This window comes from Rothia sp. HMSC065G12, from assembly GCF_001811455.1.
GTDB lineage: Bacteria > Actinomycetota > Actinomycetes > Actinomycetales > Micrococcaceae > Rothia > Rothia dentocariosa.
The window spans coordinates 1-56,648 of sequence record NZ_KV804811.1; the positions used below are offsets into that span (position 1 = coordinate 1).

The following is a 56,648-nucleotide window of genomic DNA, read 5'->3' on the forward strand; positions in this document are numbered from 1 at the left end:
CCACAACACCTACACCCTCAAATGCGAAGAGCCAGTTATCTTTTGAGAAGACCTTAGAGTAGATTCAGATTCAGTTTCTACACCAACAGAAGCGCTTTCAGTCGGTTCTTCTGACTCTTGATTTTCTAAATTTGGACTATTATCCCATCCTATATTTAGCCCGTAGTTCCAAGAACCCCAGTCAGGGTGTTCATCATTATTCTTTTTCCATTCTTTATACAATCGAGACTTCTCAAATTTGTCACGTATTTTTATTTGTTTTTCATTTTCAATAAGTCCAGAAATATAAGGAGCAAGATAAATATCTTTTAAAATTTTATACCCATTCATAAAGCACACACTCTTCGCATAGCACTCATCATCTTTTTTCGTTAAGAAAATATCACATACAACCTTAATTAGGATATATGCCATCAACACAGCTACAACTAATAAAGTAATTGCGACTATTGGTGTAGCAATCCGCAGAAATAACAACGAGTAAAGACTACCGTCATCAAAAATATTTAAGAAATCATAAACAGACACTATTAACACTATTAATAAATAAATGTAACAAGATAAAAGTATTACCATAATTATAAGCATTAATAAATACTTATAGTTCTCCTTAGAAATTTTCCATGTGGGATCAGGATAATACTTACTTCCACTACCTGGTCTGATTTGCAAAAGTTTTTGCCTAACTTCCTCAGACAAGATCCCAAGATTTTGTATTCGATTCTCAAGGGTAGCCCGCTTAAGAATATCATCATAGGTAGACTGAATAGTTTCTATATCCAAACCATTCTTAATATTCTCTGGGTAATCATTAGAGTCCTTAAGAATTGATGACCATTTCTCAAGACGCAACAGTTCTGGCGGAGTAGCTTCTTTAGAATTCTCTAAAGCTTCTTGAGTAACCTTAGCAGTCCGGCGAATTCCATACCATGCAATAAGAGCCGCCAATATCGACCCAAGAGCAGGTATAGATACTTTAAGGACTTCTACAAATGCCTCATCATGCGTCCAATGAAACCACCACTCCAAATTAAAAGGTGTCATTATTCCTCCTCAGATTTATTATCTGTGGTTGATTCTTGAAGATTTAAAACAGCAACTATGCGTGATGATATTTTGTAATTCTTGAGTTCTTCTGGGCTTTTCCTATACTCATCTTCTAAGCCTCTTATATATCCATAATTCGTTGCACGGACTATAGCACCCCGCACAATAGGAAGAGTTGGTATGACTTCCCCCAGCCCTAAGAGTCTTCTTTCCATTTTAGGTATGTATATATAATCTTTTATTGTCTCATCAGCAATAATTGCACGTATCCTGCTTGACCGAACTGCATTATTGGAACTTTCTACATTCTTGCCGTTTCTGTGAGCTATTCTTCTATAGAATACATCTGCTAAAGCAGATCCTGAAATTTTCAAAGAAATCGCATCAAGAATAGTAAATGACATTATTGCGGGTATAATATAAAGGAAACTAACAAATAATATAATCATAGAACCAACGAAATCTTGACGTGAAATTATTATATATACAGAGTAAATAATAAGTACTAGGGTATAGAAAACAAAAAATAAACTCAGCAAGAACCCACCAAGAGATATTAAAACCTCTGACGGTTTAACGAACTTAGGCACCGTCAAGGAGTTCCCTTCGCTACAATTTGAGAACATCTCATTCGCAGTCGTATACGGATTCAGTTGCAAAAGAGAGCTTTGTGCTCTACCTGATGGTGTATTTTTAACGACTTCTTGCTGCCATTTTTCAGCATTACTATACAAATTAATAGAACTATAGTCATCAGATAAATTCATTTCTTTACTGGCTTTTAAGATCTCTAGTTGTTCCTTATGAGCAATTCGTACGGTACTCAGAATATTATCTATATTTTGCTTTTCGCGCATCTTCGGAATATGCTCTAAAATCCACCTACCAAACAGGCTTATAATTGTGATAACTATTGGAAGTACGATCTTTAAAAACCAGTCTTCCCTTAATAAATCCATATTCTTCCCATCTCTTTAAGAGTTTATAGGTGATATTTACACATATGCACCTGCCAAGCTTTTATATCGCCTCTTCTAGTCCCCAAAGCATCATTCAGGCATAAGGCTACCGTTAAGTTTCTCTCAAGTGGTGGATTTTTGGGTAGGAACTTCCAAAAATTTCGTTTGTGACAGACTATGACACGAAACCCACGGTGGCACACCGTCTCCGCGTGCCGCCGCATCTACAAAACACTACTCCGCACCCCTCCCCTAACTCCGCGAGAAACAGGGTTTTGCAGCACCAGAACCTCACATCCGCTCACTTCCCCGCACCCTCGGCGACATCAAGTCCGCTCAGGGGTTCCACCCGGCAAAAACCTGCCCACTGCATCCGTCCGACCTGCCCGCATACCAGCTCCTCCCCTCACCAAACCGCACCCAATGAGCCCTCTTGCCCGTGATAGAATCCACAGTATTATGAGACGCACCACAGATTCTTCGCCTGAACCGCCTAACTCGCCCCACCATCCCGCACCGCACCAGCGCTCCAACCCATCACAAACACCCCAAACACCTAAGCCTCAAGACCCGGCGCACCAGCCAACCCCCGCAGAAGCGCCCCACCCCCAGCAACACACCCCGCCCGCCGTCGACGAAAAACCCACAGTCGCAGCTCCAAAACCCACATCAGCAACGCCGCTGAACGCACGCGGGCAGCTCACGCTCCTGACCGCGCAGGTTTCTGATGCTCTGGCCTCCAGCATCCAAGCTATCGCCATGCCTCTGCTCACCTACGGCGCCACCGGCGACCTCGCCCACTCCGCTATCGTCATGGTCGTCGAGGCAGTCCCCGTCATCCTCTTCGCACCCTTCGCAGGCACAATCGCCGACAGATTCAACCGCAAAACCCTCACCGTCAGCTTCAGACTCGCCAGCGCCGCCCTACTCATCGCATCCCCAGCCCTCTACGCCGCCGCAGGACTACCCGCTTTCCTCACCATCGCATTCCTCGTCTCAACCTTCGGCACCTTCTCATCCCCCGCAGCCTCCGCCGCCATGCCCTCCCTGCTCGGCGACGACTACCAAAAATACATGGCACGCCGCGGCAGCCTCATCTTCCTCGCCCAAACCCTTGGCCCCACCATCGCAGCCGCCGTCGCATCCTTCACCACCCCAGCCCTCGCAGTCGGATTCGCAGGAACCCTCAACCTGCTCGCCGCCCTCACCGTCGCCACCATACGCAACTACGACCTCACCCACGCTGAACGCACCGCCACCGTGCAGGAACACCACACCGGCAGACTCCTGCGCGAAGGCGCCGCCTACACCGCACACAACCCTGTCGTGCGCGGCATGCTCACCTTCTGGTTCCTCTCCATCGCCGCCGTACCCATCACCACCCTGCCCATGCTCGAATACCTCACCCGCGGCCTCGGGCACGACTACACCGCCTTCGGAATCGCAACTTCCGTCTACGCCGCCGGATGCGTGATCAGCTCCTGGCTTTCAGCCAAACTCGGCGTCGGTACAGGCACCGGGCGGGTACGCATAACCAAACGCGGGTGGATGTGCATCTCAGGACTGGGCTACGGCGCCGTCTGCCTGAGCATGGGACTACACCCGGCACTGTGGGCGGTACTCGTGCTCTGGTTCATCTGGGGCATGTTCTACGGACCCGAAGAAGTGCTCGGGCAAGTCCTCTTCGCAGACGCTATCGACGAACACATGCGCGGGCGCGTCTACAGCTTCATGGGTGTGGTTTTCTCCCTAGCGGGTATGGTCGGGTACCTCATCACCGGATGGGCGGTACCAGCGTTCGGCGCGATCAACACCATTGTTGCCGGAGGGGCACTCTTCATCATCGCCACCGTATTCACGTTCATTCTCGGCCCGACCGCGCGAGCGATACGGGCGCAGGAATCGCGGAATGAGGCAAAGAGCCGTGCGGGTGCATGACTTGCTCTGCGCATCGCTTTGGCGCATCATCGCCTCGCACCCGCCACGCTGCGGGCAACCCCGATAACACCGCGGGCAGATAATATTTCGGTGAGAAGATGACGAATTACTATCTGCTCGCACCCTAGTGTTATGTATCTGCTCGCGGAATTGGGAATGAGCGCTCGACCCGAGAAGCCTACCCGCGCTGCAACAGCACCATAACCTCATAGTGGTTCGTATGCGGGAACATATCGAGCACGCGCGCGGCGATCGGCTTGTAGGAGGGCATGTGCGCTAGGTCAGCGGCAAGGGTTTTTGCGTTGCAGCTCGAATAAATCACGTGCTCAATCCCGGAGCCCTCAACCCAGGCGCACAGCCTCTCACCAACACCTCGCCTGGGCGGATTCACCACCAGCATCTCAGGGATTTCGCGGGCGTTCACGGCGAACTCGGTCGCGTCCCCCGCCGCAAATTTCACGCCCTCAAGCCCCTGCTCGGCGACGGTACGCTGGGCGCTGCGAATCGCCTCCGCGCTGATCTCGATCCCGGTGACCTCACCGTGCATCACCTGCGCCGCGTGCAGGGCAAAACCGCCCACGCCGCAATACAAATCCCAGAGCGTGCGCGGCTGCACCTGCGCCACCCACTCGCGACCCTGCGCATACATCGCCTGCGCAATCTGCGTGTTCGTCTGAAAGAAACTCTGCGGGCGCAGGTGCAAACTCATGCCGTTCACGCGCATCGGCAGGGTTTGCCGCTCAGTCAGAATAATCTCTTCATCGCCCTCAATCAGCGCCACATGCTCGCGCAGCAGATTCACCGACAGCACCGCCAACTTCGGCAGACGCTCCTGCAACCACCCCAGTTGGCGGCGAATAGGCACCAGCAGCTTCTTCGAGCGGAGCACAAACCGCACCATCAGCTCGCCCGTATCGGATGCGGTCACCAGAATATTCTTGAGCTCGCCGCGCCGGGCCGGAATGTCATACGGGGTCAAATCGGCACGCTGAATGAGCTCGTGCAGCACCGGAATAGCGCGCTCAATCGGCTCAATATAGAGCGGGCATTCGCTTAAATCAGTGGCGCGCCCCGAACGATAATCCACGATACCCAGGGACGGGTTCTGCGCCGAACCGCCCACCACCAGCTTCGCCTTATTCCGAAAATGCGCCTCGGTGCTGGCGACGGGTTCCAGCCAGGTCAGGTGAGGGTACGCCGCAAGAAGCCTGCGCGCATCAGCCTGTTTCGCCGCGAGCTGGGCGGGGTACGGGGTTTCGATGTTGGTGCAGGAGCGGCAAAGACTCTCACGGTAATAGGCGCATTCCATAGCCCCACTATTCTACCCTGTGGATGCGCGGGCACGGTCAACCCACCAGGTGGCACTGCCGGCGTGCCGCCAGGTGTGCTCCTTTGCCCCTGCCCCATCGAAAAAAGAGCCTTTATGTGAATAAAGCGGCGAAAACTACGCTTTATTCACATAAAGGCTCTTTTTAGCAGGCAGGCAGGGCTGGATCGGGCGGAAAGGCTACGGTTTCTTTGCCTTTTTCTGCTGGCCCGCTTTAAGCACAGACCTGTACGACCGTGCCGAGAGCACAGATGCTTCCGATAAAACCGATAACACGCTCATGAAGCTCAGGCACGAGGCAATGGACAGCGAAGAAAAAGCCGAGCCGACAGATCCGAACGAGAAAGCCGAGCCGATCGAAAACGCCGAATTTACAGAGCCAATGCTGCAGAATGAGTTCACCGACCCGATGCTCAGAAATGAATTTCGCGAGCCGATACTCTTTGCATTTTGGTCGGAACGGGCGGGGGTATCGGGGGCGTTGTTTTCGGAAGATTTGGAGGTGGTGTTAGGCATCATAAATCCAGCATACCGCGCGGCTCGCCCATCCCGAACGAATCACGGCGCACGTCGCGAGCAATCACGCATACGCGCGAGCAGGTAGTATTTTGCCGAAAAGGTAGGATTTTCCTACCTGCGCGGGCCAAAAACCACCTGCTCGCGGTCCTGAGAGGGGAAGAGCATAGACAAAAGCTCTCCGGGGGTGGATTCCGTACCCGGCATTGTGCCGGGTCAGGAACCCACCCCGGAGAGCTTCAACATACTCCCTCAGTTGGGAAACGTTACATCATGCCGCCCATCGGGTCAGCAGCCGGTGCCGCAGCGGATGCGGGCTCAGGCTTGTTCGCCACCACAGCCTCGGTGGTCAGGAACAGACCGGCGATCGATGCGGCATTCTGCAGAGCGGAACGGGTCACCTTCACGGGGTCGTTAATACCCGCAGCCATGAGGTCTTCGTACTCGCCGGTTGCAGCGTTTAGACCGGTGCCCTCAGGTAGGGAACGAACCTTATCGACAACCACGCCGGGCTCAAGGCCAGCGTTCGTTGCGATCTGCTTCAGCGGCGCATCGATAGCCACACGCACGATGTTCGCGCCGGTTGCCTCGTCACCCTTCAGGTCGAGCTTGTCGAAGACCTTCGCGCCCGCCTGAATCAGTGCCACGCCGCCGCCGGGGACAATACCCTCTTCAACGGCTGCCTTTGCGTTGCGCACAGCATCCTCAATGCGGTGCTTGCGTTCCTTCAGCTCAACCTCGGTTGCCGCGCCAGCCTTGAGCACAGCCACACCACCGGCGAGCTTTGCCAGGCGCTCCTGCAGCTTCTCGCGGTCGTAGTCGGAATCGGAGTTTGCGATCTCGGCGCGAATCTGTGCCACGCGGCCCTCAAGTGCGGCGGCGTCGCCAGCGCCCTCAATAATGGTGGTCTCGTCCTTGGTGACAACAACCTTGCGTGCCTTACCCAGCATCTCAAGGGTTGCGGTATCCAGGGACAGGCCAACCTCTTCGGTAATAACCTGGCCGCCAGTGAGGATCGCAATATCAGCCATCATAGCCTTGCGACGGTCACCGAAACCGGGCGCCTTCACGGCAACGGACTTGATGGAGCCGCGCATCTTGTTCAGCACGAGCAGCGCCAGAGCCTCGCCCTCAACATCCTCGGCGATAATCAGCAGCGGTTTGCCGGACTGCATGACCTTCTCAAGAACGGGAACCAGATCCTTCACGTTCGAGATCTTCTGGTTGACCACCAGGATGTAGGGGTCTTCCAGCACGGCTTCCTGACGCTCGGGGTCGGTCACGAAGTAGCCGGAGAGGAAGCCCTTATCGAAGCGCATACCCTCGGTGAGTTCCAGGTGCAGGCCGAAGGTGTTGGATTCCTCAACGGTGATCACGCCTTCCTTGCCGACCTTCTCCATAGCCTGAGCGATCAGCTTACCGATCTCCTGATCGCCCGCAGAGATGGATGCGGTTGCCGCGATCTCTTCCTCAGTCTCAACTTCTTTCGCGGAGTCGAGCAGGGTCTTGGTGACCTCCTCAACAGCCTTCTCAATACCGCGCTTGAGGCTCAGCGGGTCAGCACCGGCAGCCACGTTGCGCAGGCCCTCACGCACGAGCGCCTGAGCGAGCACGGTTGCGGTGGTGGTACCGTCACCTGCGATATCGTCGGTCTTCTTGGCTACCTCTTTGACGAGTTCGGCGCCAATCTTTTCATAGGGGTCTTCAAGCTCGATCTCTTTGGCGATGGAAACACCGTCGTTGGTGATCGTGGGTGCGCCCCACGACTTCTCAAGCACGACGTTGCGGCCACGGGGGCCAAGAGTTACCTTAACGGCATCGGCTAGAGTGTTCAGTCCGCGCTCTAGACCGCGGCGAGCTTCTTCATCAAAAGCAATAAGTTTTGCCATGTGGCGATATCCCTCCTGGACGTTTCGAATGGAGCGCTCAGGTTTTCCGGTCTGCCGAAGCAGATTTTGATACCGGTTTTAGCACCTGAAGGCGCCGAGTGCTAAAAACAATTTTGGCACTTGGTGCGCCCGAGGGCAAACATTTTGAGCACCGAATTTAGCTTAATCGCCCTCAGCGCATTCTTGAGGCGCACGGAAAGCCGCAATGGGGTGAACGGGTACGGCTTCGCGTGCGAATGCACGGAGCGGAAGAACCAGGTACGAGCGCCGGGGTGATGTTATATGCGAGCGCATAGGGCTCATAGAACGTTCCCGAAACTAGCGGGGATGATAAACGGTACCGCACACCGCGGTATCAAGCCGGATGATGCCGTTTAGCTGTAGTCGGCGGCAAGCACCACCACAATATCGTTCTCGCCCAGAATCGAGGTGTCTGAGCTCTCCTGAACCGTCGTGATATTCAGAGTTTTCGCAATAGCTTCGGCCTGCGACTTCTTGGCCTCGTCCTTGTAGTAGACCGTGCTGGACTGAGGCGGGGTGCCCGACCAGTTCGCGGTTTCGGTAATCGTGTAACCTTCAAGCGCGGCGCTTGCCTTGGCCGCAGACCCGCCGGGCGCGGATGCGTTATAGACCGCCACGTTCGCATCCTTAGCCTGCTCGGATGCCGAGACAGAGGGCGACGATGATTCCGAAGGCGAGGCGGGGGCACTGTAGCTCTTGGCGCGCGCGGCGGCCTCGGGCGAGCTGCTGCGCGGGTGGTTAATGTACATGGCGCCGCCGAGCACGAGCGCTAAAATACCGGCGACGACAACGGGAATAATGCCTTTGGGGCTCTTGGAAGGGTCGTCAATAACACCGCGGTATGTTCCACGGCGGGCGGTATTCTCGTCGATGTCGTCGAATTCATCGTGCGGGTATTGGCTCATGACTTCCCTAGGTTGAGTAATAGATGTACCGCTCTGCGCGGTGGAGCCCTGCCAAAGCTCTCTCTTACAGGGTACCGTATGGGGCTTTATCCGTCCTGTTCAGATTGGCGTGCGCTCATGCACACATCGGTGCGGGTGCCTTTAGCTGCGGTCGCGAACCTCGCGCAGGCGGTGCATCAGGATGGGTTCGGCGGCGATCACACGCTGGCTATCGATCATCGTATTGAGCTTCTGGTAGTAGGCGATCGGGGTGAGCCCGAGCGCGGTAATCGCCTTCTCTTTGGTGCCCTGGTACTTCCAGTGCCGTTTTTCCAGGGCAATCATGGCACGCTCTAAATCGGTGAGAGCGGATTTTCGCGTGTTCTCAGTTTTTCCGCCGATTTCGCGGGTCTCGGAAGTACCGGGGGCGGAAGGCGCTGTCTGTGTTGTGGGGCTGGGTTCGGGGCTATCGGCGGGGACTGCCGCTGCGGGTTCGGCGGCTTCGGAGCCGCCAGCAGGCGAAGGTTCGGGGGTTTCCGAAGAAGGTATCGGCATCTGGATTCCTGACGAACATAGGTGGTCTACATGAACACTTTAGAGTATGTTGGTTGAAGTCACCGTGTTATTAGAGTCAAATTTTCTCAGGGAGTATTTTCATGACGAACCCGCCGCTGACCGACATTATGAGCGAAGACTGGGCGCAGGCCCTCGCGCCCGTCGAAGATAAAATCCACGCCATGGGCGAGTTTTTACGCACCGAACACGCGGCGGGACACCGAACTTTTCCCACAGGTCAGAATATTTTCCGCGCATTCTCACGCCCCATGAACGAGGTCAAGGTGCTGATCGTGGGGCAAGACCCCTACCCCACCCCCGGGAACGCGATGGGGCTTTCGTTCTCGGTGCAGCGGGATATGCCCCTGCCGAAATCGCTCATCAATATTTACCGGGAATTGTCCGACGATTTGGGGATTGAGCCCGCACAGCACGGCGATCTGAGCTCGTGGTCCGATGAAGGCATCATGCTCATGAACCGTGTGCTCAGCGTGCGTGAAGGGGCGCCGGGGTCGCATCGTAATAAGGGGTGGGAAGAGGTGACCGAGTGCGCTATTCGGGCGCTGGCGGCTCGCAATAAACCCCTGGTCGGGTTGCTGTGGGGTGCGGATGCGCGGCGTACCGCCCCGATGCTGGAACCGTATCCGTGTGTGGAGTCGGCGCATCCCTCGCCGCTGTCGGCGCACCGCGGGTTCTTCGGTTCGCGCCCGTTCTCGCGGGTGAATACGCTGCTGGTGCGGCAGGGTGCGGAACCGGTGGACTGGACGGTCAAGTAGCGCGCATCCGCCCACTCATACCTACATACAAAGGCTCTTTATTCCACTGTGGAATAAAGAGCCTTTGTGCATCCCGCATCAGGGGAACGTGATAGCCACGGATGCGCTACTCAGAAGTCTCCGCGGGTACATTGCGCGGAACCGCGAAACGCTGCAGCAGGTACTGCATCAGGTAGTTTCCCAACGTCACGCCCGCCGCCATCGCAATCACAATCGAAACCGCCGAAATCATGCTCTGAATGCCCCAAACCACGTTCGTCTCAACCGTCAGCAGATACATACCACGGAAGAACGACAGGCCCGGCAGCAGGAAGGTCAGCGCAGGAATCGAAAAAACCGCCTGCGGGGCATGCAGCCGGTACGCCACATAGGTGCTCAGCATGCCAATTACGAGGGCAGCAAGCGCCGTATTCGCACGCCCCGAATCTACCCCCACCAGGTAGGTATACAGGTGGTAAGTCACCAGGGCACTACAGGTAATGAGCACCAGCCACCCCAGCTTCACAAGCTTCGTATGCAGGGTAATCGCAAACGTAACCGTCGCCGCCAGCATGAACACCGAGAACGTGAGCGGTGAAGGAAGCTCAAACCGGGTCTGCTCAATATCCAGAATCGGACCGCCAAACAGGCTAATCGCATTCACCGCCGAGGCAATGCCGATCACCAGGCCCAAAAAGCTCATGCCCGTCGAAACGAATCTTCCCGCCGCCGTCACCGGGAAACCGTTAATCGCATCCTGAACCGCGCCCACCAGACGCGAGGTCGGCAGGAACATGATCAGCCCGGCGGCAACCACCAGAGGCGCAGAAATCGACTCCCCCGGACGGCGAATCATGGAATGATCCCCACCCAGCCAAATCGCCAGGAAGGTCAGCAGACCCGCACTCGCCGCCATGCGGAAGAACGTGGGCATACCAATCTTATTGAGCCACTGAATCAGCAGGTACACGGGAATGAACACGATCGCCGCAGCGGTTGCGGTAGACCAGCTAGCCCCCAACGCAGCCGTCAGCGTGGTTGCGCAGCCAATATTCGCCAGCCAGGTAATCAGCGGAGGATACGGTTTAGGATGGTTCGTAATCTCGCTCAGGCGAAGGTCGGCATCCTCCAAGGTCATGCCGCCCTCGGTAATATCGTGAATCAGCCCGTAGGTAGAAGCGAGCGCCTCATAATTCTCGGTAGAGGTACGCACCACGCGCACGAGCGTATGGGTGAACCGGGAATCGGCACTCATGCTGCGCGAGCTGATGCGCGACTCCATGTAAATATCGGGGTCGGAGGTGTAGTTGATGGTCACCGACTGGTTGGTGATATTGACATCCACCGAATCGAGCCCATACGCCGAAGACACCGCAATAATCGCCGAGTCTACGTCCATCGCGTCCGCGCCATAGTAGAACATGGCCTCCGCCAGGCGCAGCGTGAAATTGAGGGTGTCGCGGGCGTACTCTTTCTCGCGGTACAGGGCCTCACGTTGAGCACGTTCTTCACGTTTGGCGCGCGGGGTAAACTGCCGCTGGGCGATGCGCGCCGCACCGCGCGGCGCCACATGTGCCACCGCTTGGCCGTCAGCACGCACGAAGGAACGCAGGGTGGTTCGCACGCCCCACCGCCCGCCCGTGCCATGCCCGGCGGGCATCGTCGTAGTGGGTACGGATACTGGGGGCGCGCTCGCCGTGGGCTCTACACCGCCGAACCGCTGTGCCGCATGGGAATTGGGAACCTGCGGGATCATGCCCGTCATGGGGACGGGCTGGGACTGGCGGTATTTAGCGACCTCCGTGACGATATTGCTGGAGGTCTGCGCGGGCGGCTCCTGCGGATGCGGTATCTCGGGCGGCACGCTCTGCACCGCCTGGATTACGGGTTCTTCGGGGATTTCCTCGTAGGGTATCTCCGGTTCGTAGGGCATCTGTGGAGCCTCGTCGAGAGGCATACCGGATTCGTCGACGGGAAGAAGCTGGGTGTCGTCCGTATCGGTTTCCACGCCGTGCGCCGCCGCAACCTCGTATAGCGCCTCACGCGCCTGCTCAGCCTGCTCGGCCTCCTTGCCGCTGTGGGCAAGAGCCTCACGCAGCTTGGAGTCGTGCACTTCGGAGAGAGGAACGGCGAAGAAATATCCCGGGCGGCGAATACTCCTCGCGTTCTCATCGGCTGGGTTGTAGCTGTGCTCCTCGGGGTTCTTCGCCATAGTATCCCTTGATCGTGTTGCGTGCTGGTGCGCTGTGTGTATCGGTGAGTGGCGTGGCGGTGCGGCGTTTCCTAGTAGAAGGAATAGTGGTGTTTCTTCACCCACAGGCGAAGCATCAGCCGCTCCACACCGGCGTTCCAGAGCTTATATTTGAGCTCTGAAATAGGCTGATCGTAAACGCCCACGAAGTCGGTCACGTTCTTCGTGAACGAGGTTTTGAACAGGCCCAGACCGTAGTAAGGGTGTTCCTTATTCTTGAGTTCGGCGGCGGGCGGGGTGCCGCAGAAGTCATAGGTGCTGATCCCGTGCTCCTTCATGAGGTCGGTGATCGCAGTCCACTGTACCAGATGAGAGTCGCCGTACTGTTTACGGCGCGGCTTAGAACCGCCGTCTTTATAGGTGCCCTTCGTGCCGTAGTTAATCACGTAGGCGCCCACGGAAGGTTTGCCGTCTTCGTAGGTGAAGTAGAGCCTGCCCTGACCGGCGTTCTCGAAGGCCCTCCAGAAGTCGCGGTAATACTCGTAGGGGCGCAGCAGAAGCGAAACTTTGCCCTGCCCCACGGTATCCATAAGGGCATACATGGCGCGCATATTTTCGTCGGTGAGCTCAACCCGTTTGACCTCGCAGCCTTCACGGGTGGCGCGGCGTACAGCGTTACGTCCGCGTGAAGACAACGACTTGAGCACCTCTTCCTCAGTGCCCTCGGTGGAGAGGATGGCGGTGTAGTCATTCGGCTGAATATCGGCGGTACGAACCAGCTCGGTGCCCGCAATAACCTGCTGAGCGTGCTCATCCGCCACGATTTCAGGCTCAATCTTGACGGCAAAAACACCCAATTTCTGCTCGGTAATCAGGCGGCGGTTCGCCTGCAGCAGGGCGGGCAGCTCATCGGCATCATGCACCGCCGGGCCTTTGATGAAGTACCAGAGTTTGCCTAGCAACGGAATATTCTTCTCGAACGCCAGGCTGTAGCTGGCGAAAGGCTGCTGCTCGCCGTCACGATCGACGGTGCCTTCGTACACGATATAGCGGGGTTTCCACCCGTAGTCGGCTTTGACTTTTGCGAATGATGCGGACTGCAGCAGATTTCCGCCGTCCGGGTTGGCGATCACGTGGGTATCCCACTCCTGAATTTCTGCTGGGGTTGCAAAACGTGCCGTAATTTCGTGCAAGGGTCTCTATCTCTCGTGGGGTGGTGGGTGTTCCGAACGTCTATCGCCCGCGAACCTTGTGCGGTCTTTTTGATGCGCTCGCGGCGCACGCACGCCTTAAGTCTAACAAGAGGCGCGGCGATTGGTGCATCGGCGGGGTTCGCCTCGTCTAAAAAGAGCCTTGATGCGAATAAAGAGTTAAAAACGCCGCTTTATTCAAATAAAGAGCCTTTTTATGCCCCTTCCGACCTAATCGGGCGGACCGGGGCAGAGGTAAGGAAACGGACCGGATGCGCGCCCGAGCCTTAAAGCAGGTATCCCGCCGCACGTGAAGCGACGGGATACCGGTAAAGCTGGCGAGAGTCGCCGGAAAGATTACTCTGCGTCGTGGTCGGTTTCGAGAATCTTCTTCAGGGTCTCTAGAGCTTCGTCTGCGCCTTCACCTTCTGCTCGGAGCACCACACGGTCACCGTGCTTAGCGCCCAAGGACATCAGGGATAGGATCGAAGCTGCATCCATAGCCTCGTCTGCGGGCTCGCCTTCGGCTGCAATGGTGACCTCAACGGGGAGGTCGCCAGCTGCCTCAGCAAAAATTGCTGCGGGACGTGCGTGCAGACCAACGCGGCTTGCAATGGTGGCAATAACCTCTGCCATGGTTTTTCTCCTTTGTGAAGGAATCGTCTGTTATCGACTCCATGTTTATCAAACGGGAGGATGCACCCCCTGTTTTCTTGCCTCAATTGTACAGTTTTACTCACCGCTTGGGGACCAATGCCTCACCCGATCTTGAAATAAACTTTCAACACCGGGTTAGCCTTTTCTCCACCGGGTTTGAGGCGTCTTCTAGAGGCCGAGCTCGTCCAGAATCGGCAGCTCAGCGCGAGCGGCAGCCTTCGCCTCGGCAGAGGAAATCTGTTCCAAAGCCTTGTTGGCAATATGGCGTGCCTGCTCCAGGGTCACCGACTTGAGCACCGCCGCAACCGCGGGGATAGCACCGGCATTCATCGAGAGGGTATCAACCCCCAGGCCGACCAGCACCACGGCCAGCGCCGGATCGGCGGCGGCCTCACCGCAGACGCTCACATACTTCTTCTCGCCAGCATTCACCGAAGCTCGCTTAGCGCCCTTGACGGTCAGCTTAATCATCTTCAGCACCGCAGGCTGCCACGGGTTGTTCAAGTGCGCCAGATCGCCCAGCAGGCGGTCTGCAGCCATCGTGTACTGGGTCAGGTCGTTGGTGCCGATCGACACGAAATCAACCTCACCCAAAATCGCTTCGGCGTTCACAGCGGCGGCGGGTGTCTCAACCATCACGCCGTGTACCGGCAGGCCGACCTCCTTGAGCATTTTCGCAAAGTTGCGAGCCTCGGAGGTGGTCGAAATCATCGGGGCCATCACCCAAATATCGGCGTCGGAATCCTCGGAGGCCTGCTTGATAGCCTCCAGCTGGCGGGTCAGCACGCCCGGTACAGTCCAGTCGGTACGGAAACCACGCACGCCCAGCGCCGGGTTTTCCTCGGGATTCACGTTCAGGAAGGGCAGGGGCTTGTCGGCGCCCGCATCCAAGGTACGAACCACGATGTGCTTGCCGGGGAAGGCGTCAAACACAGACTTGTAGGTGCTTGCCTGGGCCTCAATAGACGGCTCGGAATCGTGCCCCAAGAAGCCAAATTCGGTGCGCAGCAGACCCACGCCTTCAGCGTTCAGGCTAGCAGCCTTCTCGGCGGATTTGCCGTCGCCCACGTTCGCGTAGAGTGGCACGCGGGTGCCGTCGGCGAGCACGCCTTTACCGTCGAAGTCGGCGATAGGTTTGCGGTTAGCGTATTTTTCGGCGGCTTCGCGGTCTTCATCGGTCGGCTCGGTATTGACGATACCCGCGTTCGAGTCCACATAGACCTCGGTGCCGTCTGGAATATCGGTGACCCCCTTTGCCGCCACGATCGCGGGAAGACCCAGGCCGCGCGCCAAAATCGCGGTATGCGCCTGCGGACCGCCGTCCGAAGTGATCAGGGCGATCACGTTCTTCGGGTCAAGGGTCGCGGTATCTGCGGGGGCAAGATCAACTGCGGCGAGCACGAAAGGCTCCTCCGCGAAGGGGATGCCCGGCGCCTGCTGACCGGTCAGTTCCGCCACAATACGGGCGCGCACATCGTGAATATCGGTGACGCGCTCAGCCATGTAACCGCCAAGGGCCGCCATCTGGTCGGCGAACGAGGTTGCTGCCTCCCAAATCGCGCGCTCAGGTGCCATCTGCTGGGTCTCAACCAGCTTCACGGCGCTCTTAATCAGGGCGCGGTCGGTCGCCATCTGCGAGGTCGATTTGAGCACGGCCTTGCCGTCACGACCCGCATTTTCGGCGCGTGCGAGCAGGTCCTCTTTCACGCGAACCGACGCATCTTGAATACGTTGACCGGCCTCTTCGGCGCTTTCACCGTCTAGGCGCAGACCGGCTTTAGGCTCTTGAATAGGCTCGGGCATCTGTAGCACGGGACCAATAACGCGTCCGGCATAAACACCGACGCCTTTATATGTAGTCATGAAGATATATCCTTCGTGTTGGGTTCTCTACAGTGTAACGCTTATGCGGCGGTCTTCGCTGGGGTCTCGGTCGCAGTCTGCCGCGACTTCGCGCCAATCGACTTCAGCAGCACATAGGTGATAGCGGATACGACGGTACCGGCGACAACGGCGAGCAGGAACATCGGAATATTGTTGCTCAAACCAATAATCCAGATACCGCCGTGCGGTGCCGGGGATGCCACATGCGCATTCATCGAAATAGCACCGGCAATCGCGCCGCCTACGATGGAGGACGGGATCACGCGCGCCGGGTCTGCAGAGGCAAACGGAATAGCACCCTCAGAGATAAAGGATGCGCCCAGCAGCCACGCAGCCTTGCCGTTTTCACGCTCGGGCTCGGTGAAGAGCTTGGGGCGTAGGGTGGTGGCAAGCGCCATAGCCAGCGGCGGAACCATGCCGGAGATAATAACGGCTGCCATGATTTCCTTGTTCACATCGGCACCCGAAGAAAGCCCAGCGGTTGCGAATAGATACGCCGCCTTGTTGATGGGACCACCCAGATCGGATGCCATCATGGCACCCAGAATCAGACCGAGGACAAGAGCGGATGCGCCAGACATGGAGGTTAGCCAGTTCTGCAGGGATTCGAGAACCCACGCCAGCGGCGCGCCCAACAGCAGGTACATGATACCGCCCGCAACGAGTGAGGTTATGAGCGGGGTAATGACCACGGGCATCATCGAGCCAAGCCAGCGCGGCAGTTTGAGGGTGCCTAAACCGTAGGCGATCAGACCGGCGAGCAGACCGCCGACAATGCCGCCGAGGAAGCCAGCCTTCACGGCAACCGCGACGGAACCGGCAATAAAGCCGGGCGCAATACCGGGGCGCTGCGCCAGCCCGTAGGCGATAAAGGCGGCGAGCGCGGGAACCATTAGGTCAAGACCGAACTTACCGATGGTTTGCAGCACCGCGCCCAGGTAGAGGGTCCAGTGGGTGTCTCCCAGGTTGTAGATTGTGGCGTTGGCGAGGATTTTTTCGGTATCGACATCGCCCAGGTTCGGCATGGTAATTGCTTCGAGGATGAAGCCCAGAGCCACGATAATGCCACCGGCGGCGACGAACGGGATCATGTATGAAACACCGGTCATCACGGCCTTGTAGATGCGTGAGCCCCACGAACCTTCGGCAGCCGAGGAGGTGTCCTCCCCGGTGGATGCGGCGGCGCTCACGCGCTTGCCGTTGGGGTTTTCCGCCTCTGCCAGGGCCTCCTCAATCATGGCCTGCGGTTCGTCAATGCCGCGCTTCACGGGGGATTCCACATAGGGCTTACCGGCGAAGCGGTTGCGGTCGCGCACGTTCACGGAGACCGCGAAAATGACGGCGTCGGCTTCATCAATATCGGCCTGGGTGAGGGTTTCGTTCCCGGAGGACCCCTGAGTCTCCACCTTGAAGTCGTAGCCGAGGTCTTCCGCAGCGTATTTGAGGGCATCCGCCGCCATATAGGTGTGCGCGATGCCGGTGGGGCAGGCGGTGACCGCCACGATTTTCTTGGTGGCTGGCTTCTCGGATGCAGTCGCTTCTGCGGAGTCGGTCTGTGCCGCTGCAGCTTGAGCGGATGCGCCCGCACCCGCCTTTTGCGCATCAGATGCTGCCGAGTCGGCGGAGGCGGGAGCCTTCTTCGGGGCGCCGGTACCGAGTGCATCGTTCACAAGGTCTACGATTTCTTCGGGGGTTTGTGCCTCACGCAGGGATGCAGTGAAGCTCTTCTTCATGAGCGAACGCGCCAGCGTGGAGAGCAGTTTCAGGTGTTCCTGGTCGGCACCATCGGGGGCGGCGATGAAGAAGATCAGATCGGCCGGACCGTCTTTCGCACCGAAGCTCACACCGGGCTTGGGTCGTGCCATCGCGAGGGTGGGTTCGGTAACCGCCGCGCTTCGGCAGTGCGGAATGGCGATACCGCCCGGGATGCCGGTGTCGGTTTTGGACTCGCGGGCTTCAGCAGCGGCGTACAGCTGATCGTAGTCGGTGGCACGTGAGGCATCGACGACGGCGTGCGCGAGCTTGCTGATGACGTCGAATTTAGTCTCTCCCAGATTCTGGTCTAGGAGCACCAGCTCTGGGGTGATGAGCTCAGACATAATACCCTCCTCGGGCGTATGATGCGGTGCGCCATGATGCCTATGCGGGCGTTTTCAGTACGCACTCAAGTGTCCGTAAATATGTTGTTTTTAGTGGTTGACCAGGCTATATGCTATATGCCTGATATGGAATATAAGCTAAATGGAAAGTTGCCTTAGGGTTACTTTCTCGGGGGTTGTCATGGCTGCCGAAGGCATTTGTGTTCCGGGTAAGGATGCTGCCGCCGAGCCATGCGCAACCGCCTGCACGAGGCATTGCTGCGGCGACTCTCCTCGCTCATAAGCATAGAGGAAACCGGAGAGCGACGAATCCCCGGCGCCCACCGTGCTGCGCACCTTCACGGGTTCATGCTGTGCATGCCAGGCACCTTCGGCGGTCACGAGAACCGCGCCGGACCCGCCAAGGGTTGCCAGCACATAGGGAATGCCGTCATTCACCAAGGTTCGCGCGGTACGTGCAGTCAGCTCGGGGCTCGATTCCAGCTCTTCCCAATTCTCGGCGCCGGTCAGCTGTGCCAACTCCTCAGAATTCGGCTTGATCAGCGTAGGCTTTATCTGCCCCGCAACGGTAGCGATCAGCGGTGCCTCAGAGGTATCAACGGCGATCTTGCCCTCATATCCGCTGGCGCGCAGCTTTGCACACAGCTCAGCATAGTACGTTGCTTCCAGTCCGCCAGGCAACGAACCGGCGAGTACCACCCAATCTGCGTTTTCTGATTGGGCGATCACGAGCGCATCCAGGGCGTCGCGTAGCTTAGGGGTGAACTCGATGCCGGGGGCATTAAGTTTAGTGGTCGTGCCGTCCGGATCAACCACGGTGATATTCGAGCGGATAGGCTCGCCCGTGGGCAGATTCGCAAACTGCACGCCGCTCGCCGCAAGAGCGGTCAGCACGGGGTCGGTAGCTTCTCCCGGAACCACCGCAACAGTAGGCACCTGAGAAGTATGTAAGGCACGCGAAATATTGACCCCTTTACCGCCGGGGTCTTGAACCGCGCCTACGGCACGCTGAACGGCACCGTGCGCTAGAGGCGAGCCCAGTTCGATCGTGCGATCCAAACTAGGGTTAGCGGTGAGAGTCAGAATCATGCGATGAGTACCTCCACATGAGCGGCTTCAAGAGCCTGAGCAAGCGCACCATCGGGGGCGCGGTCGGTGATCATGGTATCGATATTCTCGAAGTCAGCGAAGCGCACGAGTGATTCCTGCCCAAACTTCGCAGAATCGCACAGAAGCACCACGCGCCGCGCCGATTTGCAGATCGCGGTCTTCACGATGGCCTCATTCATGCCGGGGGTGGAAACACCAAATTCGGCATCTATGCCGTTGGCGCCAAGAAACGCAATATCGGGGCGTACCGTAGCGAAATATTCGGCGGCACGAGCACCAATCGCCGCCCAGGTCATCTTGCGCAGCTGACCGCCCACAAGTTCGAGGGTGACCCCCTCTGCCTCAGCGAGTTTGACTGCAATGTGCAGGGCATGGGTAATAATGATGCGGTCGCTGCCGGTCTTGAGGCTAAAGTTTTCTGACCCAATATAGTCCGCCAAAATCTCAATGGTCGAGCCGGCGTCAAGAACAATCGAACCCACATCAGAGTCACGCAGATACTCATAAGCCTTCGCAGCGATGCGGCGCTTCTCGGGAGTATTCATGCCCTGACGTGAGGCAATAGAGGACTCTAGGGAGGTAGACTGCTCAACGGTAACGGCGCCGCCATGCACGCGGCGCAGCTTACCCGCTTCTTCGAGGGCGGCAAGGTCTCGTCGCACAGTCTCCATGGTGACGTCATAGCGTCGAGCGAGATCAGCACCGTTAACGCGGCGTGCAGAAGATACCAGCTTCGCAATTTCGGCACGACGTTCTTCAGCAAACATATGCGCACATCACTTTCAAGGTATGGGTGTGGAGCGAACGAACCGTTCCACGCGAATTCTTAGGTCTGTGTATCATGGCGGAACGGCGAATGCGTATCACCACTCAAGACAACAGTCTTGCCCTTGATTTTATGTGGGTTTATGTGGGTGCGTCAAGATAACCCACGGATAAATCATCGATTTTTTGTGAATTTACCCTCGAAACCACACTTAAGGTCAAATAATCCACAACAGACACACACTGTTCACCCCACAACGCATCTAAACCCACACTGGATGCGCGGATTTTGAAAGTTTGGGCGCGAGTAGTTTTGATCTGCCTTGAATCACAAAGGTTTTCTAGTGCGTGGCGCGTTCAGGATGCGGATGCTTACAGCGAGGGCCTAGGGCTGTCGCCATCGCCGGAGCGAAGCGAAGGCGTGGTGACTGGGTGCCTTGTCAAGCGAGTGTAAGCATCCATATCCGTGAATTACCTCTTAACCCAGCGCATCCAGAGACTATGCACACCCCAGGCGGTCAGGGAACCAATAAACGCACCCGTCCCGTTCATGAGCACGTCTATGGGGTCGCCGGTGCGTTCGGGCATGGCCGTTTGAATGAGTTCGATTCCGGCACTGACCGCTACCGCGCCCAGGGTGATTACCCCTACCCTTCGCCACGGGCGGGCATGGCAGATCAGCAACAGCATGAGCAGAAACCCACCGGGGGCAAACATGATGACATTCGAGAGTTGTTCGATGCTCGCATAGGTGATAAACCCGGGAAGCCAACCCTGGGCGTGGCCGGCATCGAGAAGCGAAGCCAGACGAGAGCCCGCCTCGTTATCGTCCACATGCTGCGGGGCAAACACGATCGTTGCAACGACGGCGCAATATAGGGCAAAAAGCGCCCATCCGATTACCCGGAACACTCTGCCAGATCTACCAGACAAGACGACCCCGCTCATCGAACACCGTGCTCTCATCAAAGGCAAAAAGCCCTTTAAGATCGACCTCTAAAGGCTCAGCGTTCGGCACAGTCTGCGTATGCTCGTACCCCTGCGCCGCCGAAATAGCGCGGCGAATCAGGCTCCCGTGGCTCACCGCAATGATGCGCTCCCCAGGATACTGGCGCACAATCTCACGCAGAACACGCACGGCACGCACATACACATCGCGTTCGGTCTCTACCTGCGGATAGTAGCGGTCGGGGGCGCGCCGCTCGGGAACGGGAATATTCACGCCCTCGGCGGCACCATAATTACGTTCCACCAAGTCGGGGTAGGTTTCGCTGACCGGAAGCCCGAAATCCTCGCCCACCAGCTGCGCGGTTTCATAGGCTCGCGAGAGTGGTGAAGAAATTACACGGTCATAGCTCAAACCCAGGCTGCGCAGCTTCGCCCCGGTTTCACGTGCCTGTGCGCGACCGGTGTCGTTCAGCGGAATATCGCTGATACCTTGCATGAGCTGGTTCTTATTCCATTCGGTCTGTCCGTGGCGAATCAGCGTGAGCGAACCGCCCGCCAGATTCTTAGGGAAAGGTTCGGCGTGCAGCTTAGGCTGGCGGCTCACCAGCACGTGGGCATCAATCGCATCGTCAAGATAATCGGTGGGAAGCTCGGTGAGCGAAGCATTCGGAGGAATAGGGAACATGCCGTCGATCGTCTCGTAGCCCTCATGCTCGCGGCCTTCCAGAAGCACGGTCATCGTCACCGCAATCAGCATGCCGTGAGTAGCCACCACAATGTTCTTGCCCTCATGCTCGCGGCGCACCCGGTTCAGGGCGGTCAGGGCGCGGCTCACCAGGGCCTCGCGCTCCTCAACCCCGTATTTATGCCCATCCGTGCGGGATGCCGCCACCAGCTCAGGGGTTGCAGCCTCACCCTCCAAATCACCGAATGAGCGTTCTTCTAGCCCCGCGTATGCACCCAGATACGGCACCCCTAGTGCCTGAGCAACAATCTGCCCGCTCTCCGCCGCGCGCTCAAGCGGGGACGAAACCACACCGTCAATCTGCACGCCGCGCTGAGCCATCTCACGCAGCTGCGGCACGGCGCCCCGAATCTGTTCACGCCCCGTATCGTTCAACGGAATATCGGTTCTGCCCTGAAACCGGTGATTTATATTCCAGTCGGTCTGCCCGTGCCGAAGCAGAAAAATCTTACCGGGCGTTTCAGCGTGTTCATGGTGGGTCTGTGCGTCAGTCATGGTCTTAAGTATGGCATCATCCTCACGATTTAGAGCCGTATCCCAGAACACGCCCCACTCATCCTTAGGGATGAAAACCCGCGAAAAACCCGGCATTATCGCCGTATTTTTTCACTCCGTAGACGGATAAAAACGCCCCGTCACCCTTGGAAAAATGGATGCTATGAATACTTCTTACACCTCATACGCACCCGTTATCTCGGTGCGCAACCTTACCAAATCCTACGGACAGCACACAGTACTGCGCGATATTTCGCTCGATATTTACCCCGGCGAATCCGTGGCCGTTATGGGACCCTCCGGTTCCGGAAAAACCACACTTCTGCACGCGCTCTCCGGCATTATTCGTATAGACTCGGGCACCATTCAGGTGCTCGGCGGCGGACCCGAGATACCGGGCGGGCGCGTTGAACTCGGCGCCCTGAGCGAAAAACAGCGCACAAGCCTGCGCGCAAACTCCTTCGGATTCATCTTTCAGCAGGGACTTCTCATCCCTGAGCTCACCGCAGAAGAAAACGTCTCGCTCGGCGCCATGATCTCCGGGATGTCGCGCGAGCAGGCGCGCGGCGCATCCGCAAACCTGCTCGCCCGGCTGGGGCTAGGCGACATGTGCGAGAAACGCATCGGCGAACTTTCCGGTGGGCAGGCACAGCGCGTGGCGATTGCGCGCTCGCAGATTACCGGTGCGCCGATTACCTTTGCGGATGAACCCACCGGCGCGCTCGACAGCGTGACCGCCCAAGAGGTCATGGATCTTCTGCTCACACTCGTTCCGCAGCAGGGTAAAACCCTTGTGATCGTCACCCACGACCCGCAGGTTGCGGCGCAATGCTCCCGCACCATCCACCTGCACGACGGGCAGATTGTGCAGGATAACCGGCAGGACTCTGCCGCGCCCGGTCAGCAGGGCGGGGATTCGGTACAGTATCGAGTGCCCGCACCGCCGAGCCAGCCGGTACCGCCTCAGGATGCGGCACCCGCTCCTTCCGCACAGCCGGGTGTCTTCCAGCCGGGTAACCCCGCGGGGAACCCGCGTCAAACGTACAACCGAGTTTCCGTGCAAACCCAGCCACCCGCGAACGTTCGCTACTCTCCCGCCCATACTCCGGGCACGGCGCACACCGCGGTCCCACTCAACCACACACCCGCGCCGCATAAACCCGCCCGACGTCCTTTCTGGATGCGCGGCCTCCTGGGGAAAGGCGCCTAAGAATGCAGACCTTCAAACTTCTCGCGCGCCGCACCCTGCCCACCTCACAGGCGGTTCTTCCGGTGCTTGCGTTTGCCGCATCCGCGGCGCTCTTTCTGCTGATCGCCGGAGGTATTCACGCCTTCTACACCTGGCTGGGCGGAGACGCCAGCACGGCCACCTCGGTCGAGGCGGGCTCCGGCACCAAAAACACGGCGCACACGCTGCAGCCGCTATACCTGATGCTCGCCTGGATCAGCGGGTTCCTGCTGCTCACCCCGCTCTTCACGCTCGGCGCATCCGCAGCACGGCTCAGCGCACGCCGCCGCGACGACCGCCTGGCAACCCTGCGGCTGCTGGGCGCATCCACCCGGCGACTTACCCTCTACACCATGCTCGATTCCGTGATCTACGCTGCGGTTGGGTTCGTGCTCGGGTTTATCGTGTACCTGATTCTGGTGCTGCCCTTCGGAATGCTGCGCTTCCAGAACATCCCGCTGGGCCCCGAAAATATGCTGCTGCCCCTGCCCATCGTGCTGGTCTGCGGGTTTGTGAGCCTGATCATCGCCGCAACCAGTTCGCTCTTTGGGCTCTCAAAAGTTACCATTAGCCCGCTGGGAGTACGCACCCGTTCGGATAAGCCGTCCCTGGGTAAACGCGCCCTCATTCTGGGCTGCGTGCTTCTAGTGGTGGGTTTCGTCGGGGCGATTGCCTCCCACATTATGAATCTCGCAGCCGATTCGATGGACTCGAACGGATTCGTGCTGGTGCTAGTAACCACCATCATGTTTGGGCTGCCGATCCTGCTCACGATGCTCGCCGTAGACCTGATTGGCGGGTTCGTGGTGGGCCTGTACGCCCGCATTCGGGTTCGCACCGCCCGCACCCCCGCAACCCTGCTGGCATATCGCTCTATTATGGAATCGCCGCGCGCCGCCTGGCGGCAGGTCTCCGGGGTTGCCATGACCACGTTTATTGCCGCTTTCGTGGGGCCGATTCTGGGCATGGTCAATTCCGCGCCGGGTGTGGAAGAAGGCTCGGCGGAGTCCTATCTTATTGGGGATATGCTTCAGGGCTTGGTGCTGGTGCTGTTCCTCTCCTACCTGCTGGTGGCGCTTTCGGCGCTGCTGAACCAGTCCGCCGCTATATATGAGCGCGGTTCGTTATATTCTTCTCTGCGGATGATGGGTACCGAAGCTGCGGTTTTGACGCGTTCGAGGCGCATCGTAGTGTTTGGTCCGCTGCTGTTGGTGAGCTGTATGTCTGCGGTGGTGGCACTGCCGCTATTCGTGCTGCTGCTTGGTTCGGCACTCACCGAGACGGGGCTGCTGTACACCGCAGCACTGGTATTCGGCTCGATCGCGATGGGGCTGGGACTGGTATTCGCAGCGTTGGCGGCAACCGGGCCCGTTATGGAGCAGGTCAGCCGCAAACCGGTCTCGGCGGTGTAGGATTTTCTTTTCCCTTGTCCGCGAGCAGGTAGGAAAATCCTACCTGCTCGCGGCATACACTAAGCGTCAAGACTAAAACTCGAACGGGTTGAGAATATCGAGGTCCATGCCCTGAAAATCTGCAACGTTACGAGTCACCAACATCAGGTGGTGTTCTCTGGCAGTGGCGCCGATCAGCGCATCGTATTCTGATTTCTTATGCGGCACGTGGAGTTCAGCGCAGGTGAGAGCAACCTCTAAAGAAACCGGCAGGATGCGCCCCGCAAACTCCGGCGCAAGCTCATGAGAAAACCATTGCTGCAGAATCTGAGCCTGAGCCGCATCTTTACGGGCACGCCGCAGGATTCCTGTGCGAATCTCCATCATGCTAATCACGCTGATATACACGTCGTTCACGTCTACATGTTCTACCCAACGGCGCACCGAAGGATGCATTCTGCCCGAGCGGTATTTACGCAGTTCGGAGATCACATTTGTATCGGCAAGGTACACGGATTAGTTCTCCTCGCTGCCGAAAAAGTCGCCGTCTTCTGCGAAGTCTACCTCGCGGTGAGGATTTGGGATGCTCGGTTCGCGATCAATATCAAAATCAATCTCGCCCGCCTCTGCCGACATGGTGGAAAGCGCATCCGCCAAGGAACGCCGAGGTTGCGGTTGGGCCAGTCGTTGATAGTCTTCAATACTCAAAATAACGTTGGTCGGTGTGCCGCGTTTGGTAATAAAGACGGGTTCTTCCGCGGCAAGGCGCAGAGCGGCACTGGCATTCTGATTAAATTCGCGTGCTGATACTGTAGTCGTCATAGTTTTCTCTCCCCAAAGTCCGATTGTAGTAATGTTACTATATTTCAGAATACCGCGAGCAGGTAGGATTTTGCCGAAAAGGTAGGATTTTCCTACCTGCTCGCACCAAAAACCACCTGCTCGCGGAATAGGAGTAATAGGAGGGCGGGTGTGAGAAGATGGAGTCATGTTTGAACACACCGTGCCCGCTTCCTGGTTCCCCCGCTGCGCAATCTTCGACTGCGACGGGGTTCTTCTCGACTCCGAGACCGCCTGGAACCGCGTGCAGCGCGAACTCTTCAACCGCTGGAACATCCCCTTCAGCGACGACCTCGAAGAGCAGTTAACCGGGCTTTCCGCGCATCAGGTTGCAGAAACGCTCGCGCGTCTCTCATACACCGGCGACCCTAACAACACCCAGGAATACGCCCAGCATCAGCACAATACGCTCACTGAACTTGCGCGCATCGAAGCAGATATTATCAACGCCGGTGTAGACCTCGTACCTGGTGCCCAAGAATTCCTCAGCTACCTGGGCGAGCATATGCCCGTGGCCGTCGCATCCAACTCCACGGCAGGCATTCTCAACACCAAAATGCACACCTACGGGTACGCCCCGCTCGTGCGCACCTGGGTCAGCTGCGACGACGTTCCCCACGGCAAACCCGCACCCGATATCTACCGGGAGGCGGCACGTCGACTAGGCTTCGCCGGGCCGGATGCGCTCACGATCGAAGACTCACCGGCAGGCGCGCAGGCGGCACGAGACGCCGGAACTAAGGTTCTTATTTACGTGCCCCACGGTGATTTTGCGGGGGCACCGCGCGGGTTTGGGCATTTCGACACGTTTACCGACCCGCAGCTTTGGCGCACGGCGCGCGACTGGGTGGCACGCCTGGAGGATTCGGCGGTGAAAGCATCCACAACCCTGATGATGGAGAGCTAAAATGACACCTCAGAACCCGGGTAAAGATGCCCGCAACGAGCAGAATTTTGGTGACCAACCTGAGAAGAACTCAGCGCGAAATCGGGCTGAACAGGCTCGCCCGAATCAGCATGAACAAACCTCGCGCGGGCAGTATCAGAGCGGGCAGGGGCGCTACGGTTTGCGCTTTGAGAACATGAGCGCCGAAGAACTCGAATACTACCGCCCGTTCTGGGAAGAAAAACCTGACCCGGATGCGGTTCCTCCCGAACTTATCGACCACCTGAAGGTGCGGGCGCGCCGCCGCCTGGTGAACGCCCTCAGCCTGATTGCCGTGGCGGTCGGGGTAACCCTCACGCTCTCGGGCATGCTCTCAAGTGCCCTGTACCTTTCACTCCCCGGAGCTCTCGCCTTCGGGGCAGGCATCTTCGGCTGGGTCGCGGTGCGCCGTCGCCTCTTCGCCTGGCTGCGCCTGCCCGGGGAGAGCGCGCTCAAACGCGGCGAACGAAGCCGCTGGTGGATACTGCCGCACGTGCTGGCGGCGGCGGGAACCGCATCCATTCTGGGGTGTTTCTCGGTGGTACCGATGATTTACGCGCATGTGGACGATACGCTCAGGCGCAATCACATCGTCATGTGGGGGGAGATCGGCACAACCCTGCTGATTTTCGCGGCGCTCATCTACGGCATGATGGCGCTCGGCGAATACACGCAGCAGGATGACGACGAACGGGTGCTGCGCCCCACCGACTACTCCCAGCAGAAGGGTACAACCGGCGATGCACCGCAGATTCCGCGGTACCGTCCGGGGATGCTCAACCCGCGTCATAAAGACGATTCCTCGTCGTAGCGGATGCGGTTACGGATGTTGTGATGGGCACAGGCGGCTGGTTTCCCGCCTCAGCCAGTGAGCGACCGGATGCTCGCGTGATTGGACGCCCGCATCACCACCATGCTCCAGCTCAAACATTGCGCGTTCGCTGACGCTCACGACGCAAAACTCGCAACTCGCATGGGATGATGCGGGCTGCGCCAACAACATTCCACGGGCCGACAGTTCCCCGTTACCTCTGTGGCATTTTCGAGAAAAACCCGCTCACCCGGCACACGCGAGAAACACAAATAGGAACTAGGCTCGGGCTGCACTATACATTCACAAGCCCAAATATAACTCAAGGGGTTTCCCACGAAGCGCGATTGCTTCACAGGAAACCCCTTGAGTGTGCCTGATCCGGCGAATCCTAGCGGCGCAGAGCCTTCTTCGCCAGCATATTGCCGATGAGCTGCACGAGCTGCACCAGCACGATAATGACCGCAACCACGGCCCAGGTGATCTGGTCCTGGAACCTCTGGTAGCCGTCAACGATAGCGACCTTACCCAGGCCGCCGCCGCCCACATACCCGGCCATGGCCGACATATCGACCACACCGATCACGATGAAGGTGTAGCCCAGGATCAGCGGTCCGAGCGATTCGGGAATCATCACGGTGAAGAGAATCCGCAACTTAGAGGCACCCATCGCGCGGGCAGCCTCAATCACGCCCGGATCAATCGAGACCATGTTCTGCTCCACGATGCGCGCGATAGCGAAGGATGCGCCGAAGGTCATCGCGAAGATCGCCGCGTTTATGCCTAAACGGGTCTGTACTACCGCACTGGTGAGCGGGCCTAAAGCCGCGATCAGAATAATGAACGGGATAGGCCGCACGATATTCACCAGAACGTTCAGCACCGTGTAAGCAAACCGGTTCTGGAAGATATTTCCGGTGCGCGTGGTGTACAGCAAGGCACCCATGATCAGACCGAGAAGACCGGCAATCACCATCGTTACAGAGACCATGTAGAGGGTATCGAAGATGGCGGGAACCAGCTTATCGGGAATGAAGGTATCCCAATTCACCGACCGGGTTGATGCCGCTAACGGCAGAGTAGTCACAAGTGCAGACATTAGCGCACCTCCTGTACGCGGGTTACGGTCTTCAGCTCGGCAACCGCGGCATCAATACTCGTCACATCGCCAAGAAGTTCGAGGGTGAGGGTTCCGTAGGCTTTCCCCTGCAAGGTCTCAATACCGCCGTGCACAATATTGAAGCGCACGTTCCGCGAGCCCAGGTACGCCAGGATTTTGCCGAGTTCCTGGTTGCCTTCCACGATCTCGACGTTCACCAGGTAGCCCTTGTGGTTCTTGCGCAGCGCGGCAGCCGCATCGCCGGTGGGGCTCTGCTTGACGGTGGTCGCCACGAATCGTTGCGCAACCTCGGTCTGCGGATTCGAGAAAACCTCGTAAACGCTTCCGGTTTCGACCACGCGGCCTTCTTCCATGACCGCCACACGATCGGCGATCGAGGAAACAACATCCATTTCGTGGGTAATCACGATGACCGTAATCCCAAGCTCACGATTGACCTCTTTGAGCAGCTCAAGCACTTCATGCGTGGTTTCCGGGTCAAGGGCGCTGGTTGCCTCATCCGCCAACAGCAGGGAAGGCTTCGTAGCGAGCGCACGGGCAATACCCACACGCTGTTTCTGCCCGCCGGAAAGCTGGCTCGGGTAGTATTTCGCGCGGTCTGCCAAGCCCACGAATTCGAGCATCTCCTGCACGCGTTTGGTGCGTTCTCCTTTGCTCCATCCGGCGACCTTGAGCGGGAACTCCACGTTTTGGGCTACGGTGCGCGAGTTCATGAGGTTGAACTGCTGGAAGATCATGCCGATATTGGTACGGACTTTTTGCAGCTCAAGGTCACGTTTACCGGAAATCTCGAAGCCGTCCACGGTCAGGGTACCGCTGGTGGTGCTCTCCAGCCCGTTGATCAGGCGCACCAGGGTAGATTTACCTGCGCCCGAGTAGCCGATAATCGCGAAGATCTCGCCCTTCTTAACGGTGAGGGAAACGTTTTTGACGGCGGCGACTTCTTTCTTGCCCTTGCCGAAAATTTTGGAGACGTTATCGATCGTGACCATGGGCTCGGCGCCGGTGTCCGCTGCGCCGGTGCTGATGAGGGTGTTGGTGCCCTTCGGTGTGGTGGCGCCGGGCTCTGGGTTCTTCGCCCACGGGGCTGCCTGTTCGCTCACTGTACGCTCTCTTTGCTCTCGTGTGTTTTAGGGCTGGGGCAAAATACGCCGGATGCGCTCGTGCTCGGCGGCGCGCATCCGCATGTATTCACCCCGGGGACGGCAAAGGCGGTAAGCCGGTTTTCGCCTGGTTTTCAGGGAAATTCCGGGTTACCGCATTTACCGTGTGCACTCATGCACGTGTCTGTTTTACTTGCGAAGCGCCGATTCTTCTTTCTGCAGCGCCTGCTTCAGTTCGTCCTGGGAGAGGTTCACCTCAACCGCAGTGTTCTTGGAGTCTTCCTTCACGGCGTCCTGCACGGGCTGGGTGTGGAAGATTTCGACGACCTTCTTGTAGGTTTCGTCGTCTACCTTATCCTTCTGTGCCACGAACAGGTTCACGTAGCGGCGGGCGTCGGGGGTGTTGGGGTCATCCTGCGCGAGGGCGTCCGAGGGGTTCAGGCCCGCATCCGCCAAGAAGGTGTTATTGATGACGGATGCGTCCACGGAGTCCAAGGAGACCACGGTCTGCGATGCGTCCACGGGGGTAACCTTGACCTTGGACTTCTCGGTGTCAATATCGTCGTGGGTGGGGCTGTGTACGTCAGACTTGAGGGTTACCAGGTTCTGAGCCTTCAGCAGCAGAATGGCGCGTGCCTCGTTCACGGGGTCGTTCGGGACGGCAATGGTACCGTCCTGGGGAATTTCGTCTACCTTCTTGTGCTTCTGTGAGAAGAGAGCCATGGGGTAAATATTGGTTGAACCGACGATCTGCAGGTCTTTACCCGAGTTCACGTTGTAGCTCGCCAGGTATGCGATGTGCTGGAAGCGGTTCAGGTCGGTATCGCCCGATTCCACGGAGGGGTTGGGCTGGTTGTAGTCGGTAAATTCCTGGTATTCGATGTCGATACCCTGCTTGGCGGCTTCTTCCTTGAGCACGTCGTTAGCTTTCTCGGTGCCGACCACGCCGATGGTGACCTTCTTGTTGTTACCGTTACCGTTCGAGGAGGAACCGCAGGCGGCGAGGCTGAAGACGAGAGGTACAACTGCCAGTGCAGCAACAAATTTTTTCACGGCTATGAAACTTTCTGTTGTTTGGGTTTACGATGCGCCACCACGTGCACGGTTTAACTCCTGTGCGGGTGGTTCCCGGGTTTCCGGGGGTGTTTACCCATTAGAGCATGCCCCCGGCTGTGGGTGGTAGTTATTTGACCCCACCGTGACACACTCCTTCAAGCTCGTCATATTTCTTAACATTTCGGAGAGCTGGGACGCTGCCGGGACGTTAACGTTTCCGCGAGCAGGTGGTTTTTGGTACGAGCAGGTAGGAAAATCCTACCTTGTCGGCAAAATCCTACCTGTTCGCGGGTAGGTTTGATGCCGACAGGGATGCGGCAGTCGCCACAAACCCACCCCCGATAGCCCAGCCGCCGGGTAGAACCGGAGCATCCGGCATAGTCGGGATGCGCGCCATGAAGGTGCCGCGCGCATCCTCTCCCCCGCGACCCGCCCCAGATTCGACATCGCAGGCTACGGAAATATCGCTCACGTCAAACCCGCGAAAGCCCAGGGGGTACCAGGTTTTGAGCGCCGCCTCTTTTGCAGAAAACAGCACCTTCGAGTAGACCCCGAAGGCAAACCGCCGTTCTTCGTCGCGCACAATAAGCTCGTGCACGGCGGCAGAGAGCGGTATCGCGGGTTCAACATCGATCCCGATGCCCGCATAGCGGTGTGCCGAGCCAACCGCCGCCGCACGATACCCGGCGCAGTGGGTCATGCTCCCCACAACCCCGGCAGGCCAGGCGGGCGAACCATCGGCGCGCGGCACGAAGATGTGCTCAGCCGGCGGTTCGGTGAGCTCAGGTTCCCGCAGGTACAGCCGTTGTAACGCCAGTCGGGCGCAGGAGCGTGCCGTAGTCGCCTCGCGCACGCGCTTGGTGACGGCGCTGGCGAAATACTCCCGTTCAGCATCGTAAAGGTGCCCGAAATCGCCGCGGGTCTCTGCCACGCATATATCCGGCGGGAGCAGGCTTCGCATCAGCGATTCGCCCGTGTTCTCGGCGGTGCTCATATGCTCAAATTCCCGCGAATTTTCGGTGCCGCCCGTGTTGTCGGTGCCCTTCATATCGTCAAACGCTGCATTCACGCGGTTCACCATAGCATCACCGCCGCATCCGCTGAGGTATTGTACCTAGTCAAAGGACGGAATTTCGCCCCGCTGCATGGCGTGCACCGCATTGCGGAAATCCTCGGTGAGCACGCCGCGGGCGAAGAATTCGTGCTCGGCGTGCATATGTTCCTCAAGTTCCACAACATAGCGCGCGGCCAGCATAGACTTAGCGGCGCGCACCGTATGAGAGGCAGAACCGGCAATCTGCTCCGCGAGCTGTTCGGCGCATGCGTTCAACTCACCCGGCTCCGACACCCGATGCACCAGCGAAAGCTCCTGCGCACGCGCGGCACGCAGAACAGGCTGGGTGTATAACAGCTCGGTGGCGGCGCTGAACCCGGCGTAGCGCGGTAAGAACCAGCTCATCCCGCCGTCCGTGGAGGCCCCGATCATGCCGTAGGCGATATTGAGTTTGGTGCGCGGCTCGGCAACACGCAGATCGCATGCGAGCGCTAAGGACATGCCCGCCCCCGCCGCCTGCCCGTTAATGGCGGCGATAAAGGGGATGGGTGCGGCAACGATCCCTAGAATAATATCTTCGAGCAGACGCGCGAGTTCGCGGCTGTACGCTAAGGATTCTTCTTTTTCGCGCGACATACCTTCGGCGAAGTCGTCGTAGCTGCCGCCTAGACTAAAATCCTGCCCGGCCCCGGTGAGCACGGCAGCTTTGAGCGTATCGTCCTCATGCAGCCGGTTGAGCACCTCGCGCAGCTCGGTCGCCAGGTGGCGGCTGAGGGTGTTGCGGTTTTCGGGCTGATTCAGGGTCACATACGCGATGCCGCCGCGGCGTTCGAGGAGTACGGCGGGGTTATCTGCGGTGGTGTTAGTCATGAAGTACCATCCGAACTGTGGCTGTTGTGGCGGGTTTGCTCTGGCCTTTAACATGCACGGAAACACGAATTTCGGCGAGGGTGGCATCCCCAAAATCTTCAGCGCTCACGATTGATGCGCTGCCGCATACCTGCGAGTCCACCGGCACGGCGCTGCGGAACCTGGCGGCACTCACCCCGGCGTTTACGAGCATGGAGGTGCCCTCTGCGGGGAGCAGCTGCCCGGCGAACGTGATGGCGAGGCTCAGCAGATACGCCCCGTGTACGATGGTGCCGCCGAAGGGGGTGTGCGCCGCGCGGTACGGGTCTGTGTGAATCCACTGGGTGTCGCCGGTGAGCTCGCCGAAGCGGTTGATGTTCTGCTGGCTGATGCGCATCCAGGGGGTCTCGCCCAGGGGTTCGCCGATGCGCGCGCTCAGGTCGGCGGTGCGTTCCGCAGTCATGATGCGCCTCCGGCGGCGTGATCGGCGGCGGTTTGTACGTCTTCGGGGGTGATAGCGCCGCCTGCGCCGGTTCCGGTGACGGTTTTCAGATCGACCCCGAGGGAGCGGGCGAGCCTGCGCACGGCGGGCGAAACTTTGGCACCCGAACGAGCCTTGCCGCCTTGAGTTTTGGCGGATTTTGGCGGCAGCGCGGTACCGGTGCCGCCGGGTTTGATGGGCATTTTGCCCCTGCCCACCAGGTGTTTGCTCTCTCCCGCGCCGGGTTTGGCGGGGAGCTTATCGGCTGAATCCTTCGCGGGGGCGTCTGCACCAGCCGTGGGCGCCTGGGCCTGCGGGGTGGGGGTGCGCAGCTCGATGAGGGGCGCATCCACATCGACAACCTGACCGACCGGTTCGAGCAGACGCACCACGACGCCCGCGACCGGCGAGGGGATTTCGACCGTGGATTTGGCGGTTTCAACCACCACGAGCACCTGATCCAGCTCAACCTGCTGCCCTTCGCTGATGAGCCACTCGATAATCTCACCCGAGCGAAGCCCCTCCCCCAAATCCGGCAGATAAAAGGTGAAGGGGTAGCCGGAAGCGTCGGAACCCTCGGGCGGTAAGGGTTCGGGGCTTGGGGCGGATGAAGCGTGCGGTGTATCAGTCATGCCTGTTTCTCCTAGTCGTTCTCGGCGTAGAGGGTTGCGATAGTACCCAGAATCTTCTCTTCGTTCGGCAAATACAGGTGTTCCAGCCCGGGCGGCGGATAGGGCACGTCCAGGCCGGTCACACGCTCTACGGGGCGTTCTAAGTAGTCGAAACAGCGTGAGGTAATGCGCGCCACCACCTCGGCACCAAATCCGCCGGTCTGCGGGGCCTCGTGTACCATGACGGCGCGGCCGGTGCGCATCACGCTTTCGCATACGGTGTGTTCGTCGAACGGGGTGAGGGTGCGCAGATCGATCACTTCAACGCTGTACCCGTATTCGGCGGCGGTTTCGGCGGCGGCAAGCGCCATCGGTACCGTCGGCCCGTAGCTGATAAGGGTTACGTCCTCGCCGGGGCGGCAAATTCGTGCCTGCCCAATCGGCAGAGGGTTCGCCGAGGTATCAAGGTCACCCTCTTCCCAGTACAGACGCTTGGGTTCGTAGAAAATCACCGGGTCGTCGCTGCGAATCGCCTGGCGCAGCATATGGTAGGCATCCGAAGGGTTGGAGGGGGTGTACACGTGCAGCCCGGGAGTATGCGCGGCGTACCCCTCCGAGCTGTCGCTGTGATGCTCCACGGCACCCACCCCGCCGCCGTAGGGCATGCGCACCACCACGGGCATGGAGAGGTCGCCGCGCGTGCGGTTGCGCATTTTCGCCAGATTGCTCACCATCTGTTCAAAGGCGGGGTAGCCGAAAGCGTCAAACTGCATTTCGATCACGGGGCGGAACCCGTACATCGCCATGCCGATCGCGGCTCCCATAATTCCCGCCTCAGAAATGGGGGTGTCGAAGCAGCGTTCCTCACCGAACCGTTCGGTCAGCCCGTTGGTCACACGGAAAACACCGCCGAGGGTGCCTACGTCCACGCCGAACATCACCACGCGGTCGTTATGCTGCATTTCGTGGCCCAAGGCCAGGTTGAGGGCGCCCACCATTGAGGTTCGCTGCACCGCATCCGAGCGGGATTGGGTCGATTCCGGTGCCTGAGGTGCGGTGTCGGATGCGGTCTTCGCGCCGCGTACCTGAGTATCTGCTGCCTGCTGGCTCATGCGTTTTCTCCATTCTGCGCGGCGTGCTGTTGTGCGTACTCTTCGGCGACAGCGCTCAGGGTTGCCGGCGGGTTCGCATACACGTGGGCGAAAAGGTCCTGTGGGTCGGGCATCTGCAGCTGCATCATGCTGGTGCGGGCCTCGGAGGCGATCTTTTCTGCGGCTAAGATCGCGTTTTCGATATGGGTCTTCGCGTTCGGCAGGCGCTGGTACATCTGATGCTGAATGCGGGTGAGCGGGTCACGCCCGCGCCACTGCTCGACTTCTTCGCGGCTGCGGTACCGATCGGGGTTGTCGGAGGTCGTATGCGGCCCCATGCGGTAGGTCATCGCCTCAATCAGGGTGGGTCCGCCACCGGCACGGGCGCGCTCGACGGCTTCGTGCAGGCGGGGGTACACCTGCTCAAAGTCATTGCCGTCAACCCGATATGCGGGCATGCCGTACCCTTCACCCTTCGCGGCGATACTTGCCGCGCGCATCTGCCGGGATACGGGGGTTGAGATAGCGTACCCGTTATTCTGCACGAGGAAAACGACGGGCGCCTCGAAGACAGCGGCGAGGTTAAGCGCCTCATGAAAGTCGCCTTCGCTTGTGGAACCGTCGCCGCACATCGCGAGAGCTACCGTGGAATCACCGGCGAACTTTGCCGCCATTGCCAGACCGACCGCGTGGGCGGTATGCGTGGCGAGCGGTGTTGCCTCCGGGGCGGTATGCGTTTTCGTGGGGGCATACCCGCAGTGTGAAGACCCGTGGAAGGGTGAGAGAACTTCGGTGAGGTCGATACCCCGGCTCATGACGGCGACCGAATCGCGGTAGGTAGGAAAAAGCCAGTCGGCGGGTTCTAAGGCGAGGGCGGCGGCAACCTGGCACGCCTCCTGCCCCAGGGATGAGGGGTACGCCCCCATATATCCCTGTTTGGCGAGGTTGCTCGCCTGCTGATTAAAGTGCCTGCCCGCGAGTATGGCGGCGTGGGCGGTGATGAGCAGGTCATCGCTCACACCGTTCTGCACCTGCTGCGGCGGGGATTGTAGTGTGTTGGGCATGTTAACGCCTATCTGTCGGTCCCCTCATAAAAGCTCTTTTGATGAGGGGTGTGGGTGGCATAAGAGTGAAATACGGTGGCGGATTCTAGCTGCGCGCAACCGGGATGCGCCCTGGCCGCCAGCGCTCAGGCGGTGGTTTTGAATCCGATCACGCCCGCGCCCCAGGTGAATCCCGCCCCGAAGGCGGTCAGCGCCAGCAAGTCTCCCGGTTTCACGTGCCCCTCCTGCTGCCCGACGGCTAGGGTAATCGGGATGGAGGCGGCAGAGGTGTTCCCGTACCGGTCGATATATGAGAGCACTTTGGAGGAATCCCAGCGCAGCCGCCGTGCGACCGCCGCCATAATCCTTCCGTTGGCCTGGTGGCAGACCAGCTGGTCGATCCTCTCCGGGTCGATACCGCACGAGTCGAGCACGTAGGTGATTTCCTCGGACATCGCATCCACCGCCGCCATATAGACCTCGGCGCCGTCCATCACCACCTGCTGCGTGGAGTCAGAAATATACAGTGCCTGCGCCTGGCTGCCGTCGGAACCGAACGAACACATATAGGGGTATTCGTCCTCGCTCACCTCGGGGGCCGCCTGCACAATGGCGGCACCGGCACCGTCGGCGAAGAGTACCGCCGTGCCCGCATCCTCGGGGTTAGTCAGGCGTGACATCGCATCGGCACCAATGACGAGCGCCCGGTCGATACTGCCCTGCTCGATTTTTGAGGCGGCGTAGTCGAGGGCGTACAGGAACCCGGAACATGCGGCGTTCAGATCGACCGCGCCCACCTGCGGGGCGCCTAAACCTGCGGCGACGACGGGCGCGAGCCCCGGCGAAACCTGGTCAGCGGTTGTGGTTGCGGCAAGCACAAAGTCGATTTCTTCGGCGCTTATACCGGCATCCGCAAGTGCCTTCTCGCTCGCTTCAAGCGCCAGCTCGGCGAGAGTCTGCTCCTGGCGCAGGTGGTGGCGCTGGCGCACTCCGGTGCGACTGGCAATCCATTCGTCGTCCACGCCGAGCGCGGCGAATTCGCTGTTTGGAATGGGGTCATTGGGCACGGCGGCGCCAACGCCCGAAATTGTCACACTCATGGTGCCTTTCTTGAATTTCTAGATAAAGGTGAATCGGCTGCGTGCCTTAACGGCACCGCCCTGATTCACGGTGATCTCTGTCTGATAGGTGTCGCGGTGTTTCTCGCACCGCAGCAGATTGAGGGTTGGAATCTCGGTGAGTTCCACGAACTCGAAAAATTCGTGGGTTTCTTCCGCCACGCGCAGGTTCGCGGGGTCTTCCCCGGTACGATGCGCGAGCGCCGCCACCGCGAACTGCCGGGCTGCGCTTGCCATCATGAGCCCCGGATAGTGGTCCAGCGGGCGATCGAAATGCCGTGGCGGTGCTGTGGGCACGATGCGGCATTGGGCTAGTGCGGGGGTTCCCGGCGGGTTCTGAGAGAGCCGTTCCGAGGTTTTCTCCCGCGGCTCTTCCACCTGTTCCTGGGCGGTTTCGGTACCGTGAGCCGTATCGTCATGACGCACGTCTCCGATCAAAACCTGGGATGCGTCGCTCACCCCGCACAGGCGCGCGGGGGCAGCCTGCACGTGCCCGTACGGCGTTCCCCACACACGCACAGCCTTCGGGAGTCCGGCGGATGCGCCACCGGCGGAAGCCGCATCCTGGATTTCTGCGGTGTTCCCGAGTTCACCGCGCAGTTCCTCGAAGGTATCGGCGGTGAGGAAGAGCGCCGCGCCGTCGCTTTTAGCCAGGCAGGTATCGCCCACCCAGAGGGTGATCGCCCCGCTGATCGCATAGCACGGCTGCCCGCGCCTGCGGCGGATGGTGCTCACGGGAACGTGCAGGCTCAGCTCGATCGGCTCGTCTGCGCCGGTTGTGTCGGGGCCGCGAACGTCGCCGCCCAGAACATGCGGGGTGAAGGTGAGCCCTGCGCCGCAAAGCACGAAATGGTCGGCGGATTTCACGCCGAGCGCTTCGCGCCCGAGCGCCTCGATCCCCTGGCGGTGCAGGTCTTGCAGGTATTCCACATCGGTCACGCTCAGCTTGAGTGGCCCGCTCACATCGGGGGCGATGCGCGTATCGTACCGCAGGAACACGCGGTATTCCCCGCCATTCGCCGGGTCTTCAGCGGAGGGTTTTTCCGCGTGCGTGAGGTCCGCATCGGGTGCTGTGCTGGGGGCAGGATGGTAGGCGCATCCGAGATACGCCGCATATCGCGGGTCTGCGGATGCACGTCCCGCCGCCAGTGGCGCATCCTCGGGAGGCTGCCGAGTACTCATGCGCGTATCGCCAGGGTCACGTTGTGCCCGCCGAAGCCCAGGGAGTTTGAGAGTCCCAGCCTTTTGGGTGTGCCGTCGGCCGCGCTGAACGTGCCGGGTGCTAAATCCTGCGGTTCGCCGCTGATGCGCACCTGCCCCAGTCGCTTATCCAGGTTTTTCAGCCCCAGGGTGGGCGGTGCCTGCCCGTGCCGAAGCGCCTGAAGCGTGGCGATGGTCTCGACGGCGCCCGCAGCCCCGAAGAGGTGCCCAATCGCCGATTTCGTGGAGGAAACCGGGATGTCCTCAAGGGCATCCCCGAGCGCCTGCCGCAGCACGTTCACTTCGGTCGTATCGTTCAGCTCGGTTCCGGTGCCGTGGGCGTTCACGTACGATACCTGTTCGGGGGTTACCCCCGCGGTTTCAAGCGCGCGGTTGAGCGCATAGGCCGCATACATGCCGTCCGGGTTCGGCGCCGTAATGTGGTGAGCGTCTGAGGAGAGCCCGTACCCTGCGATTTCGCCCAGTATCTCGGCGCCTCGGGCGCGGGCGTTCTCGGCTGATTCGAGCACGAGAATACCGGCACCCTCCCCCAGGTTGAAGCCGTTGCGCTCCTCATCGAAGGGGGTCGAGTTCCCGTCGGGCGAGATCGCCCCGGCGGCGTTGAAGATAGCGCGGGTGAACCGGGTGGTTCCCGCCTCTGCGCCGCCTACGACGGCCGCATCCGCCTCGCCCAGCAGAATACTGCGCACCCCGGCGATGATCGCCTGCGCCCCCGAGGAGCACGCCGTGACGATTGCGGTTGTTTCGCCGTGCAGCCCGTGGCGCATCGAAATATGCGCGGGCGCGGCGTTCGCCATCATCATGGGCACGGTCAGCGGCGAGACTTCCTCGGCGCCCTCGGCGTGCATCACCAAATGCTGCGTTTCGAGGGTGTCCAGCCCGCCGATAGCGGTACCAATATAGCAGGTGATGCGCCGCGCATCGCACGGCAGCCCGCCGCCCCAGCCCGCCTGCGCGATAGCCTCATCAGCCGCCGCCACGGCAAGCTGGGTGTACCGGTCCATGCGGCGCATCTCGCGGCGACTGAGCGGGTTCTTCACGTCAAAGTCGAGGCATCGCCCAACCTTGCCGCCCAGCCCGTTCTCGTTTTCGTCGTTCAGCCCGCTCAGGCCCGCCACGGCACGCTCATGCAGCGTCTCGGCGCCAACACCCAGCGGGGTGACGGCACCGATTCCCGTGATGACTACTCTCGTACTCACTTCTCCTGTGCCTTTTCACGAATAATATCTACGGCATCCTGCAGGGTGGAGGCGTTTTCAAAATCCTTGGGCTTGACGGGAATCATCAGCTGCTTCTTGACCGCCTGGGTGAGCTCAACAACATCCAGGGAGTCGAGTCCCATCGAATCGATTTTGGCGTCGAGCTTGACGGTGCTGGCGGGCACGCCCATGTCGATCACCTGCTGGGTCACGAACTCTTCCAGGGATGCGGTGTTAACGGGGGTCTCAGTCATGGTTCTCTCCTCATGGATTATCTGGTGTTTTCTGTGGTTGGTTATCTTGTGTTCACGGCGGGTACCCGTGAACTCATCCGGCAAACGGCGGGCTTACTCGTAGCGAGCGCGAACCTAGTTCAGTGAAAACGCCTGAGCGCTCAGCCCACCATCTACCGCAATGCTCTGCCCGGTAATGTAGTCGGCGCGGTCGCTGGCAAGGAACGCCACGCACTCGGCAATATCGCGTGCCTGCGCGGGGCGAGCCATCGGCACGGCGCGCTGCACCGACTGGGTGAAGGTTTCAACCTCTTCGGTCATGGAGGTTTCAACGAGTCCGGGGCATACCGCGTTCACGGTCACCCCGCGTCGCGCCACCTCGATAGCCATCGCGCGGGTTATCCCCAAAATTCCGCTTTTCGCGGCGGAATAGCTGCCGGTTCCGGCGATTGTCCTCCCGGCGAGAATCGAGGAAATATTGATGATTCGCCCAAAACGTGCGCGAATCATCGGCCCCAACGCCCGCCGAGAGGTACGAAAAACCGAGCTTAAGTTTGTCGAAATCGCCGCATCCCATTCGTCGTCGCTGAGCCCCGCAACCAGCCCGTCGGAACGAATTCCGGCGTTATTGACTAGCACGGTGACCTGCCCTAACGAGTCTTCTAGTGCATCAAAGGCGTCATCAACTGAGGTGGTGCTGGTGACGTCAATTTTGATGGGCATCGCTGACACGCCGCACTCGCGGATGCGCCCGGCAACCTCTTCGGCGCGCTCGATTCCGGTGGCGTAGCCGACGGCTATATTCCATCCGTCCTGCGCCAGTCTGAGCGCGATTTGTGCGCCAATATCTCCCGACGCTCCGGTGACGAGGGCGCATCCTGGGCGCTTCTGGTGTGTCATCTGACTCCTTAGGTTTGGTTCTTATGCGGCGGCGGGTTCACGGCGTATCATATGCCGTGGTAGTTCGCCGCGCGGTGCTCAATAGCGTTACGTGGGATGCGTGAATGCGTGTTTCGCCCGTGTTTTAGGCGAAGGCGGCCTGCCCGGCGTCTGCGGGGGTGGGGTGCTCGGAGTTGAGAACACCGATCTGGCGCAGCAGGCCGAGCTCATCGCGCCCGCCCCAGTGCTCGATTGCCTTGCCGTCTTCAACACGGAAAAGGTGCAGGTGGTGAATCTCGAAGGGCTTGCCGGTGGCGGGAACCCCCATGAACTCGCCGGTATGAACGCCGCTGAACTTGATCACCATGGTGTAGTGCTGACCGTCCGCGCTTGCCACAATTTTCTGGGGCTTCCACGAGGCATCGGAGAACGCCTGGTTCATGTATTTCGCGGTTGCCAGGTACCCTTCGGGGCCGCCGCCAACGCCTTCGCTCGCCTCATGATCGACGAAGTCGGGGTGAATGTACTTGCGGGCGGTTTCGATATCCATGTTCGTGAAAATCTCAGCCACGCCGAGGGCAACGGTGCGCAGGTCTTCGGGCATCTGCGCCATCATGTCTTCGATAATATTTCCCCACTTACCCATGGGTTTTCCTTTCGTTGGGTGACCTTCCGGTCACGGGGTTTAAACTGTTTCCTCTGCCGGTGAGAGCAGGGGGTGCAGCTGCTTCACGCACTCTTCGGTTGTGGTGAATTCGATGGCATCCCACCCGGCTGCACGGGCGCCTTCGCAGTTACGCGCAAGGTCGTCAATGAGGATGCACTGCGCCGGGTTCACTCCGGCAAGTTCTGCGGCGTAGTCGTAGATACCGCGCTGCGGTTTGCGGTATCCGACCTCGAAGGAGAGCACAATATCGTCGAAAAGACCGGGTTCGTTGAGCATGGCGCGCCAGTGGTTATCCCAGGTGGGCACCATATTTGAGATCAGCCCTACCTTCACACCGTGCGCCTTGATCTCGTGCAGGTACGCCACCCAGGATGCGTTGGGCTCGCGGTCGCGGAACCAGTCGTCGGCGAGGGTGTCGAGCTGAAATGCCCCGCCGACCTGCTCGGAAATTTCGCTCAGCCACTCTTTTTCGCTCATCAGGGGCGTATCGACGAGTTCCAGCGGGTCGGTGAGGTTGTGGTTGCGGGCGACCGCCTCAAACCCCGCGCGCAGCTGAGACTCGGTGAGCCCGTATTTCTGGCAGAAGACGCGCATCGTGTGGCTGACCGGCGGGGTGAGTACTCCGCCGAAGTCCGTCCACACATATTTCGTGGTGTTGTATTCGGGCGACATAAAGGTCCTTGTCATCTAGCTTTTGAGCGCGAAATCCGCAATCTGCCGGTTATCTTGTTCAACCACGAATTCCCCGGGTGCCGTTGCACGGATCTGCACGGGTGAATCGAGTTCTGCAAACGCCAGGAAGTTCCCGCGTATTGAGGAAATTTCGGGGGCGCGCTCGCTATCCGGGCGGGTTGCCAGATAGAGCTGCCGTGCCGCCTCGGTCAAAATTTGCATGGTGATGTGGTCGTAGGCGTGGTCGAAAAGCGCCTTATTCGCCACGTTCGGGGTCACCTGCGCACTCGGGGCTTCGGCAGTGTTCAGCTGCGAGATCACCACGTTGAGGGGATTGCGCCTGCCCACACGCTCGGGGGCGATGGGATCCTGCACGTCTGTGAAGGTCAGCTCGTGCAGGTTCGCGGTCGTGGGCGGTGGGGTGCCGCGGTATTCGCTGCGCAGAATCTGCAGCTGGTTTTTGGTGAGGATGCGCCCGCCGCTGAAGTGCTCGGCGATCACCCGGTTGCCCATGATGAGCTGCTGGTAGCACCGACCGGAACGCGGGGCACCGCGCCGAATGGAGGTCCAGTCGAAGTAGTTGCGAATCAGCAGGTTGGTGTCTTCGGGGTTTAGCGCGGCGATTTCGTGCGGATAAATCGTGAGCCCAAACTCGTTGGAGATCAGGGTGTTTCCGACGTCTACACCGACTTCGTGGGCGCTGGCGATTGTCGCCTGCCGCGCAATTTCGAGCAGCAGGAGCGCATCGGGGGTTCCTTCGGCATCGTTGTAGATGCTGTCGTGAAAGAAGCTGTGCGATGAGGGCAGCTGCGCCGCCACAAGCACATGCTGCGTGCTCTGCCGGCGAATATCCGTGAGGAAAACTTCGGAAACCGCTGCACGGTGTACCTTATGACGATCGACGGTACGGTCATAGTGCAGATTTTCTATATCCGGGTCTATCGTGATAGTTTCGTCGAGCTCTGGTGCCGACTCGTATACGAGGGTCATTGCCCTCCTCCTTTGGCTGTGGTTGGTGTATGTTGCACGTGGTTATGGGGTCCCGCGGGGCTTACTGCGTGCGGGTAAGTAAGCTCCTTGGGTGTGCGTTATCGGTGTTGTTATGCCCTGCCGCTGGATACGGGCAATATGGTGAAGATTCTCAATATCAAAAAGACATAAGTATGGTCACTCTGGTGTGAAGGTGTGATGATCCCTTGATATTCCTGCGGATTCACGATGGATGCGGGTTGCGAAAGACCGAAAGCGCAGCGGCTTGTCTATCCCGGCGTATACCTGGGAGTACGCCGCTGCCCGTGAGGTTGGGTCAGCGAGGATCTGAATGTCGGAAGGCTTCGAGTGCTCAGGCAGCGCACCGTATCGTGCGTTATCTGGCGTCTGTTATGAATTCTGCTGATTTCGTCGGTGTTCATAGCGTTCATTCCTTTTTCATCCCTACCGTGTGGGTAGGAGATACCATCGGAACGTTTCGGAAGTTTGAGTTAGGTTCTGATGGTTGTCTGTGGTTGGTTGAAAAATATGTGCAGCTGGCCTAGGGCAACTTAGCTGCGGGTTCTGGCGCGACCGCTCGTTCAACGGCGGGTGCGCCAGTTTTGGGAAGCACGGTGAAGACGGTAACAGCACCCAAAAGCCCGACTGCCGCACCTACCCAGCACGCAGCGGCTACGCCTCGGGGCGATTGTGCCGTTGCGGTGGCGATTCCGATACTTCCCATCAGCGCGATACCCAGGGCGCCGCCGAGCTGCATAGCAACATCGGCAACCGCCGAGCCCGCGCCGGTTTGTTTCTTGGGGGTCGATTCCATGATCGAGTTCACGGAGGCCGGGGCGCCAAAACCCACACCCAGACCGAACGTGAAGAGCGCTACCACAACCTGCCCGCTCTTGGGCGAGGGGCTGATAGCCAGAAGCACCATGCCGAGGGCGACCATGAGAGGGCCGGTAGCTGAGACGGGACCCAGCCCAAACTTTTCGACGAGTTTGGGCGAGATCGGTGCCACGAGAACCGCCGAACACATGGCGAGCATATGCAGACCGGATGTAAAAGGGTCAAGCCCTAGGACGAACTGCAAATGCTGAGTCATGATGAACAGCCCGCCGAAGACCCCGAAAAATACCGAAGAGATCGTCAGCAGCGGCCCGCCGAACCGGCGGTTACGGAAGACCTCATGGCTGAGCATGGGCGATGCGCTGCGGCGCTCCCACACGATGAAGATGAGGCTCAGCACCACACCCGCAATCAGCAGGGTCAGCGTCATGCTTGAGGTCCAGCCTGCTTCCGGGGCGGCGATAATGCCGTACACCAGCAGGGCGGGCCCGAAAATCGAGAGGATCAGCCCGAAGAAGTCCAGGCGGGAAGAGTGTTTTTTTGAGGATTCCGGGGCGAGCATCAGGCATGCTAAGAATGCCACGGCAATAATAGGCACGTTGATCAGGAAAATGGATCCCCACGAAAAACTTTTGAGCAGCAATCCGCCCACAATGGGACCGAGCGGAATACCCAGCGAGGACATTCCCACCCAAATTCCGAGAGCTTTAGCACGTTCATGGTCTGGAAAAATATCACGAATAAGTGCTAGGGTCGAAGGCATAATAAATGCTGATCCGAGACCCATAATTACTCGTGAAAAAATAAGTACTTCTGCATTAATAGAGAAAGCCGCAAGTATTGAACCAAGCAGCAAAATAAACATACCGGCTAGAAAACTTAGTTTATGTCCGATTCTGTCGGCAAGACCGCCAAAGAAAAGTAGTGGTGCGGCAAATGCAAGTGAATAGGCTGCAACAACCCATTGCAATTGTTCGCCCGTTGCCTGTAGTCCAGTCTCCATAGACGGTATAGCGACCGCGACAATGAGCGAGTCCAGCCCGGTCACAACCAGCGCTAGGCACATAAACCCGAGGATAGCCCAGCGCTTGGGGTGGGGTGTGGTCACACTCATTTTTTAGTCCTTGAAGTGGTTGGAAGACATAGCTATATGTAACAGTGATGTCTCAAGTATACAGTTCAAATTAGGTCTGTCAATCGTTTATTTTCTCTATTTACACGTCAATTATTCACACATATTTATTGCCGCCCAAGAAATAAATTTAGTGTCGTTGTAAATTATTAAAAGAATTGAGAGAGTGAAGGTTTAGTTTTCATATTTTCCCTGTAAATACTTTCATCAAAATTCCCCGGCAATTATCGCATAAACCTCTCGTGCTGTGTTGAGCGTATAGCATAATCCCACCCCATTCACCATGGCACGATCACCATCTACAGCGAAGGCGAGCACACGATGAGAGCCCCTTGTGTGTGATGCGTTACGCCCCAAAATTTTCGGCGTGTCCGTCTGCTATGCACCACGAAACGAGGGAGAAACAGACCGAAATCTGTTCCTCCCTCGCTCGAATCTATGGGCTCATAGTGAGTGTTTCTGGAACCTCGTAGTCTTGTAGAGCGTATCCGTTAGACCAGATTACGCACTACCTATTCTGCTGAGTAGCCAGTCAGGGTCTCCACCGATTCGGAAGCTTTAGAGCCTTTCCTGAAGAACCTGTCAAGGTAGGCAACCCCGACATCGTACCGCACTGAACTTTATTCTTGGGGAAGCGAAGAAAGATACATAGCCCTTTCCTCTTCCCTGCGCTTGCGCAGCCCATCTATGAGTCGTCCGCCAGCATACACGTATTGCAGCAGTTCATCTGCGGCAGCCTGATAATTTCCCGCGTTCGTGTAGCTGAGAACATCACTCGACTTAAAGGCACCCGTACCCACGTTAAAGGTGAATGACACGAGCGCATCGTATTGCTTCTGAGTAATTTCACGAGTAACAGCAGAATTCACAGCAGCTTCGGTAGGCTTCAAATCTGCGCGAAGGATCTCCTCCCCTTCCTCTTCGGTGATATGCTGCCCCTCATAAACGGGGTATTGCTCAATACTGGGCGCACGGGTCGAATGCCCGTAACCGATTGTGAGAACACCCGCCACATCGTAGTAGGCGTCACTCCTGAACCCTTCTTTCTCTTTCAAGAAGGCAATTCCTTCAGGTGATATCTGATGCATTGGTATCAACTCCTCTGAAGAATAATTACGATTTCATTAAGAGGTTCCGGTCCCCACCGTAACTAAGGATTCAGACTCATACAAGAGGTATAACAGACAGTCTTCTGCCTTGACGCTCGAACTCGCAGTTGTGCCAGAGTGTGTTTTTAATCAAACTCCCCGCTGGCGATTAACTGTTCACGTACCTTACGGCGCAGAATCTTGCCGAGCATCGACCGGGGCAGATCGTCCACCGCCACAATCTTGCGCGGCACCTTATAACGGGTCACGCGCGCATAGCAGTGCTCGCGCAGCACATGTTCATCAACCGCGTGCCCTTCGGCGGGAATCACGGCGGCGACCACCATCTCTCCCCCGCTGGCCTGCGGGATGCCCACGACCGCCGCATCCGCCACGGAATCGTGCTGTTTCAGGGCGGTTTCCACTTCGGTGGGCGAAACGTTGAACCCGCCGGTAATGATGACTTCCTTAATACGGTCCACGATTTGAATGAAGTAGTCTTCGTCCAGGCGCACAATATCGCCGGTGCGCAGCCAGCCGTCAGCCGTAATGGTTTTCTGCGTGTCTTCTTCGCGTTTCCAGTACCCGGCGAAACATTGCGGGCCGTGAACCCACAGCTCGCCCTCTTCGCCGAGCGGCACATCCTGAAGAGTTTCGGGGTCTACCACGCGGATATCGGTCGAGGGGAAGGGGATACCGATTGACCCGGCGCGGCGCGTATCGTTGAGCGGGTTGCATGAGACGAGCGGCGCACATTCGGTCAGCCCGTACCCCTCAACCATGTACCCGCCGGATGCATCCTCCCACTCTGCCACCAGCTCGGGCGGCAGGTTCATGGCACCCGAAACCGCATAGCGAACTCCCTGCAGCGAGATGCCCTGCTCTTTGGCGACATCCATCAGGCGGCGGTAGACAGGCGGTACCGCGGGCAGAATCGTGGGGCGGGTCTTCTTCATCGCCTTAGTAATCAGGCCCATATCGACGGTTGGGAAGAGCACCAGCCGGGCGCGGCACAGCGCCGCAATCGTTACGCCCAGGGTCATGCCATAGGCGTGGAAGAGCGGCAGCACCGAGTAGATGCATTCGTCGTCGCTGGGTTTAATCCAGGCTTCGCCCATGCGCCCGTTCGATTCGAGGTTGCGGTGGGTGAGCATCACGCCCTTGGGCAGCCCGGTGGTGCCGGAGGTGTACTGCAAGAGCGCTACGTCGTGGGCGGTGGGCCGTTTAAAGTCGGGGTCGATCGGCGGCCTCTTGAGCAGCTGCGCCCAGCTTGTGGTTCCAGGGGCGGCGCCTTCAAGTTTTTCGCGGGATTCGCGCGCCTTTTTGACCGGCAGTTTGAGCGCCGCGCGGGTGAAGACTGGCATCGCTTTAATAAGGTTCACGGCGTAAATATGCGCTGGTTTGATGTCTGCGGGCAGGCTCGTAATATGCCCGGAAATTTTATCCCACACGATGGCGGCCTTCGCGCCGTGGTCCTCAAACATGTGCCGCAGCTCGGCGCCGGTGTAGAGGGGGTTGTGTTCCACGACGATCGCGCCCAGGCGCAGAACCGCGTAGAAGGCAATAATATGCTGCGGGCAGTTGGGCAGAATCAGGGCGACCCGATCCCCCGCCTGCACCCCGGCCAGGCGCAGCCCTTCGGCGGCGCGGTCGATCTGACTGCCGAGTTCAGCATAGGTGGTGGTTGCGCCGAAGAATTCGAGGGCGACCTTGTGGGGAACCTCGCGGACAGCATCGTCAATCAGGTGGCTCAGCGAGGTTTCGGGCAGGTGAACGTCTACGGCGACGCCGGGTGAATAATTTTTGAGCCAGGGGCGATGCGCCAGCGGGTTCTGCCCGGAGGCGGTATCAGGTGTAGTTTGAGCGGGTGCGGGTCTTTGAGATTCCTGCGCGGGGGCTTGGGCATCGTGCGGATGCGAGTCGTGATATTGCGGGTCAGTCATGCTTCGATTGTGCCTGTTGAGACCTGTTTCGCTCAACCCGCGACGCGCTGTGTGCACCCATTCGGCGAGCATCCCGCCCCATTCCGCGAGCAGTATTCGAGGTTTCTTCGACCATACACTCGCTCCCACTTGCGACGTCTCTATATACAACGACGTACACCCCGTGCATCAGCGCACATCGCAATGTTACGGTGGAAAATATGAGTGAGAAGTCTTTCGGCAATAATCCCACGCAGCAGAATTCGAGCTCGCAGATCTCAGTAGCGGGCACCGCACGCCCGGCTCTTCCTCTCCGGAAGCTCTACGGTATGCGTTTGGGATTAGCAGGTATAACGCTTGCGCTCATGGCTCAGACTTTTCTTGCCATCTTTTATCCGAGTTCTCTCAATTATTTCCCGGTATATACATCCTCACCTATCCTCGTTACTGTGCTCTACTGGGCTCTGCAGATCACCGCGACAGTATTTTATCTGCGGTCACGGTATTTAGGGTTTATCCTCGGAGCCAATATCGTGGGTGCGCTGCATCATGGGCTTGACCTCTTCATGCTTATCTTCTTGAGGCTTCTGTATCGGTCGGACGCTATCGGTCATTATCTCGAAGGGGCAAACGCTGTATATATAGTTGCTTACTGGCTCGGACAGGCTGTCACCCTCATCGACTTTACGCTCTGCATTGTCTTTATCATCGTGCTCGTGCGTGTGTTTTCTCGCCGCCGTCAGAGCACAGTTCAGTTCTAGCGCCTAGCCAGTTCCCTGCGGTAAAGCCGCTATTTAGTAGGTAACCCCCAAGGTTGCTTGAAAGTATCCAAAAAGTTCTTAAGGTATTTATTTACCTGAACGATAATCCCTGTTTTCAAGATATGCCCTCTTCGACTAACGTTCTGAATTCCACGCCGCCTCTCACCCCAGTTACCTACACAATCCGGGAGCGTTTTCTTCAGTCGGGAGCATTTTAAATGCTCCCGACTGAAGAAAACGCTCCCGCTTGCGGCATCTCGCACACGACATAAGGACTTACTAGACAGCAAAAGGACTGGATGCACATCTGACAGTGTGCACCCAGCCCTTTTCGTTTTATGTGGCTATAGAATCCTCTGAGTATAAGGCACTCGGGACGTAATCACCTCGAAATACTCCGGCGGCACCTGTGAACTCTCGCGCAAAAGCTCAGGGATAATTCCGTTCTCAGTAACCATTTCAAGGGCCCGCGGAAAGAGTGAAGGCTGTTCCAGCGTTGAAATAGCACCAGGTTCTTTCACCCTCCACTTATTCTTAGATACCGTGATCATTGCGTTACGGTACGACGTATCAGACAGGCGCCCCAGCGACTTGGCACGGTAGAGCAAGGCCTGCATGCTAACGCCCCAATATTCTTTCAGTTCCTTGAGCTTCATCCAACCGGCACCAGTCATCCGAGTAGGCAGCTCCTCCCGAAGAGAATCAGCGGGCATCAGGAACTCAGCCGCAAACTCGTGCGCCTGCGCTTCAATAGTTTTATTGCCGGGCTCCGCATCTGCATGCATAATCAGATGCCCCAACTCATGCGCGGCATCAAAGCGCTGACGGTAATAGTCGTTCTTCAAGGGATGAAGTACAACGATAGGTAGGAAGCCGGTATCCACAGAATAAGCATCAACGGCGTCGCTCTGCTGAGGGGCGAATACAACCGCCGCACCGTGTTTCTCAAGCTCACGGATAACATGGCGAATCGGACCGGTTCCAAGACCCCAATCAGCACGAACCTGCTGCGCGGCAAGCTCAGGGATAGGGCTGTTCTTCACCTCAGGATCAGCAGGCAAATCCGGTATCTGCCGTTCGGGGAAATCTATATGCCGTGAAAGTGCCCCTGCCACATCATGCACAAGGTGCGTATAGGCTTCTGCCTGGTCGCGCTGAAGCTGCGTAGTTGCCCGAAGCGACCGAAAATGCGGTGCGCTACTGGCAACAAGACCATTAATAGTTTCAACGTCTTGGGATTTTGTGTGCTGATACTCTGCGTTCACCTCAAAAAAAGAAGGCGGAAGCGAAAAAGCATCTGCGAGCGCTTCAATATTCTCCGTCGTGGGTTTCCGAGCACCGGATTCCCAGGTGGTGATAGCAGAAGCGCTCACGCCCGCCTTTGCTGCGAGTTCGTTCTTCCGGATTCCTGCAAGCTGACGTGCTAGGACCAGCCGGTTCTTGTCAAAGATGGCATTGAAGGAAGACATAGTTCTTTCTGCGTGGTTATTGTATTACTCATGAGTGGCCTCGCGCTTGAGCTGAAGCTCGATATCTGGAATCTGCTCTTGAGGCACGGGGCTGGTTTGAGTAGCCGTAGGTGCAACCTGTACTTTGCGGTCGAGGCGAGCCAGGATGTCGTATGTCCAGAGCCACGGAGTGTCAGACGTGTTGCGAGCCGGAGTAGGTACCCCAATCACACCCTCTAGCAACTCTCCCTCTGGAGAGATATTATATGCGACCACGAGCGCTGGCAGGTGCATAGGTACAGAGGCTTCGAAACCATCCAGGTCAAAGTCTTCAGGGGAGAATAGGGCATCTTCCCCTACATAATGTTGCGTCTCTGCGACTATGGTCTGCTTGGTGCTTCGCTCCCAGCGGACACCTTGAACACCACCTTCAAATCGGTTCGCACTCTGAACGATGAGAGAGCAGAAATCATCTACTTCCCAATATGGAACATTTTTAAACGTATTCCACGTGTAGATGCCGTGAGTCGGTTCAAGCGGGAGAAAATTACGAGCTTCAGGCGGAAGACCCTCCATGAGTGTATCTATCTCGGTATGAGGCTCTACACCGTCATCAAGCTGGTATTCTCCGGTGAGCGTCACACGCGACATGACGGAACGAACAAGGTCATAGTGAAAAGAGCCTTTAGTCGTGTTCCTAGTGTAGGGGATGAACTCGTTACGATCGGCAGCTACCCTCAGGATACGAAACATAGCTTCAAGGCGATCTAGAACTCCAAGTTCTTGAAGCTTCTCAATGGTGGCACCTTGATTCGAAAAATCGAGGTCTTTCATAGATATGATTTACCCTTTCATTATTTTTATGCGCAAAAATTTACATAATACCTAAACTCTAGCATATAATTTACATGAAGGTTCGTTCGTACTGAATCCTTAATACAATGCCCACATCCTATAGATAGAAGTCCGGAAGTAGTATCTAACCCGGAATAACGCCCCTCTTGCGAGAACTATGCAGTAAGCCTGCAGCCTGCATCCGATGGGGCCTTTCTGAGATACTAGGTGTATGAGCAACAGGCATGACATTACCGATGAGCAGTTTAAAAAGCTGCTCCGAGAAATCTCGAAACGCTTCGCCATTCTGGGCGGCATCGTGATTCTCATCGGCTTAGCGATTATCCTCATCATGTACTTCTGGATGGGAGGGACTCACTCATGAGCAAGCCCAACCGCCAGAACCTCAGCGAGGCTTTTGAACGTATGACGGCGGGCAAAGCCTACCGCTTTACCGAAGAGAATAAGCAAGTCGGCGATTCCATCTACCAAGCGGTCAAGTTTTTCGAGCAGTACTATGCGCGTGGCGAGCACGCCCACGGCATGCATGTGCTCCGCGACTACTTGGGCAGCCTGGGTGAGCATACCCAGATGCGCCCGCCGGTTGCTTTCGATTTTGGAGTCAATACCCATATCGGCAAGTATTGTTTCTTCAATTTCAACACCACGTTCCTAGACGTAGCCCCCATTACCATCGGCGACTACGTGTTCGTCGGCCCCGGCTGCCAGTTCCTCACCCCCACCCACCCGATTAATGTTCAGGATCGCATCAATTTTTGGGAGGGCGCCCTGCCAATCACGGTAGGCAATAACGTGTGGATAGGCGGCGGAGCCATTATTCTTGGAGGCGTCACGATCGGCGAAAACGCGGTGATCGGGGCGGGGTCTGTGGTCACGAAAGACGTTCCCGAGAACACGATCGTCGCCGGTAATCCGGCGCGCACTATCCGCACGATTGACCCGCAGCAGCGACCGGCACATCCGCACCAATACAGTGAACAGGAAATAACGCAGGCGCAGGAATTTTATGCGCGCCTTAAAGCTGATAACTTTTAATATCGCTCAACTTCCGACCCTTAAACTGAGCGCCACAAGCGCTACGGTTTTTATGAGCATATATAGATAAAAATTCTCAGATGCCAACCACCGATATGGAGGAGACCATGACATCTACCCCAAAGAATACCTCAGGTCCCCATCGCAATACCCCTGCTGAAGAAAATACCGCTCACGCGAAGAATAAAACGAACCAGAGTGAGCTTCGGGAGAGCTCTCATGACGCATGGGACGCCGCTTTTGAAAGCGACGACCCGACCGTCGTGCTCTCCCCCAAGGATGTACCGGTCGATGATATAGCCGAAGAGAAAACCCGTCCTCTCTCTGCAGCCGACCAGCAGAAATATCTTGAGGAAAGCTCTTCATCCGCCAATGCGCAGATGAAGACTGATGCGGGTACCGCCAAGGATCGTTCACGCGACGGCGATTCTTCCTTCGGCTGGCTAGAGGATTCCGACGAGTCTACCAGTAGTAGCGACTCCGTGGATCAGTTACGCCCCGCCGTGCCTAGCAGCATGGTTACTTACAGTACGGAGGCGCTTCCCCCGCTCCCCGAGCATCCAACGACGCCTAGGGAAGGCGGCGATAGTGATGCCATTGTGGCTGTGTCCGCTCCTTCCCCCGCGCAAAATTACTTCATAGAAGACGGTGAGGATACCGACGAGCACGCCCCCATTCTCACGGCGGCAACTGCGTTCGAGCTTCAGAAAGCACGCTATGGGCGACTTCAGGTTATTCCCGGGCTGATGGGTTGGTTCGCCGCAATGGGTGTTTTGCAGTTTTTGCTCTGGGTTACGGCAACCGTGGTCGAGGCCAATCACGGCACCCCCTACGATTCCATGGCTCCTATTGTGCGCGGGTTATTCTCGGGGAACGATGCGCTCGCTCTCTGGCAGGGTATCGGAACCGGTGCCGCATACCTGGTGGCGTACTGCATCGGCGGTTATGTGGCTGGCCGCATGGCACGGTTCTCCAGCGCAAAGCAGGGCATTTCGGTGTGGCTGTGGCAGGTCATGATCATGTTTGCGGCAAGTCTGCTCACCTATTTCACGCCCCAGGTTTTCCAGGGAGGCTCCGCAAACCTTTCCGTGCAGTGGTATATGCAGCACGGTACGGCAAGCGCTATTCTCACGATTGCGTTGGTTCTCTGCATCACCTTCATCGCCTCAGTTCTGGGCGGCCTGATGGGCGGCATCTATCACCGTCGTGTGGAGCGCTACGCACAAAACTATGTGGACCAGGAGTTATAACGCTTCAGGCATATAACCCATAGGGAATATAGCGATTGGGGTAGGGTTTCGTGACAGTATGAAAACCCTGCCCCATTTTTGTCTGCACGATATGGCTATATGCCAACTCGGGAATATTCCAGAAACAGAATATGTGTGGTTTCAAGACCCAAAAAATACACCAGGGCGCCGAAAGAAGAGAATCCTTCGGCGCCCTTGAGCGTTACTGCACTTGTAAGCGCTACATATCCAAAAGCATAGCGGGCTCTTCGAGAATCGCGGCAACATCCGCCATGAAACGCGCCGAGAGGTCGCCGTCTACCACGCGATGATCGAAAGAACCGCCCAGCGTGGTTACCCAGCGCGGAATAACCTCACCATCAACCACCCAGGGCTTTTGCTTAATCGTGCCGAAGGCAACGATCGCCACCTCGCCGGGGTTGATAATCGGGGTTCCCGTATCGATGCCAAGCGAACCGATATTCGTAATCGTCAGGGTTCCGTTTGCCATCTCGGCGGGCTGGGTCTTCCCCTCACGGGCGCGAGTCGTCAGGTTATTCAAGGCGATCGCGAGCTCGCGCAGAGAGAGCTCTTGCGCATCCTTGATATTCGGCACCATCAGCCCGCGCGGGGTCGCCGCCGCAATGCCCAAGTTCATAAAGCGCTTGATCTGAATCTCGCTGTCCGTCCACGTAGCGTTCACCTGGGGGTTCCGTTCAGCCGCCCAAATCACGGCGGCGGCAAGCACCAGCAGCGGAGTTACCTTCACGCCCTCGAAGTGGCGTGACTTTTTCAAACGCTTGATAAATTCCATGGTGCGCGAAGCATCGACGTCCACGAAAATCGACACATGCGGGGCGCTAAACGCCGAAGAAACCATAGCCTTCGCGGTTGCCTTGCGCACCCCGCGCACCGGAATGTGCTGCATGCGGTCGCCCTGTGCGGACGGGGACTGCCAGAAACGCTGGCTCGTGGACTCCTGCACATCGTTAAGATGCGCCACATAGTTCAACAGGTCTTGTTTCGTCACCTGCCCGCGCGAGCCGGTCGCGGTCACATTCGCCAGATCGACACCCAGCTCTTTTGCCGCCAAACGCACGGGTGGCGCCGCCAGCGATGGGCGATGCGGCACCGACTCCTGCGTCGGCTGTGCGGTTACGACGGGTACCTCAGCCCCGCCCTGGAAACGCTGCACCACCGTATTGAACGGGCTGTTCTCTACGAATTTGGAGGCGCGCTCGGCAAGCTCGCTGAAAAGACCCTGATTGCGTGGCTCGGGTGACGAGGGGGTATGCGCCACCGGCATCTCCTGAGCGAGCGATGCCGGGGTCTGCGGCGCGGCGTTCTGGGCCCTTGCGGATGCGGGGCGCTTGCGGGCGCGGCGCTTCACCGAATCGGCCTTGGGGCCCGAACCCACGAGTGCCTGGTTACCGCTCTCGCCCTCATCGGCAGATGCGGTGGGCGCATCCTGCGGTTCGTCTGCGGTGGATGCGGCACTGCCGGAGATCGCGATAATAGGCGTCCCGACTTCGATCGTCTCGCCCTCGCTCGCCAGAATCTTCTCCACGGTGCCGGTGTAGGGCGAGGGCAGTTCCACAACGGATTTAGCGGTCTCGATTTCGACGAGAACATCATTGATGCTGACCTCGCTGCCAACACTGACTTTCCAGGTGAGGATCTCAGCCTCGGTAAGACCCTCACCCACATCGGGGAGATTAAAAATCTGGGACATTTTATGCCTTTCGCTAGGGAATATAGCCTATCGGGAATATTCTTCGCGGGTTATATAAGGAATATGGAATATACGGTTTAGTATTCAAATGAGCGATCGACGGCTTCAAGAATACGGTCAATATCGGGCACGTATTCGTCCTCCGTGCGCGGTACCGGGTACGGAATATAGTAACCGCCCACACGCAGCACCGGGGCCTGCAGACTGTAGAAGCAGCGCTCGGTGATCACGGCGGCAAGTTCGCCGCCCATGCCCCCGAAGGTCGGCGCTTCGTGGGCAACAATCAGGCGCCCGGTCTTCACCACGGATGCGGCGACGGTGGGCACATCCATCGGAGAGATCGACCGCAGGTCAATGACTTCGATCGAGCGTCCGTCTTCGACGGCGGCCTCTGCGGCGGCGAGCGCTACCGGCACCAGCGGACCGTATGCCACGATGGTCGCGTCTGTGCCTTCGCGCACCACCTGCGCCTGGAACGGATCAAAGTCGGTATCCGCAAAATTCACCTCGCCCTTGAGCCAGTAGCGGCGTTTGGGCTCGAAAATAATCACCGGGTCATCGCATTCAATGGATTTGCGGGTCATCCAATAGGCGTCATGCGGTGAGGACGGCGTTACGATGCGCAGCCCGGCGGTATGCGCGAACAGTGCCTCGGGCGATTCTGAGTGATGCTCGACCGCCCCGATTACACCGCCGTAGGGAATACGGATCGTAACCGGAACAACGTATTTTTTGTCGCTGCGGTTGTGGATTTTGGCGAGCTGGGTGGTGATCTGGTTGTAGGCGGGGAAGACGAACCCGTCGAACTGAATCTCGGCTACGGGCCGATAGCCGCGCATCGCCATGCCGATGGAGGTGCCCACGATACCGGCTTCTCCGAGGGGAGAATCCATCACACGCTTCTGCCCGTGCTTCGCCAGAAGCCCTTCGGTTACGCGGTATACGCCGCCGAGTTTGCCGATATCTTCGCCGATCAGCACGACTTTGCGGTTATCTGCCATTGCGTCGTCGAGGCCGCGAGTGATCGCTTTCGCCAGGGTCAGGCGCTCAACCTGTGCATTCTGCTCGCTCATTCTTAGTCCTCCTCGAAACCTGCGACGTAGTTGCGGTAGAACTCGCGTTCTTCTTCTACCTGAAGGTGTTCTTCGGCGTAGGCGCGGTCGAAGAACCGGTCGAATTCATAGGGTTCGGAGGCAATCGCCGCCTCGCGCACCCCGTTGGCAAGTTCTTGTGCTTCTTCGGCGAGTTTTTCGAAGAAGGCATCATCTGCGTGCCCGTTCTCGCGCAGATATTTTTCCAGGCGAATCAGCGGGTCTGCGTTCAGACGCTGCTGGAGTTCTTCGTCGTCACGGTATTTGGTGGGGTCGTCGGCGGTGGTATGCGGGCCCAGGCGGTATGTTTCCGCCTCGATCAGTACGGGGCCTTCGCCGCGGCGGATTTTATCGAGCGCGTAGCGGGTGACGGCGAGGGTGCCGAGCGCATCGTTGCCGTCAACACGCAGCCCTTCAAAGCCGTAGCCTTGGGCGCGGGTTGAGATGGGCACACGCGACTGCACGTCGAAGGGTACCGAAATAGCCCAGCGGTTGTTTTGTACGAAGAAGAGTACGGGGGCATCGTAGGATGCGGCAAAGGCCATGGCCTCGTGGGCTTCGCCTTCGGTGGAGGAACCGTCGCCGAAGTAGACGCCAACGGCGGGTTTCACGGTGTCGTTATCGGGGTTGGTGGCCTGCCCTTGGCCTGTCTGCAGCTGCCCGGTTTCCGCCGCAATATCGGCATCAAAGTTCAGCCCCATAGCGTAGCCGACTGCGTGCGGAATCTGTGCGGCAAGCACTTTGGTGTAGACATGGAAGTTATGTTTTTTAGGGTCCCACCCGTGGGTGTGTGAGCCGCGGAAAACCGTGATGAGTTCGCGGAAATCTACGCCGCGGGCAAAAGCGACCGCGTGTTCACGGTAGGAGGGAAAAATATAGTCGTTGGGGGCGAATGCCAGTGCAGAGCCGACCTGTGCCGCTTCCTGCCCGCGGCTGGGCACCCACAGAGCCATTTGCCCTT

Annotated in this window: 54 protein-coding genes (1 of these 54 running past the window's edge); 11 read left to right on the plus strand and 43 right to left on the minus strand. The window is 58.2% G+C overall.

The annotated features are described in order from the left end of the window. Positions 1-9 precede the first annotated feature (9 nt). Both HMPREF2804_RS02510 and HMPREF2804_RS02515 read right to left on the minus strand, forming a co-directional pair. Complete coding sequence (locus HMPREF2804_RS02510; RefSeq protein WP_070627122.1) at positions 10-1,044, minus strand: hypothetical protein; 1,035 nt, start codon at positions 1,042-1,044, stop codon at positions 10-12. After that, the gene (locus HMPREF2804_RS02515; RefSeq protein ID WP_070627125.1) at positions 1,044-2,006 is read right to left on the minus strand and encodes a hypothetical protein; all 963 of its coding nucleotides are present in this window, start codon (positions 2,004-2,006) and stop codon (positions 1,044-1,046) included. Before HMPREF2804_RS02515 ends, HMPREF2804_RS02510 begins: the two co-directional genes overlap by 1 nt. A gap of 459 nt (positions 2,007-2,465) precedes the next feature. On the opposite strand from HMPREF2804_RS02515, the gene HMPREF2804_RS02520 reads away from it, so the two are divergent. Next, on the plus strand, positions 2,466-3,944 hold the full coding sequence (locus tag HMPREF2804_RS02520; RefSeq protein WP_246824101.1) for an MFS transporter: 1,479 nt from the start codon (positions 2,466-2,468) through the stop codon (positions 3,942-3,944). 178 nt (positions 3,945-4,122) lie between these two features. On the opposite strand, the gene rlmC is transcribed toward HMPREF2804_RS02520, so the two are convergent. Then, positions 4,123-5,253 (minus strand): 23S rRNA (uracil(747)-C(5))-methyltransferase RlmC, encoded by a 1,131-nt coding sequence (rlmC, locus tag HMPREF2804_RS02525; RefSeq protein ID WP_070627127.1) that lies wholly within the window; start codon positions 5,251-5,253, stop codon positions 4,123-4,125. Between the two features lie 319 nt (positions 5,254-5,572). On the opposite strand from rlmC, the gene HMPREF2804_RS10680 reads away from it, so the two are divergent. Beyond that, entirely contained in the window at positions 5,573-5,875 is a 303-nt protein-coding gene (locus HMPREF2804_RS10680) for a hypothetical protein (RefSeq protein WP_083308332.1), read from the plus strand. 178 nt (positions 5,876-6,053) lie between these two features. Here the strand turns inward: HMPREF2804_RS10680 and groL are convergent, their stop codons facing one another. The 3 genes from groL to HMPREF2804_RS02545 all read right to left on the minus strand — a co-directional run bounded on the left by groL (position 6,054) and on the right by HMPREF2804_RS02545 (position 9,136). Then, positions 6,054-7,676, minus strand: a complete 1,623-nt coding sequence (gene groL, locus HMPREF2804_RS02535) for a chaperonin GroEL (protein ID WP_048754150.1) — start codon at positions 7,674-7,676, stop codon at positions 6,054-6,056. A gap of 374 nt (positions 7,677-8,050) precedes the next feature. Further along, positions 8,051-8,602 (minus strand): LytR C-terminal domain-containing protein, encoded by a 552-nt coding sequence (locus HMPREF2804_RS02540; protein WP_070627129.1) that lies wholly within the window; start codon positions 8,600-8,602, stop codon positions 8,051-8,053. Positions 8,603-8,743: 141 nt separating this feature from the next. Continuing rightward, entirely contained in the window at positions 8,744-9,136 is a 393-nt protein-coding gene (locus HMPREF2804_RS02545) for a DUF3263 domain-containing protein (protein ID WP_070627131.1), read from the minus strand. Positions 9,137-9,237: 101 nt separating this feature from the next. Between HMPREF2804_RS02545 and HMPREF2804_RS02550 the strand changes: the two genes are divergently transcribed. Further along, the gene (locus tag HMPREF2804_RS02550; RefSeq protein WP_070448858.1) at positions 9,238-9,912 is read left to right on the plus strand and encodes a uracil-DNA glycosylase; all 675 of its coding nucleotides are present in this window, start codon (positions 9,238-9,240) and stop codon (positions 9,910-9,912) included. 106 nt (positions 9,913-10,018) lie between these two features. On the opposite strand, the gene HMPREF2804_RS02555 is transcribed toward HMPREF2804_RS02550, so the two are convergent. From HMPREF2804_RS02555 to HMPREF2804_RS02595, 9 genes are all read right to left on the minus strand, one after another. Then, positions 10,019-12,103: a threonine/serine exporter family protein gene (locus HMPREF2804_RS02555; RefSeq protein ID WP_070627133.1), complete on the minus strand. Its 2,085-nt coding sequence runs from the start codon at positions 12,101-12,103 to the stop codon at positions 10,019-10,021. A gap of 71 nt (positions 12,104-12,174) precedes the next feature. Further along, entirely contained in the window at positions 12,175-13,275 is a 1,101-nt protein-coding gene (locus tag HMPREF2804_RS02560; protein WP_070627135.1) for a lipid II:glycine glycyltransferase FemX, read from the minus strand. Between the two features lie 354 nt (positions 13,276-13,629). After that, positions 13,630-13,908, minus strand: coding sequence for an HPr family phosphocarrier protein (locus tag HMPREF2804_RS02565; protein ID WP_013397859.1), 279 nt, complete (start codon positions 13,906-13,908; stop codon positions 13,630-13,632). A gap of 189 nt (positions 13,909-14,097) precedes the next feature. Beyond that, positions 14,098-15,792: a phosphoenolpyruvate--protein phosphotransferase gene (gene ptsP / locus HMPREF2804_RS02570; protein WP_070627137.1), complete on the minus strand. Its 1,695-nt coding sequence runs from the start codon at positions 15,790-15,792 to the stop codon at positions 14,098-14,100. Positions 15,793-15,833: 41 nt separating this feature from the next. Next, entirely contained in the window at positions 15,834-17,912 is a 2,079-nt protein-coding gene (locus HMPREF2804_RS02575; protein ID WP_070627139.1) for a PTS fructose transporter subunit IIABC, read from the minus strand. Between the two features lie 138 nt (positions 17,913-18,050). Further along, complete coding sequence (locus HMPREF2804_RS02580) at positions 18,051-19,001, minus strand: 1-phosphofructokinase family hexose kinase (protein WP_070627141.1); 951 nt, start codon at positions 18,999-19,001, stop codon at positions 18,051-18,053. Beyond that, positions 18,998-19,789, minus strand: a complete 792-nt coding sequence (locus HMPREF2804_RS02585; RefSeq protein ID WP_013397862.1) for a DeoR/GlpR family DNA-binding transcription regulator — start codon at positions 19,787-19,789, stop codon at positions 18,998-19,000. The genes HMPREF2804_RS02580 and HMPREF2804_RS02585 overlap by 4 nt, the downstream gene beginning before the upstream one ends. Before the next feature lie 469 nt (positions 19,790-20,258). Continuing rightward, positions 20,259-20,699, minus strand: coding sequence for a VanZ family protein (locus HMPREF2804_RS02590; protein WP_368664727.1), 441 nt, complete (start codon positions 20,697-20,699; stop codon positions 20,259-20,261). A gap of 10 nt (positions 20,700-20,709) precedes the next feature. Continuing rightward, on the minus strand, positions 20,710-22,071 hold the full coding sequence (locus tag HMPREF2804_RS02595; RefSeq protein ID WP_246824102.1) for a histidine phosphatase family protein: 1,362 nt from the start codon (positions 22,069-22,071) through the stop codon (positions 20,710-20,712). 67 nt (positions 22,072-22,138) lie between these two features. Here HMPREF2804_RS02595 and HMPREF2804_RS02600 point away from each other — a divergent pair, with 67 nt between their 5' ends. Beyond that, the gene (locus tag HMPREF2804_RS02600) at positions 22,139-23,185 is read left to right on the plus strand and encodes an ABC transporter ATP-binding protein (protein ID WP_246824103.1); all 1,047 of its coding nucleotides are present in this window, start codon (positions 22,139-22,141) and stop codon (positions 23,183-23,185) included. 2 nt (positions 23,186-23,187) lie between these two features. Beyond that, positions 23,188-24,615, plus strand: coding sequence for an FtsX-like permease family protein (locus HMPREF2804_RS02605; protein ID WP_070627145.1), 1,428 nt, complete (start codon positions 23,188-23,190; stop codon positions 24,613-24,615). A gap of 72 nt (positions 24,616-24,687) precedes the next feature. Here the strand turns inward: HMPREF2804_RS02605 and HMPREF2804_RS02610 are convergent, their stop codons facing one another. Beyond that, entirely contained in the window at positions 24,688-25,107 is a 420-nt protein-coding gene (locus HMPREF2804_RS02610) for a type II toxin-antitoxin system VapC family toxin (RefSeq protein WP_070617630.1), read from the minus strand. A gap of 3 nt (positions 25,108-25,110) precedes the next feature. Beyond that, a complete protein-coding gene (locus HMPREF2804_RS02615) occupies positions 25,111-25,416 on the minus strand; it encodes a type II toxin-antitoxin system Phd/YefM family antitoxin (RefSeq protein WP_037231293.1) in 306 nt (101 codons plus the stop codon). Between the two features lie 166 nt (positions 25,417-25,582). On the opposite strand from HMPREF2804_RS02615, the gene HMPREF2804_RS02620 reads away from it, so the two are divergent. Continuing rightward, positions 25,583-26,341, plus strand: a complete 759-nt coding sequence (locus tag HMPREF2804_RS02620) for an HAD family hydrolase (protein ID WP_070627147.1) — start codon at positions 25,583-25,585, stop codon at positions 26,339-26,341. Between the two features lies 1 nt (position 26,342). After that, entirely contained in the window at positions 26,343-27,170 is an 828-nt protein-coding gene (locus tag HMPREF2804_RS02625) for a DUF1109 domain-containing protein (protein WP_070627149.1), read from the plus strand. A gap of 9 nt (positions 27,171-27,179) precedes the next feature. Here HMPREF2804_RS02625 and HMPREF2804_RS11400 read toward each other — a convergent pair whose 3' ends face one another. The 21 genes from HMPREF2804_RS11400 to HMPREF2804_RS02725 form a co-directional block, all read right to left on the minus strand. After that, positions 27,180-27,311 (minus strand): hypothetical protein, encoded by a 132-nt coding sequence (locus HMPREF2804_RS11400; protein ID WP_256370663.1) that lies wholly within the window; start codon positions 27,309-27,311, stop codon positions 27,180-27,182. A 250-nt stretch (positions 27,312-27,561) separates the two neighbouring features. After that, entirely contained in the window at positions 27,562-28,269 is a 708-nt protein-coding gene (locus tag HMPREF2804_RS02630; protein WP_013397874.1) for a methionine ABC transporter permease, read from the minus strand. Continuing rightward, positions 28,269-29,393, minus strand: a complete 1,125-nt coding sequence (locus HMPREF2804_RS02635; RefSeq protein ID WP_070627151.1) for a methionine ABC transporter ATP-binding protein — start codon at positions 29,391-29,393, stop codon at positions 28,269-28,271. Before HMPREF2804_RS02635 ends, HMPREF2804_RS02630 begins: the two co-directional genes overlap by 1 nt. Before the next feature lie 189 nt (positions 29,394-29,582). After that, positions 29,583-30,446, minus strand: a complete 864-nt coding sequence (locus HMPREF2804_RS02640; RefSeq protein ID WP_070627153.1) for a MetQ/NlpA family ABC transporter substrate-binding protein — start codon at positions 30,444-30,446, stop codon at positions 29,583-29,585. Between the two features lie 280 nt (positions 30,447-30,726). Beyond that, the gene (locus tag HMPREF2804_RS02645; protein WP_141750928.1) at positions 30,727-31,518 is read right to left on the minus strand and encodes a 4'-phosphopantetheinyl transferase family protein; all 792 of its coding nucleotides are present in this window, start codon (positions 31,516-31,518) and stop codon (positions 30,727-30,729) included. A 45-nt stretch (positions 31,519-31,563) separates the two neighbouring features. Continuing rightward, positions 31,564-32,373 (minus strand): enoyl-CoA hydratase/isomerase family protein, encoded by an 810-nt coding sequence (locus HMPREF2804_RS02650; RefSeq protein WP_070627154.1) that lies wholly within the window; start codon positions 32,371-32,373, stop codon positions 31,564-31,566. Beyond that, entirely contained in the window at positions 32,366-32,815 is a 450-nt protein-coding gene (locus HMPREF2804_RS02655) for a MaoC/PaaZ C-terminal domain-containing protein (RefSeq protein WP_070448826.1), read from the minus strand. The genes HMPREF2804_RS02650 and HMPREF2804_RS02655 overlap by 8 nt, the downstream gene beginning before the upstream one ends. Further along, the gene (locus HMPREF2804_RS02660) at positions 32,812-33,465 is read right to left on the minus strand and encodes a biotin/lipoyl-containing protein (protein ID WP_070627156.1); all 654 of its coding nucleotides are present in this window, start codon (positions 33,463-33,465) and stop codon (positions 32,812-32,814) included. Before HMPREF2804_RS02660 ends, HMPREF2804_RS02655 begins: the two co-directional genes overlap by 4 nt. 11 nt (positions 33,466-33,476) lie before the next feature. After that, positions 33,477-34,556 (minus strand): alpha-ketoacid dehydrogenase subunit beta, encoded by a 1,080-nt coding sequence (locus HMPREF2804_RS02665; RefSeq protein ID WP_083308330.1) that lies wholly within the window; start codon positions 34,554-34,556, stop codon positions 33,477-33,479. Continuing rightward, complete coding sequence (locus HMPREF2804_RS02670) at positions 34,553-35,599, minus strand: thiamine pyrophosphate-dependent enzyme (RefSeq protein ID WP_070627158.1); 1,047 nt, start codon at positions 35,597-35,599, stop codon at positions 34,553-34,555. Before HMPREF2804_RS02670 ends, HMPREF2804_RS02665 begins: the two co-directional genes overlap by 4 nt. A gap of 125 nt (positions 35,600-35,724) precedes the next feature. After that, positions 35,725-36,678, minus strand: coding sequence for a 3-oxoacyl-ACP synthase III family protein (locus HMPREF2804_RS02675; RefSeq protein WP_004005617.1), 954 nt, complete (start codon positions 36,676-36,678; stop codon positions 35,725-35,727). A gap of 18 nt (positions 36,679-36,696) precedes the next feature. Continuing rightward, a complete protein-coding gene (locus tag HMPREF2804_RS02680) occupies positions 36,697-37,878 on the minus strand; it encodes an AfsA-related hotdog domain-containing protein (RefSeq protein ID WP_070627160.1) in 1,182 nt (393 codons plus the stop codon). After that, positions 37,875-39,116: a beta-ketoacyl-[acyl-carrier-protein] synthase family protein gene (locus HMPREF2804_RS02685; protein ID WP_070627162.1), complete on the minus strand. Its 1,242-nt coding sequence runs from the start codon at positions 39,114-39,116 to the stop codon at positions 37,875-37,877. The genes HMPREF2804_RS02680 and HMPREF2804_RS02685 overlap by 4 nt, the downstream gene beginning before the upstream one ends. Next, positions 39,113-39,370 carry an acyl carrier protein gene (locus HMPREF2804_RS02690; RefSeq protein WP_070627164.1) on the minus strand — a complete coding sequence of 86 codons (258 nt, stop codon included), beginning with the start codon at positions 39,368-39,370 and terminating at the stop codon, positions 39,113-39,115. Before HMPREF2804_RS02690 ends, HMPREF2804_RS02685 begins: the two co-directional genes overlap by 4 nt. Before the next feature lie 114 nt (positions 39,371-39,484). Further along, entirely contained in the window at positions 39,485-40,249 is a 765-nt protein-coding gene (locus tag HMPREF2804_RS02695) for an SDR family oxidoreductase (RefSeq protein WP_048754943.1), read from the minus strand. Between the two features lie 124 nt (positions 40,250-40,373). Beyond that, on the minus strand, positions 40,374-40,874 hold the full coding sequence (locus tag HMPREF2804_RS02700) for an ester cyclase (protein WP_070627166.1): 501 nt from the start codon (positions 40,872-40,874) through the stop codon (positions 40,374-40,376). Positions 40,875-40,913: 39 nt separating this feature from the next. After that, positions 40,914-41,582: an HAD family hydrolase gene (locus tag HMPREF2804_RS02705; RefSeq protein WP_070448814.1), complete on the minus strand. Its 669-nt coding sequence runs from the start codon at positions 41,580-41,582 to the stop codon at positions 40,914-40,916. Continuing rightward, on the minus strand, positions 41,583-42,557 hold the full coding sequence (locus HMPREF2804_RS02710; protein ID WP_070627168.1) for an AfsA-related hotdog domain-containing protein: 975 nt from the start codon (positions 42,555-42,557) through the stop codon (positions 41,583-41,585). 541 nt (positions 42,558-43,098) lie between these two features. After that, positions 43,099-44,508, minus strand: coding sequence for an MFS transporter (locus tag HMPREF2804_RS02715; protein WP_070448809.1), 1,410 nt, complete (start codon positions 44,506-44,508; stop codon positions 43,099-43,101). A gap of 638 nt (positions 44,509-45,146) precedes the next feature. After that, on the minus strand, positions 45,147-45,614 hold the full coding sequence (locus HMPREF2804_RS02720; RefSeq protein WP_070627170.1) for a lysozyme: 468 nt from the start codon (positions 45,612-45,614) through the stop codon (positions 45,147-45,149). Between the two features lie 146 nt (positions 45,615-45,760). After that, positions 45,761-47,557, minus strand: coding sequence for a long-chain-fatty-acid--CoA ligase (locus HMPREF2804_RS02725; protein WP_083308334.1), 1,797 nt, complete (start codon positions 47,555-47,557; stop codon positions 45,761-45,763). A gap of 200 nt (positions 47,558-47,757) precedes the next feature. On the opposite strand from HMPREF2804_RS02725, the gene HMPREF2804_RS02730 reads away from it, so the two are divergent. Next, positions 47,758-48,297, plus strand: a complete 540-nt coding sequence (locus HMPREF2804_RS02730) for a potassium channel protein (protein ID WP_070627172.1) — start codon at positions 47,758-47,760, stop codon at positions 48,295-48,297. A gap of 344 nt (positions 48,298-48,641) precedes the next feature. Here the strand turns inward: HMPREF2804_RS02730 and HMPREF2804_RS02735 are convergent, their stop codons facing one another. Both HMPREF2804_RS02735 and HMPREF2804_RS02740 read right to left on the minus strand, forming a co-directional pair. Further along, positions 48,642-49,766: a helix-turn-helix domain-containing protein gene (locus tag HMPREF2804_RS02735; protein WP_070627174.1), complete on the minus strand. Its 1,125-nt coding sequence runs from the start codon at positions 49,764-49,766 to the stop codon at positions 48,642-48,644. A gap of 24 nt (positions 49,767-49,790) precedes the next feature. Then, positions 49,791-50,579: a hypothetical protein gene (locus tag HMPREF2804_RS02740; RefSeq protein WP_070448799.1), complete on the minus strand. Its 789-nt coding sequence runs from the start codon at positions 50,577-50,579 to the stop codon at positions 49,791-49,793. A 232-nt stretch (positions 50,580-50,811) separates the two neighbouring features. On the opposite strand from HMPREF2804_RS02740, the gene HMPREF2804_RS11070 reads away from it, so the two are divergent. From HMPREF2804_RS11070 to HMPREF2804_RS02750, 3 genes are all read left to right on the plus strand, one after another. Next, the gene (locus tag HMPREF2804_RS11070) at positions 50,812-50,964 is read left to right on the plus strand and encodes a hypothetical protein (RefSeq protein ID WP_004005629.1); all 153 of its coding nucleotides are present in this window, start codon (positions 50,812-50,814) and stop codon (positions 50,962-50,964) included. Next, the gene (locus HMPREF2804_RS02745) at positions 50,961-51,635 is read left to right on the plus strand and encodes a sugar O-acetyltransferase (RefSeq protein ID WP_070627177.1); all 675 of its coding nucleotides are present in this window, start codon (positions 50,961-50,963) and stop codon (positions 51,633-51,635) included. Before HMPREF2804_RS11070 ends, HMPREF2804_RS02745 begins: the two co-directional genes overlap by 4 nt. Positions 51,636-51,715: 80 nt before the next feature. Continuing rightward, positions 51,716-52,885: a voltage-gated chloride channel family protein gene (locus HMPREF2804_RS02750; protein WP_070627178.1), complete on the plus strand. Its 1,170-nt coding sequence runs from the start codon at positions 51,716-51,718 to the stop codon at positions 52,883-52,885. 220 nt (positions 52,886-53,105) lie between these two features. Here the strand turns inward: HMPREF2804_RS02750 and HMPREF2804_RS02755 are convergent, their stop codons facing one another. From HMPREF2804_RS02755 to HMPREF2804_RS02765, 3 genes are all read right to left on the minus strand, one after another. Next, positions 53,106-54,596: a dihydrolipoamide acetyltransferase family protein gene (locus tag HMPREF2804_RS02755; RefSeq protein WP_070627180.1), complete on the minus strand. Its 1,491-nt coding sequence runs from the start codon at positions 54,594-54,596 to the stop codon at positions 53,106-53,108. Positions 54,597-54,673: 77 nt separating this feature from the next. Continuing rightward, positions 54,674-55,669, minus strand: coding sequence for an alpha-ketoacid dehydrogenase subunit beta (locus HMPREF2804_RS02760; protein WP_070627182.1), 996 nt, complete (start codon positions 55,667-55,669; stop codon positions 54,674-54,676). Positions 55,670-55,671: 2 nt separating this feature from the next. Further along, positions 55,672-56,648 carry the 3' portion of a thiamine pyrophosphate-dependent enzyme gene (locus tag HMPREF2804_RS02765; RefSeq protein ID WP_070448789.1) on the minus strand. It continues 190 nt past the right edge of the window, so the window shows 977 of its 1,167 coding nt (coding positions 191-1,167); the start codon falls outside the window, past its right edge — the gene reads right to left on this strand; its stop codon occupies positions 55,672-55,674.

Coding starts and splice junctions, on each gene's coding strand:
- HMPREF2804_RS02625 (WP_070627149.1), top strand. CDS start 26,343: ATGACACCTCAGAACCCGGGTAAAGATGCCCGCAACGAGCAGAATTTT.
- HMPREF2804_RS02725 (WP_083308334.1), bottom strand. CDS start 47,557: ATGACTGACCCGCAATATCACGACTCGCATCCGCACGATGCCCAAGCC.
- HMPREF2804_RS02580 (WP_070627141.1), bottom strand. CDS start 19,001: ATGATTCTGACTCTCACCGCTAACCCTAGTTTGGATCGCACGATCGAA.
- ptsP (WP_070627137.1), bottom strand. CDS start 15,792: ATGACTACATATAAAGGCGTCGGTGTTTATGCCGGACGCGTTATTGGT.
- HMPREF2804_RS02630 (WP_013397874.1), bottom strand. CDS start 28,269: ATGTCTGCACTTGTGACTACTCTGCCGTTAGCGGCATCAACCCGGTCG.
- HMPREF2804_RS02605 (WP_070627145.1), top strand. CDS start 23,188: ATGCAGACCTTCAAACTTCTCGCGCGCCGCACCCTGCCCACCTCACAG.
- groL (WP_048754150.1), bottom strand. CDS start 7,676: ATGGCAAAACTTATTGCTTTTGATGAAGAAGCTCGCCGCGGTCTAGAG.
- HMPREF2804_RS02740 (WP_070448799.1), bottom strand. CDS start 50,579: ATGAAAGACCTCGATTTTTCGAATCAAGGTGCCACCATTGAGAAGCTT.
- HMPREF2804_RS02760 (WP_070627182.1), bottom strand. CDS start 55,669: ATGAGCGAGCAGAATGCACAGGTTGAGCGCCTGACCCTGGCGAAAGCG.
- HMPREF2804_RS02710 (WP_070627168.1), bottom strand. CDS start 42,557: ATGACCCTCGTATACGAGTCGGCACCAGAGCTCGACGAAACTATCACG.
- HMPREF2804_RS02715 (WP_070448809.1), bottom strand. CDS start 44,508: ATGAGTGTGACCACACCCCACCCCAAGCGCTGGGCTATCCTCGGGTTT.
- rlmC (WP_070627127.1), bottom strand. CDS start 5,253: ATGGAATGCGCCTATTACCGTGAGAGTCTTTGCCGCTCCTGCACCAAC.
- HMPREF2804_RS02550 (WP_070448858.1), top strand. CDS start 9,238: ATGACGAACCCGCCGCTGACCGACATTATGAGCGAAGACTGGGCGCAG.
- HMPREF2804_RS02510 (WP_070627122.1), bottom strand. CDS start 1,044: ATGACACCTTTTAATTTGGAGTGGTGGTTTCATTGGACGCATGATGAG.
- HMPREF2804_RS02705 (WP_070448814.1), bottom strand. CDS start 41,582: ATGACAAGGACCTTTATGTCGCCCGAATACAACACCACGAAATATGTG.
- HMPREF2804_RS02650 (WP_070627154.1), bottom strand. CDS start 32,373: ATGACTAACACCACCGCAGATAACCCCGCCGTACTCCTCGAACGCCGC.
- HMPREF2804_RS02595 (WP_246824102.1), bottom strand. CDS start 22,071: ATGCCGGGTTTTTCGCGGGTTTTCATCCCTAAGGATGAGTGGGGCGTG.
- HMPREF2804_RS02545 (WP_070627131.1), bottom strand. CDS start 9,136: ATGCCGATACCTTCTTCGGAAACCCCCGAACCTTCGCCTGCTGGCGGC.
- HMPREF2804_RS02695 (WP_048754943.1), bottom strand. CDS start 40,249: ATGACACACCAGAAGCGCCCAGGATGCGCCCTCGTCACCGGAGCGTCG.
- HMPREF2804_RS02565 (WP_013397859.1), bottom strand. CDS start 13,908: ATGGCAGAGGTTATTGCCACCATTGCAAGCCGCGTTGGTCTGCACGCA.
- HMPREF2804_RS02520 (WP_246824101.1), top strand. CDS start 2,466: ATGAGACGCACCACAGATTCTTCGCCTGAACCGCCTAACTCGCCCCAC.
- HMPREF2804_RS02750 (WP_070627178.1), top strand. CDS start 51,716: ATGCCAACCACCGATATGGAGGAGACCATGACATCTACCCCAAAGAAT.
- HMPREF2804_RS11070 (WP_004005629.1), top strand. CDS start 50,812: ATGAGCAACAGGCATGACATTACCGATGAGCAGTTTAAAAAGCTGCTC.
- HMPREF2804_RS02655 (WP_070448826.1), bottom strand. CDS start 32,815: ATGACTGCGGAACGCACCGCCGACCTGAGCGCGCGCATCGGCGAACCC.
- HMPREF2804_RS02700 (WP_070627166.1), bottom strand. CDS start 40,874: ATGGGTAAGTGGGGAAATATTATCGAAGACATGATGGCGCAGATGCCC.
- HMPREF2804_RS02735 (WP_070627174.1), bottom strand. CDS start 49,766: ATGTCTTCCTTCAATGCCATCTTTGACAAGAACCGGCTGGTCCTAGCA.
- HMPREF2804_RS02745 (WP_070627177.1), top strand. CDS start 50,961: ATGAGCAAGCCCAACCGCCAGAACCTCAGCGAGGCTTTTGAACGTATG.
- HMPREF2804_RS10680 (WP_083308332.1), top strand. CDS start 5,573: ATGGACAGCGAAGAAAAAGCCGAGCCGACAGATCCGAACGAGAAAGCC.
- HMPREF2804_RS02720 (WP_070627170.1), bottom strand. CDS start 45,614: ATGCATCAGATATCACCTGAAGGAATTGCCTTCTTGAAAGAGAAAGAA.
- HMPREF2804_RS02555 (WP_070627133.1), bottom strand. CDS start 12,103: ATGGCGAAGAACCCCGAGGAGCACAGCTACAACCCAGCCGATGAGAAC.
- HMPREF2804_RS02675 (WP_004005617.1), bottom strand. CDS start 36,678: ATGAGTGTGACAATTTCGGGCGTTGGCGCCGCCGTGCCCAATGACCCC.
- HMPREF2804_RS02540 (WP_070627129.1), bottom strand. CDS start 8,602: ATGAGCCAATACCCGCACGATGAATTCGACGACATCGACGAGAATACC.
- HMPREF2804_RS02615 (WP_037231293.1), bottom strand. CDS start 25,416: ATGACGACTACAGTATCAGCACGCGAATTTAATCAGAATGCCAGTGCC.
- HMPREF2804_RS02755 (WP_070627180.1), bottom strand. CDS start 54,596: ATGTCCCAGATTTTTAATCTCCCCGATGTGGGTGAGGGTCTTACCGAG.
- HMPREF2804_RS02575 (WP_070627139.1), bottom strand. CDS start 17,912: ATGTCTGAGCTCATCACCCCAGAGCTGGTGCTCCTAGACCAGAATCTG.
- HMPREF2804_RS02620 (WP_070627147.1), top strand. CDS start 25,583: ATGTTTGAACACACCGTGCCCGCTTCCTGGTTCCCCCGCTGCGCAATC.
- HMPREF2804_RS02585 (WP_013397862.1), bottom strand. CDS start 19,789: ATGTTTGCTGAAGAACGTCGTGCCGAAATTGCGAAGCTGGTATCTTCT.
- HMPREF2804_RS02665 (WP_083308330.1), bottom strand. CDS start 34,556: ATGAGCCAGCAGGCAGCAGATACTCAGGTACGCGGCGCGAAGACCGCA.
- HMPREF2804_RS02670 (WP_070627158.1), bottom strand. CDS start 35,599: ATGCCCAACACACTACAATCCCCGCCGCAGCAGGTGCAGAACGGTGTG.
- HMPREF2804_RS02680 (WP_070627160.1), bottom strand. CDS start 37,878: ATGAGTACTCGGCAGCCTCCCGAGGATGCGCCACTGGCGGCGGGACGT.
- HMPREF2804_RS02660 (WP_070627156.1), bottom strand. CDS start 33,465: ATGACTGATACACCGCACGCTTCATCCGCCCCAAGCCCCGAACCCTTA.
- HMPREF2804_RS02690 (WP_070627164.1), bottom strand. CDS start 39,370: ATGACTGAGACCCCCGTTAACACCGCATCCCTGGAAGAGTTCGTGACC.
- HMPREF2804_RS02730 (WP_070627172.1), top strand. CDS start 47,758: ATGAGTGAGAAGTCTTTCGGCAATAATCCCACGCAGCAGAATTCGAGC.
- HMPREF2804_RS02515 (WP_070627125.1), bottom strand. CDS start 2,006: ATGGATTTATTAAGGGAAGACTGGTTTTTAAAGATCGTACTTCCAATA.
- HMPREF2804_RS02600 (WP_246824103.1), top strand. CDS start 22,139: ATGAATACTTCTTACACCTCATACGCACCCGTTATCTCGGTGCGCAAC.